46 protein-coding genes and 5 pseudogenes (1 of these 51 running past the window's edge) are annotated in these 57,671 nt (G+C 60.4%); 37 read left to right on the top strand and 14 right to left on the bottom strand.

Features of this window, described 5'->3' with window-relative positions:
- A partial coding sequence (locus tag FHT85_RS25855; RefSeq protein WP_183774393.1) for a helix-turn-helix domain-containing protein occupies positions 1 to 235 on the top strand: 235 nt, incomplete at its 5' end.
- 148 nt (positions 236 to 383) lie between these two features.
- On the top strand, positions 384 to 1,850 hold the full coding sequence (locus FHT85_RS25860; RefSeq protein WP_112412704.1) for a DHA2 family efflux MFS transporter permease subunit: 1,467 nt from the start codon (positions 384 to 386) through the stop codon (positions 1,848 to 1,850).
- Positions 1,851 to 1,876: 26 nt separating this feature from the next.
- On the opposite strand, the gene FHT85_RS25865 is transcribed toward FHT85_RS25860, so the two are convergent.
- The 3 genes from FHT85_RS25865 to FHT85_RS25875 form a co-directional block, all read right to left on the bottom strand.
- On the bottom strand, positions 1,877 to 2,377 hold the full coding sequence (locus tag FHT85_RS25865; protein ID WP_112339160.1) for an NUDIX hydrolase: 501 nt from the start codon (positions 2,375 to 2,377) through the stop codon (positions 1,877 to 1,879).
- Positions 2,370 to 4,055, bottom strand: coding sequence for a Na/Pi cotransporter family protein (locus tag FHT85_RS25870; protein WP_183774396.1), 1,686 nt, complete (start codon positions 4,053 to 4,055; stop codon positions 2,370 to 2,372). Before FHT85_RS25870 ends, FHT85_RS25865 begins: the two co-directional genes overlap by 8 nt.
- A 179-nt stretch (positions 4,056 to 4,234) precedes the next feature.
- Positions 4,235 to 5,236 (bottom strand): LacI family DNA-binding transcriptional regulator, encoded by a 1,002-nt coding sequence (locus FHT85_RS25875; protein ID WP_112412992.1) that lies wholly within the window; start codon positions 5,234 to 5,236, stop codon positions 4,235 to 4,237.
- Between the two features lie 185 nt (positions 5,237 to 5,421).
- Here FHT85_RS25875 and FHT85_RS25880 point away from each other — a divergent pair, with 185 nt between their 5' ends.
- The 13 genes from FHT85_RS25880 to FHT85_RS25940 all read left to right on the top strand — a co-directional run bounded on the left by FHT85_RS25880 (position 5,422) and on the right by FHT85_RS25940 (position 19,606).
- The gene (locus FHT85_RS25880) at positions 5,422 to 6,450 is read left to right on the top strand and encodes an ABC transporter substrate-binding protein (RefSeq protein WP_183774399.1); all 1,029 of its coding nucleotides are present in this window, start codon (positions 5,422 to 5,424) and stop codon (positions 6,448 to 6,450) included.
- Between the two features lie 90 nt (positions 6,451 to 6,540).
- Positions 6,541 to 8,778, top strand: a complete 2,238-nt coding sequence (locus FHT85_RS25885; RefSeq protein WP_183774402.1) for an ABC transporter permease — start codon at positions 6,541 to 6,543, stop codon at positions 8,776 to 8,778.
- On the top strand, positions 8,775 to 9,839 hold the full coding sequence (locus FHT85_RS25890) for an ABC transporter ATP-binding protein (protein WP_112412995.1): 1,065 nt from the start codon (positions 8,775 to 8,777) through the stop codon (positions 9,837 to 9,839). Before FHT85_RS25885 ends, FHT85_RS25890 begins: the two co-directional genes overlap by 4 nt.
- Positions 9,840 to 9,876: 37 nt before the next feature.
- A complete protein-coding gene (locus FHT85_RS25895; protein ID WP_112412996.1) occupies positions 9,877 to 10,677 on the top strand; it encodes an inositol monophosphatase family protein in 801 nt (266 codons plus the stop codon).
- 157 nt (positions 10,678 to 10,834) lie between these two features.
- Positions 10,835 to 12,145: a sn-glycerol-3-phosphate ABC transporter substrate-binding protein UgpB gene (ugpB, locus tag FHT85_RS25900; protein ID WP_162709811.1), complete on the top strand. Its 1,311-nt coding sequence runs from the start codon at positions 10,835 to 10,837 to the stop codon at positions 12,143 to 12,145.
- Between the two features lie 66 nt (positions 12,146 to 12,211).
- Positions 12,212 to 13,093, top strand: a complete 882-nt coding sequence (gene ugpA / locus FHT85_RS25905; RefSeq protein ID WP_112401257.1) for a sn-glycerol-3-phosphate ABC transporter permease UgpA — start codon at positions 12,212 to 12,214, stop codon at positions 13,091 to 13,093.
- Positions 13,094 to 13,102: 9 nt separating this feature from the next.
- Entirely contained in the window at positions 13,103 to 13,951 is an 849-nt protein-coding gene (gene ugpE, locus FHT85_RS25910) for a sn-glycerol-3-phosphate ABC transporter permease UgpE (protein ID WP_112412997.1), read from the top strand.
- Entirely contained in the window at positions 13,951 to 15,003 is a 1,053-nt protein-coding gene (locus tag FHT85_RS25915) for a sn-glycerol-3-phosphate import ATP-binding protein UgpC (protein ID WP_112412998.1), read from the top strand. Before ugpE ends, FHT85_RS25915 begins: the two co-directional genes overlap by 1 nt.
- A 628-nt stretch (positions 15,004 to 15,631) precedes the next feature.
- The gene (locus tag FHT85_RS25920) at positions 15,632 to 16,474 is read left to right on the top strand and encodes a transporter substrate-binding domain-containing protein (protein WP_112412999.1); all 843 of its coding nucleotides are present in this window, start codon (positions 15,632 to 15,634) and stop codon (positions 16,472 to 16,474) included.
- A 56-nt stretch (positions 16,475 to 16,530) separates the two neighbouring features.
- Complete coding sequence (locus FHT85_RS25925; RefSeq protein WP_112413000.1) at positions 16,531 to 17,193, top strand: amino acid ABC transporter permease; 663 nt, start codon at positions 16,531 to 16,533, stop codon at positions 17,191 to 17,193.
- A gap of 6 nt (positions 17,194 to 17,199) precedes the next feature.
- On the top strand, positions 17,200 to 17,859 hold the full coding sequence (locus tag FHT85_RS25930; RefSeq protein WP_112401262.1) for an amino acid ABC transporter permease: 660 nt from the start codon (positions 17,200 to 17,202) through the stop codon (positions 17,857 to 17,859).
- 13 nt (positions 17,860 to 17,872) lie between these two features.
- A complete protein-coding gene (locus FHT85_RS25935; RefSeq protein WP_112401263.1) occupies positions 17,873 to 18,643 on the top strand; it encodes an amino acid ABC transporter ATP-binding protein in 771 nt (256 codons plus the stop codon).
- A gap of 159 nt (positions 18,644 to 18,802) precedes the next feature.
- Complete coding sequence (locus FHT85_RS25940; protein ID WP_112413015.1) at positions 18,803 to 19,606, top strand: IclR family transcriptional regulator; 804 nt, start codon at positions 18,803 to 18,805, stop codon at positions 19,604 to 19,606.
- A gap of 177 nt (positions 19,607 to 19,783) precedes the next feature.
- On the opposite strand, the pseudogene FHT85_RS31035 reads toward FHT85_RS25940, so the two are convergent.
- Positions 19,784 to 19,885 (bottom strand): annotated as a pseudogene (locus FHT85_RS31035) (TOBE domain-containing protein); the annotation flags it as partial.
- Between the two features lie 286 nt (positions 19,886 to 20,171).
- Here FHT85_RS31035 and FHT85_RS25945 point away from each other — a divergent pair.
- The 6 genes from FHT85_RS25945 to FHT85_RS25970 all read left to right on the top strand — a co-directional run bounded on the left by FHT85_RS25945 (position 20,172) and on the right by FHT85_RS25970 (position 25,490).
- Positions 20,172 to 20,609 (top strand): MarR family winged helix-turn-helix transcriptional regulator, encoded by a 438-nt coding sequence (locus tag FHT85_RS25945; protein ID WP_112413002.1) that lies wholly within the window; start codon positions 20,172 to 20,174, stop codon positions 20,607 to 20,609.
- A 67-nt stretch (positions 20,610 to 20,676) separates the two neighbouring features.
- Positions 20,677 to 21,777: an alcohol dehydrogenase catalytic domain-containing protein gene (locus FHT85_RS25950; RefSeq protein ID WP_112413003.1), complete on the top strand. Its 1,101-nt coding sequence runs from the start codon at positions 20,677 to 20,679 to the stop codon at positions 21,775 to 21,777.
- Between the two features lie 104 nt (positions 21,778 to 21,881).
- Positions 21,882 to 22,211: a hypothetical protein gene (locus FHT85_RS25955; RefSeq protein WP_112413004.1), complete on the top strand. Its 330-nt coding sequence runs from the start codon at positions 21,882 to 21,884 to the stop codon at positions 22,209 to 22,211.
- The gene (locus FHT85_RS25960) at positions 22,208 to 23,611 is read left to right on the top strand and encodes a DHA2 family efflux MFS transporter permease subunit (RefSeq protein ID WP_183774404.1); all 1,404 of its coding nucleotides are present in this window, start codon (positions 22,208 to 22,210) and stop codon (positions 23,609 to 23,611) included. The genes FHT85_RS25955 and FHT85_RS25960 overlap by 4 nt, the downstream gene beginning before the upstream one ends.
- Positions 23,608 to 24,534: an efflux RND transporter permease subunit gene (locus tag FHT85_RS25965; protein ID WP_312861361.1), complete on the top strand. Its 927-nt coding sequence runs from the start codon at positions 23,608 to 23,610 to the stop codon at positions 24,532 to 24,534. The genes FHT85_RS25960 and FHT85_RS25965 overlap by 4 nt, the downstream gene beginning before the upstream one ends.
- Positions 24,535 to 24,617: 83 nt before the next feature.
- Entirely contained in the window at positions 24,618 to 25,490 is an 873-nt protein-coding gene (locus FHT85_RS25970) for a DUF3313 domain-containing protein (RefSeq protein ID WP_112413005.1), read from the top strand.
- Positions 25,491 to 25,711: 221 nt separating this feature from the next.
- On the opposite strand, the gene FHT85_RS25975 is transcribed toward FHT85_RS25970, so the two are convergent.
- Complete coding sequence (locus FHT85_RS25975; protein ID WP_162709813.1) at positions 25,712 to 25,864, bottom strand: hypothetical protein; 153 nt, start codon at positions 25,862 to 25,864, stop codon at positions 25,712 to 25,714.
- Between the two features lie 16 nt (positions 25,865 to 25,880).
- Positions 25,881 to 26,039 (bottom strand): annotated as a pseudogene (locus FHT85_RS25980) (GFA family protein); the annotation flags it as partial.
- 200 nt (positions 26,040 to 26,239) lie between these two features.
- Here FHT85_RS25980 and FHT85_RS25985 point away from each other — a divergent pair.
- From FHT85_RS25985 to FHT85_RS26010, 6 genes are all read left to right on the top strand, one after another.
- Positions 26,240 to 27,208, top strand: a complete 969-nt coding sequence (locus FHT85_RS25985) for an AraC family transcriptional regulator (RefSeq protein WP_112413006.1) — start codon at positions 26,240 to 26,242, stop codon at positions 27,206 to 27,208.
- Between the two features lie 113 nt (positions 27,209 to 27,321).
- Positions 27,322 to 27,975 carry a nitroreductase family protein gene (locus FHT85_RS25990; protein ID WP_183774407.1) on the top strand — a complete coding sequence of 218 codons (654 nt, stop codon included), beginning with the start codon at positions 27,322 to 27,324 and terminating at the stop codon, positions 27,973 to 27,975.
- A 33-nt stretch (positions 27,976 to 28,008) separates the two neighbouring features.
- Positions 28,009 to 28,554 (top strand): carboxymuconolactone decarboxylase family protein, encoded by a 546-nt coding sequence (locus FHT85_RS25995; protein WP_112413008.1) that lies wholly within the window; start codon positions 28,009 to 28,011, stop codon positions 28,552 to 28,554.
- Between the two features lie 43 nt (positions 28,555 to 28,597).
- Positions 28,598 to 29,260: an FMN-dependent NADH-azoreductase gene (locus FHT85_RS26000; protein WP_112413009.1), complete on the top strand. Its 663-nt coding sequence runs from the start codon at positions 28,598 to 28,600 to the stop codon at positions 29,258 to 29,260.
- Between the two features lie 84 nt (positions 29,261 to 29,344).
- A complete protein-coding gene (locus FHT85_RS26005; RefSeq protein WP_112413010.1) occupies positions 29,345 to 29,812 on the top strand; it encodes a DUF3788 domain-containing protein in 468 nt (155 codons plus the stop codon).
- A gap of 138 nt (positions 29,813 to 29,950) precedes the next feature.
- The gene (locus FHT85_RS26010; protein WP_183774410.1) at positions 29,951 to 30,868 is read left to right on the top strand and encodes an NADP-dependent oxidoreductase; all 918 of its coding nucleotides are present in this window, start codon (positions 29,951 to 29,953) and stop codon (positions 30,866 to 30,868) included.
- A 147-nt stretch (positions 30,869 to 31,015) separates the two neighbouring features.
- On the opposite strand, the gene cynR is transcribed toward FHT85_RS26010, so the two are convergent.
- On the bottom strand, positions 31,016 to 31,906 hold the full coding sequence (gene cynR, locus FHT85_RS26015) for a transcriptional regulator CynR (RefSeq protein WP_112413012.1): 891 nt from the start codon (positions 31,904 to 31,906) through the stop codon (positions 31,016 to 31,018).
- Positions 31,907 to 32,017: 111 nt separating this feature from the next.
- Here cynR and FHT85_RS26020 point away from each other — a divergent pair, with 111 nt between their 5' ends.
- The 3 genes from FHT85_RS26020 to FHT85_RS26030 all read left to right on the top strand — a co-directional run bounded on the left by FHT85_RS26020 (position 32,018) and on the right by FHT85_RS26030 (position 33,749).
- Positions 32,018 to 32,677, top strand: coding sequence for a carbonic anhydrase (locus tag FHT85_RS26020; RefSeq protein ID WP_112413013.1), 660 nt, complete (start codon positions 32,018 to 32,020; stop codon positions 32,675 to 32,677).
- 30 nt (positions 32,678 to 32,707) lie between these two features.
- Positions 32,708 to 33,178, top strand: coding sequence for a cyanase (gene cynS / locus FHT85_RS26025; protein ID WP_112413014.1), 471 nt, complete (start codon positions 32,708 to 32,710; stop codon positions 33,176 to 33,178).
- 106 nt (positions 33,179 to 33,284) lie between these two features.
- Positions 33,285 to 33,749, top strand: coding sequence for a DUF1348 family protein (locus tag FHT85_RS26030; RefSeq protein ID WP_112413016.1), 465 nt, complete (start codon positions 33,285 to 33,287; stop codon positions 33,747 to 33,749).
- A 435-nt stretch (positions 33,750 to 34,184) separates the two neighbouring features.
- On the opposite strand, the pseudogene FHT85_RS26035 reads toward FHT85_RS26030, so the two are convergent.
- A pseudogene (locus tag FHT85_RS26035) lies at positions 34,185 to 34,587 on the bottom strand (IS30 family transposase); the annotation flags it as partial.
- 785 nt (positions 34,588 to 35,372) lie between these two features.
- The gene (locus FHT85_RS30875; protein ID WP_281412981.1) at positions 35,373 to 35,507 is read right to left on the bottom strand and encodes a hypothetical protein; all 135 of its coding nucleotides are present in this window, start codon (positions 35,505 to 35,507) and stop codon (positions 35,373 to 35,375) included.
- A 196-nt stretch (positions 35,508 to 35,703) separates the two neighbouring features.
- Here FHT85_RS30875 and FHT85_RS26040 point away from each other — a divergent pair.
- Positions 35,704 to 36,861 (top strand): annotated as a pseudogene (locus FHT85_RS26040) (ISL3 family transposase); the annotation flags it as partial.
- 147 nt (positions 36,862 to 37,008) lie between these two features.
- On the opposite strand, the gene FHT85_RS26045 reads toward FHT85_RS26040, so the two are convergent.
- Positions 37,009 to 37,545: an invasion associated locus B family protein gene (locus FHT85_RS26045; protein ID WP_312861362.1), complete on the bottom strand. Its 537-nt coding sequence runs from the start codon at positions 37,543 to 37,545 to the stop codon at positions 37,009 to 37,011.
- Positions 37,546 to 37,632: 87 nt separating this feature from the next.
- On the bottom strand, positions 37,633 to 49,056 hold the full coding sequence (locus FHT85_RS26050; protein WP_183774414.1) for an autotransporter-associated beta strand repeat-containing protein: 11,424 nt from the start codon (positions 49,054 to 49,056) through the stop codon (positions 37,633 to 37,635).
- Positions 49,057 to 49,469: 413 nt separating this feature from the next.
- On the opposite strand from FHT85_RS26050, the gene FHT85_RS26055 reads away from it, so the two are divergent.
- On the top strand, positions 49,470 to 51,176 hold the full coding sequence (locus tag FHT85_RS26055; RefSeq protein WP_112413198.1) for a tetratricopeptide repeat protein: 1,707 nt from the start codon (positions 49,470 to 49,472) through the stop codon (positions 51,174 to 51,176).
- Between the two features lie 567 nt (positions 51,177 to 51,743).
- On the opposite strand, the pseudogene FHT85_RS26060 reads toward FHT85_RS26055, so the two are convergent.
- Positions 51,744 to 52,146, bottom strand: a pseudogene (locus FHT85_RS26060) (IS30 family transposase); the annotation flags it as partial.
- Between the two features lie 448 nt (positions 52,147 to 52,594).
- A complete protein-coding gene (locus FHT85_RS26065) occupies positions 52,595 to 53,506 on the bottom strand; it encodes a LysR family transcriptional regulator (RefSeq protein WP_183774417.1) in 912 nt (303 codons plus the stop codon).
- A 127-nt stretch (positions 53,507 to 53,633) separates the two neighbouring features.
- Between FHT85_RS26065 and FHT85_RS26070 the strand changes: the two genes are divergently transcribed.
- The 5 genes from FHT85_RS26070 (at position 53,634) to FHT85_RS26090 (ending at position 57,645) form a co-directional block, all read left to right on the top strand.
- Positions 53,634 to 54,113 (top strand): carboxymuconolactone decarboxylase family protein, encoded by a 480-nt coding sequence (locus FHT85_RS26070; protein ID WP_112413166.1) that lies wholly within the window; start codon positions 53,634 to 53,636, stop codon positions 54,111 to 54,113.
- Positions 54,114 to 54,244: 131 nt separating this feature from the next.
- Positions 54,245 to 55,159, top strand: coding sequence for an MBL fold metallo-hydrolase (locus tag FHT85_RS26075; RefSeq protein ID WP_183774422.1), 915 nt, complete (start codon positions 54,245 to 54,247; stop codon positions 55,157 to 55,159).
- A 160-nt stretch (positions 55,160 to 55,319) separates the two neighbouring features.
- Positions 55,320 to 56,072 (top strand): SDR family oxidoreductase, encoded by a 753-nt coding sequence (locus tag FHT85_RS26080; protein ID WP_112413162.1) that lies wholly within the window; start codon positions 55,320 to 55,322, stop codon positions 56,070 to 56,072.
- 60 nt (positions 56,073 to 56,132) lie between these two features.
- Positions 56,133 to 56,549, top strand: coding sequence for a cupin domain-containing protein (locus tag FHT85_RS26085; RefSeq protein WP_112413165.1), 417 nt, complete (start codon positions 56,133 to 56,135; stop codon positions 56,547 to 56,549).
- Positions 56,550 to 56,622: 73 nt separating this feature from the next.
- A complete protein-coding gene (locus FHT85_RS26090) occupies positions 56,623 to 57,645 on the top strand; it encodes a mechanosensitive ion channel family protein (protein WP_183774583.1) in 1,023 nt (340 codons plus the stop codon).
- Here FHT85_RS26090 and FHT85_RS26095 read toward each other — a convergent pair.
- A protein-coding gene (locus FHT85_RS26095; RefSeq protein WP_112413160.1) for an RrF2 family transcriptional regulator crosses the window boundary here: on the bottom strand, positions 57,628 to 57,671 show its 3' end. Its footprint extends 445 nt past the window's final position; 44 of the gene's 489 nt are visible here — the last part of the coding sequence; the start codon falls outside the window, past its right edge; it ends in the stop codon at positions 57,628 to 57,630. The two genes, FHT85_RS26090 and FHT85_RS26095, sit on opposite strands and share 18 nt — an antisense overlap.

Here is a 57,671-nt window from a genome sequence, read left to right on the forward strand (position 1 = left end):
CCGGCGAATACGGGTTATGCGGGGAATCTCGCAGGACAACCTTGCGCTTGAGGCCAATGTCGAGCGCTCCTATGTGGGCTATCTCGAACGCGGCAACAAGAACCCGACCGTCACGACCCTTGAGAAAATAGCGGAAGCGTTGTCTTGCGATATTTCTGAGTTCTTCGTTTCTATGGCCGACGATGTCGTCATCATGAAGCCGCTGAAGAGTGGACGGAAATCTTCGCGCGGCTGAGAGTGTCATCCTCGGAATAATATCGTGCAGTAATTGCCGCGTGCGGGAAAAATATCGCCAAGCTTGTCGGATAGTCTTTCGCTCGAACGTCATAGTGAAGCTCAGTGCTTGTGAGCTGGTCTTTTCTCTATTCCTCGAAGGCGTCTCGATGTCTCTTGATTCCCAAGCCGTTTCACCTGCCGACAATCTCCCGGCCCCAGAGGACCATGACGCCCGCAATAGGCTGGTTATCGGTCTTCTTCTGGTGTCGACCTTCGTGGTCATTCTCAATGAAACCATCATGGGCGTCGCCCTGCCGCACCTGATGGCCGATCTCAAGATTTCCGCGAATCGAGCGCAGTGGCTGACCACTGCCTTCATGCTGACGATGGCCGTCATCATTCCGGTGACAGGTTATCTGCTGCAACGGCTGAACACACGACCGGTATTCATCCTGGCCATGTCGCTGTTCAGCGGCGGTACACTGATTTCGGCGCTGGCGCCGGGCTTCACGATGCTCGTCATCGGCCGCATCGTGCAGGCTTCGGGCACCGCGATCATGATGCCACTCCTGATGACGACGATCATGCACCTGGTGCCGCCCCAATCGCGTGGGAAGACGATGGGCAATATCTCAATCGTCATCTCCGTGGCGCCCGCCATTGGGCCGACCATTTCCGGCCTTATCCTAAGCGCGCTCGATTGGCGCTGGCTGTTCCTGCTCGTCCTGCCAATCGCCCTGGCAGCGCTTGCGCTCGGCGCCTGGAAGATCAGCAACATCACGGAACCGAAAAAAGCGCCGATTGATGTCCTGTCCATTCCTCTCTCTGCCCTCGGTTTCGGCTGCTTCGTTTACGGCTTGAGCGGTTTGGGCGAGGCCGCGGTTCACACGCCGATCGTGTCCCCCTGGTTTCCGCTGATCGTGGGAGCTGCCGTCATCGCGATTTTCATCCTGCGGCAATTGCAGCTCCAAAGACATGATCAGGCCTTGCTGGATATGCGCACCCTGACGATAAAGGCATTCACCATTCCGGCGATGATGATGGCGATCCTGATGATGTCGATGTTCGGTGTCTTCATCCTGCTGCCGATCTATCTTCAGAACGTGCTGGGACTGACCACACTCGAGACAGGCCTCCTGCTCCTCCCCGGCGGCTTGATCATGGGGCTGTGCGCGCCAACGGTCGGCAGCCTGTTCGACAAGTATGGCCCAGTGCCGCTCGTCGTGCCAGGCGCGATCCTGTTTAGCCTGCTGATGTGGAGCTTGACGTTCATTCAACCGGGGACGTCATTCTGGTGGATGCTGATCGCCCATGTCATTCTCAGCATCGGTCTCGCCTTGATGTTCACACCCCTTTTCACTGCCAGCTTGGGCGCCCTTCCCTCGACCCTCTATTCTCACGGAAGCGCCATGATCGGTACCACGCAACAGGTAGCCGGTGCGGCCGGTACCGCGCTCTTCGTTGCCGTCATGACGATGACCGGTTCAAATGCTATGTCCGACGGCGTTACGGTTGCGGCAGCGACGACTGCCGGGATCCGGACAGCATTCTTCTGTGGCGCGATCATCTCCATAGCGGCGGTCATAATGGCCTTTTTCGTCAAAAAGCCGGCCGGTGGTGATCACGACCTCTAGGCCAATCGCCCTCCCATTCGAAGGGCTCATACTTTGTTTTTCTTATTCTCTTTGAGCACCATATCGACCCTGCGCATCAGGCTTTTCAACTCTGGCTCGCGGACATGAGCGGCGGCCTCATTGGGCGAGAACCACTGCAGCTGGCGCTGACCGCGCTCGGGAAAGCGCTCGACCAATTCGGCGACTTCAAGCAGATGGACCTGAACGACGGCGGGGACAGTATCGCCGGTATCGAGAGACTTCAAATAAGTGTAATAGCCAAAACTCTTCTTCCTGGCCTTTCCCTTAACGCCGGCCTCTTCCCAGGCCTCACGTTCGGCGACCTGATGCGGCAGCTTGCCAACGATCGGCCATCCCTTTGGAATGATCCACCGACGGCTGTCGCGCGAGGTGATCAGCAGGATTTCTACATCTTTCAGCACCGGCGAGCGCCTATAGCAGATCGCGGCATATTGCTCGATCGACCGACCGGTGAAGAGCTTTTCTGCCGCGTCCGCCAAACGGCTGAGATAGGTCTTTTTACTCATGTGCGGGCACTGCAACCGGTGGAGCCGGGCCTGGGGTCCGGCTTTGCAGGAGTTCGCCGCGCTCCTCCAGAACGGGATAGGCGGCAGCGGCGACCAGATGGGAATTGATCTGTTTGAGATCACGTAGCAGGTCGAGGTGAAGAGAACTGGTCTCGACGGTCTCAATCCCGCCTTGCCGCAGGCGTTGGAAATGAGCCTCTGTACCCTCGCGTTCCGCTTTGCGAAAGATAACCTTCTCCTCCGCCAGCATGCGAGCGGTGCTCTCGTTTTGGGTCATGAGCAAGGCCGCCGTCGTGCGCAGGTTCGTCTGCAATCGATCGAACAGCCGCGCCAATTCAAGCTGGCCCTCTTTCGAGAAGTTCAGACCTCGGCGCAGACGTTTGGCCAGATGCGGCAAGAGGTTCTGATCGAGAACGTCGCCGGCGTGTTCCATATTCATCGAGAACAGCAGGATCTCGTTCAAGCGTCGTCTGTCGGCCTCGCCGAGTTCATCGGGATCGATCGAGGTGAGATAGGTCTTTACGGCCGCATTCAGACTGTCGAGGATATTGTCCAGCGACCGCAATCGCGTCAGCGCCTTTCGATCCGTATCCGATAGGGCAGTCTTGGCGCCGGCGAGCATTTCGGAGAGGACATCGACCAATCTCAATGCCTCCCGTGCTGCTGCGCCAAGCGCGACGACAGGCGTCTCCTTGGCAGCCGGGTCGAGATATCGGGGACGCGTCGGATCGGCCTCGTCAATCTTCCGCGGCAGCAATTTGGTCAGGAGATCGGCATAGGGCCGCAATAGCGGCATGAACACCATGGCCAAAACGACATTGAAGGCGGTATGAAAATTGGCGACGGCGCGGGCGCTATCGCTATCCACCAGCGCCGACAAGCGCGTGACCGGTTCGAGAAAGCCGATCAGTGCGGCGACGCCGACAATGCGTGTCATCATATTGCCGATGGGTAGGCGTTTCACCGATAGATCGGTCCCCGATTGCCCTTCGATGAGCGGATTGATCGCGGTTCCGAGATTGGCGCCGAGAACGAGCGCAAAAGCCTGGTCGACATCGACAAGACCCTTGCTCGCGAGAGACATGATGAGCAGAACGACAGCAACGCTGGAATGGGCTGCCCATGTCAGAATAGCGGCAAGGAGCATGCTCAGCACCGGCGTCGCGGCAATCGCATCGAGGACGTATGCAAGCGCCGTCGATCCCTCATACTGAGTCATCAGGTCGAGAAGTTGATGCAGCGCCAGAAGCATGAAGCCAAGCCCGATCATGACCCGGCCAAGATCGTGCACGCGTGAATTCCCGGTTCGGCGGAACATCAGCACGCCGATCAGGATCAGCGCCGGGGAAGCCGCCGCGACATTGAAAGACAACACCTGGACGATCAGGGTCGTGCCAACATTGGCTCCCAGCATGACGGCAAGCGCCGGCACGAGATCCACCAGGCCGCCGGCCGCGAAGCCGGAAGCCATCAGGCCGGTTGCCGTGCTGCTCTGCAGGATGGCAGTGACGCCGATCCCGGCAAAAAACGCCTTGGTGCGATTGCTAAGCGCGCGGCCCAGAAAAGACCGCAGATCAGGTCCGAAGGCGCGCTGAATGCCAGTCTGGACCATACGCGTGCCCCAGAGCAGAAGGGCGATGTGGCCGGCCAGAGCAACGAGGCCGAGGATAAGCGCCATAATGGTCCTCCATAAGCCTGCGATCTCTCCCGAGACAAGCGCCGGGAATCAAGATTGCAGATTGTAAACCTTCATTAGCCGACTATGTTCTTTGTCTTTGTACCTTTTGCAAGGGCGGATTGTCATAAAAATGTCATAAATCAAATTTTTTTGTTTTATAAACAATGGGATACGACCCCCTATCCGCCTCTGATCGTGTCGCGCCAGACGAGGTCCGCCTGCATTGTCAAAGACTTGCCCTTGACAATGCCGCTTTCGGCCAACCAGGCTACGGCCTCACGCGCAATTGCCGTGACTGGCTGCGAAAACGTGGTCAGCCGATACGAAGACCAGGACGCCTGTTCGATGTCATCGAAACCGACGACACAGAGCTGCTGCGGGATCGACAAGGAAAACTGATGGCGAGCGGCATCCATGAAGCCACAGGCAAGCAGATCGGTCGCACAGAAGACGGCATCGGGCCGCTCCTTACGTGTCAGCAGGCGCTGTGCCACGATCTGGCCGGCCTCATATCCAGTCCAACCATGCCTTTCGACAACGACATTAAGACCGTGCTCGCGAGCGGCGGTTATAAAGCCCTCCTCCCTTGCCATGAGGCTTGGCGTACCGGCCTCAGAATTCGCAAAGGCAAGCCGCGCACAGCCAGCACGCACAAACGCTGTCACCACACGTGCGGCCGCCTCGCGGTCATCGAGATTGATGTGCAGCGGCCCTGACTGATCTTCATCGCGATTGATCAATACGAGCCGCTGCCCGCTCCGCAGACACAGCTGCGTAATCGACTTATCCGGCAGGCCTGAAAGGATCACGGATGCATCGGCCCGGTAGCGGATCGCCTGCTGCAGAGCTTTATTGACGCTGCCGTCAGAACGATCAGTATTGATCAGCATCGCTACCTTTCCGGCAAGCTGCAAGTGCAGCGTCAGTTCGCGCAAAAGGGCAGAGCGATAGGGTGTCGCGACATCCGAAACGATGAGGCAGACGATGCCGCTTTCGTTGCGCATCAACCCGCGGGCAAGATGATTGACCTGGTATCCCAACTCTTCCGCCGCCTGCAGGACCTTCTGCCTGGTAGCCTCGGAGACGCTCGCCCCAGGCGTAAAGGCGCGCGAGACCGCCGAGCGCGAAACGCCTGCGCGCTGCGCCACTTCCTCAGCGCTCACAAAATCTCGTTGCGACACGGTGCCTCCCCTATTCGCCACAAGAATTCATCATAGTTTGCAATCGCGTGCAATACGCTGATGACAGCAGCGTTGTGAAACTTTTGTAACAATGCATGTTGACAGCGCGAGTCAAGCAATGCAGCATTTGCACGCGCTTGCAAGAAGCGCTCGGCGTGGAGGCGCCGCATAGTAGGGAGGACATCATGCGATTGATCAACATGGCTGCGGCAACCCTTGCCGCGGGAATATCTCTCGTTGCCTGGTCGGCCCATGCCGCCGGCGATCTCAATGTGATCTGCTCTGCCGATCCCGAAGTCTGCGATCTGATGAAAGGGCTGTTCGAAAAGCAGAGCGACATCAAGGTTAACATGGTTCGGCTTTCGGCCGGCGAAACGTACGCCAAGATCCGCGCCGAGGCGCGTAATCCAAAGACGGACATCTGGTGGGCTGGAACCGGCGACCCGCATTTGCAGGCCGCAGCCGAGGGCCTGACGCTGGAATATAAATCACCGCTTTTCGATCAGCTTCAGGACTGGGCGAAGAAGCAGGCAGAAAGCGCCAATTTCCGTACAGTCGGCGTTTATGCGGGAGCGCTTGGCTGGGGCTATAACACGGACATCTTGAAGAAGAAGGGCTTGAAGGAGCCCAAATGCTGGGCCGACCTTCCTGACCCCTCCTATAAGGGCGAGATCCAGATCGCCAATCCGAACTCGTCGGGGACATCCTACAACACGCTGGCAACACTTGTGCAGATCATGGGCGAGGACAAGGCCTTCGATTACCTATCGAAGCTCAATGCCAATGTCTCGCAATATACCAAGTCTGGTTCCGCCCCTGTGAAGGCGGCTGCTCGCGGGGAATCGACGATCGGCATCGTTTTCATGCATGACGCGGTTGCACAGAGCGTCGAAGGCTTTCCCATCAAGGCGGTCGCACCGTGCGAAGGCACGGGCTACGAGATTGGCTCCATGTCGATCATCAAGGGCGCCAGAAATCTAGATAATGCCAAGAAGTGGTATGATTGGGCGCTCAGCGCCGAGGCGCAATCGCACATGAAGGATGCCAAGTCCTATCAGCTTCCCTCCAACAAGTCGTCTGCCGTTCCGAAGGAAGCCCCGAAGTTCGAGGACATTAAGCTGATCGACTACGACTTCAAGAAATACGGCGATCCCACGATCCGCAAGGCCCTGCTTGCACGATGGGACAAGGAAATCGGCGCCAAGGCCAACTGACGGCTTTTTCGACTGCCCTCGCAGGCCGGTTCCTCGTACATTCGACCTGCTTCATCTCTGAATTTTAATGAACGGGATGCGAATCCGACCATGACCAATAGCAAACGCCGGCTGGATGTTGCGCTGATCTTCGGCATTGCCGCCCTTATACTACTCCCATGGTATCGCATAGAGGGCGGCTTCTTCGGCCTTGGCTGGCTGAGCGGCTTTCCCGGCGATCCCTCCACAGCGCCGGGAATCTTGCAAATCGTCAGGTACGGCCGATGGTGGCTCGCGATCGCCGCCGGGCTCCTAATGCTCGGTGGCATCGCGCGCTTCATATCCAGTCCGATGTCGCGCGGCGCGCTCATGACGCTTGCCGGTGCATTGGGTTTTGCCTTTTTGTCGCTGCAGGGACTCGCGATCACGTCGGCGGGCTGGAGCTGGTCGATCTGCGAGACCATCTTCGGTGCGCTGGCGGACGGCCAACCAGCGATGGGTGCCGGCGCCATTATCCTTGGCATCGTCTTCGTCCTGCTCTTTTCATTTGGCCTTGCCGAACGCGGCGTAATGAAGGGCGATGCCTTCGTTGTCAGTGCCGTCACCATGCTGGTCGTGCTGGTCGCGATCTTTGTGTTCTATCCCGTTGGCAGCATGTTTGTCGGCGCTTTCCAGTCATTCGACGGATCGTTCGATCCCGGCGGCTTCACGACGAACATCCAGGATCCGTCGATCTGGAGTCTTGGCTGCGTGGTTGGCGGCGACCGTTGCGGTGTGGCCTGGCGCACACTCTTGCTGGCGATCCTGACGGCAGGCGCGTCGACGCTGCTTGGGCTCTGCTTTGCCCTTGTCGCCACTCGCACCCGCTTTCCCTTCAAGAAGGGACTGAGGCTTCTCACGATCCTACCGATCATCACACCGCCCTTCGTAGTCGGTCTGGCGCTGAGCCTGCTGTTCGGACGGGCCGGTGTCGTCACCCAAGCTGCGGCCTCGATCTTCGGAACCGAACCCAGCCGCTGGCTCTATGGCCTGACGGGTATCTGGATCGCGCAGGTTCTTTCCTTTACGCCAATTTCCTTTCTTGTCCTTATCGGCGTGGTCGAAGGCGTCAGCCCGTCGATGGAAGAGGCGTCACAGACCCTGCGCGCCAATCGCTGGCGCACGTTTTGGCGCGTGTCCCTGCCGCTGATGAAGCCGGGTCTCGCAAACGCCTTCCTGATCGGCTTCATCGAAAGCATGGCGGATTTCGGCAATCCGATGGTTCTCGGCGGCAGCCACGGAGTTCTGTCGACAGAGATATTCTTCAGTGTCGTCGGCGCACAGAACGATCCGTCGCGCGCGGCAGTCCTTGCCATGATCCTGCTCGTCTTCACGCTCAGCGCCTTCCTCGCGCAACGCCTCTGGCTACAGGGCAAGAGCTTTGCGACGGTGACAGGCAAGGGAGATTCGGGCGCTCATGGCGCCCTGCCCCGCGGCCTCTCGATCGCGGTCCATACGCTCGTCATCCCCTGGATGGTGTTCACCGTCGTTGTCTACGTCATGATACTCTTCGGCGGCTTTGTCCGCACCTGGGGTCTCGACAACACGCTGACGGTGGAACATTACGTCAAGGCCTTCTCAATCGGCCTACGTGACGATGGCGGCATCGCCTGGACCGGTGTTGCCTGGAACTCCTTCTGGACGACGATGGAGATCGCCCTGATCTCCGCGCCCTTGACGGCTGCCGTCGGCCTGCTGACGGCCTATCTGATCGTGCGCCAGAAATTCGTCGGGCGCGGCCTGTTCGAATTCGCGCTGATGATGAGCTTTGCCATCCCCGGCACGGTCATCGGCATCAGCTACATCATGGCCTTCAACCTGCCGCCGCTGGAGATGACCGGGACTGCGCTCATTCTCGTTGCCTGCTTCGTGTTTCGCAACATGCCGGTCGGTGTGCGCGGCGGCGTTGCCGCCATGAGCCAGCTCGACAAAAGCCTCGACGAGGCATCGCTGACGTTGCGGGCCGACAGCCTACGCACCATCCGGAAAGTAATTCTGCCGCTGCTGCGGCCGGCGATTACCGCAGCACTTGTCTATTCCTTCGTACGGGCCATCACCTCGATCAGCGCCGTTATCTTCCTCGTCAGCGCCCAGTACAACATGTCCACGGCCTATATCGTCGGCCTGGTCGAAAACGGCGAGTATGGCGTCGCAATCGCTTATTCCTCCGCCCTTATCGTCGTCATGATATCAGTCATTGCCGGGTTCCAGCTGCTCGTCGGAGAAAGGCGGCTGCGGCGCGTAAACCGCGTCGCGATGACGCCGTCGCCGACCGCGCCCGCATCCATCGTTCAGGAGAAAACCGCATGAATCCGAAGGCTCCCGGTTCCGTCGTCTTCGAGAATGTTCGAAAAACCTTCGGCGCGTTCACGGCCATTCCCGATCTGTCGCTCACCATCAAGCCCGGCACGCTCGTCACCCTGCTCGGCCCTTCCGGCTGCGGCAAGACGACGACGCTTCGCATGCTGGCGGGGCTGGAACACCCCTCCTCCGGCCGCATTCTGATCGGCGGCAAGGATGTCACCATGCTTCCGGCCAATGAACGCGACGTCTCGATGGTCTTCCAGAGCTATGCCTTGTTTCCGCATATGACGGCGCTCGACAATGTCGCCTATGGACTGGAATCCTCCGGCATGAAACGCAGGGACGCACGTGAGAAGGCGGAAGGTGCGCTTGGTCTTGTCGGCCTTGCCGGCATGGGCTCGCGTCTTCCGGCCGAACTCTCCGGGGGCCAGCAGCAGCGTGTCGCCGTGGCGCGTGCGCTCGTCGTCGAACCTCAGGTGCTGCTTCTCGACGAGCCGCTTTCCAATCTCGATGCCCGGCTGCGCCGGCGCGTCCGGACGGATATCCGCGAATTGCAGCAGCGGCTTGGCTTTACTGCCGTCTATGTGACCCATGACCAGGACGAAGCACTTGCCGTATCCGATCGCATCATCGTCATGAAGGATGGCGGCATCGCGCAGCAGGGTGCACCGCGCGAGCTCTACGATACGCCAGCCTCGGCCTTTATCGCCGACTTCATGGGCGAGGCCAATGTCATGCCGTGCGACGTCATCGAAACCGACGGCGACAGTGCCACGATTGCGATCGAAGGGCTTCGCCACAGGGTCAACAGCCGTTCCGTCAAACACGGCCCCGCTCAGCTTGCCGTCCGGCCGAATGCAATCATTCTGACGCCAGGAGCAGGCAACGGCCAGTTCCATGGCCAGATCACTCATTCCGCCTATCTCGGCGATCATGTCGAGTACGAGGTAAAGACCGATCGCGGATCGCTCTTCGTTGTCGATGCCACGGTCGATTCCGCCCTTCCTCCCAACACCGATGTCACGATCGCTTTCAAGGATCGCGGCATTGCCGTCATCGGCGGCTGATTGCCCTCAAACATCAGACGATTAAGGACATAACTGCATGACCTCCGTTCCCCTCGCCGATCTCGAAGCACGCCTCGTTCTTGCCGAGGCCATGGCCCGCGAGGCCGGCAAGCTCGCTCTCGACTATTTCAAGCGGCGCGAGACCCTGATCATCGAAACCAAGCGCGACCTGCAGGATGTTGTCTCGATTGCCGACCGGGAGGTTGAAAATCTCATCCGCGGAAGCATCCACACGGCGCATCCTCAGGACAGCATCCTCGGCGAGGAATATGGTCTGGAAACCGGCACCTCCGGCTATACCTGGGTCGTCGACCCGATCGATGGGACGAGCCCCTTCGTCAACGGCATGCCCAACTGGTGCGTTTCCATCGCAGTATTGCGTGACGGCACTCCCGTGATCGGCGTCATCTCGGCACCATGCCACGATGAGCTTTACGTCGCCGCGCACGGCAGAGGTGCCACCTTGAACGGCAAGAGCCTCAAGATGGATGCATCGCGCAATATCCGCAACGCCGTGACTGGCATCGGCGCCAACAATCATGTCTCACCCGCCTTCGTCGCGAGAATGGTCGAGCAGGTTCTCGAAGCCGGCGGCAATTTCATCCGCAACGGCTCGGGCGCCCTGATGCTCGCCTATGTCGCCGCCGGCCGCCTGGTCGGCTATTACGAACCATACATGCATGCCTGGGATTGCCTGGCCGGCTATTGCCTCGTGAAGGAAGCCGGCGGCTGGTACCATCCCTTCCCGACGGAAGGCGAACGTCTGACCAAGGGATCGGTGGTTCTGGGTGCCGCCCCAGGTGCGATCGACGATCTCAAAAAGATAGCTGGCTTATAAGTTTTCCCGGTAGACAACAGTTGAGTAAGCATTAGTTTAAATGAACGCGCTTGCAAGCTGATCGTCACATCCGGCGGCAGTGCAGCGCAAAGCGGGTCGGCCGATCGAGGAGGATCGACCAAGCCGTTTCACGGAACGAATAATAATGGGAGGAAAAATGCCTAATCGCCTCGCGTGGAGCTGCCTTGTAGCGGCAGCAATTTCATTCGGAGGAACGTCGCACGCGTTTGCAGTGACCGAGCTGCAATGGTGGCACGCAATGTCGGGCGCCAACAACGAAGTCGTCGAGCAACTGGCCAAGGAATTCAACGAGGGCCAAAAGGACTATAAAATTGTTCCGGTGTTCAAGGGCACCTATCCGGAAGCGCTGAATGCCGGTATTGCGGCGTTTCGCGCCAAGCAGGCGCCGGCGATCCTGCAGGTCTTCGATGCCGGCAGCGGCGTGATGATGGGTGCGGAAGGCGCGATCATGCCGGCGGCCGATGTGTTGAAGAAGGGGGGCTACACGTTCGACAAATCACAATATTTGTCGGGCATCGTCTCCTATTATTCAAAGCCGGACGGCACGATGCTGTCCTTCCCCTATAATTCGTCTTCGCCGATCCTCTACTACAACAAGGACACCTTCAAGAAGGCTGGGCTCGACCCCGAGAACCCGCCGAAAACCTGGCCTGACGTCTTCGAGGCCGCCAAGAAGATCAAGTCGAGCGGCGCATCGGCCTGCGGCTTCACCTCGACCTGGCTTACTTGGATTCAGACCGAGAATTTCGCAGCCTGGAACAATGTCAGCTACGGCACCAACGAAAACGGGCTGGGCGGCACCGACGTCAAGCTGGCGTTCAATGCACCGCTCTTCGTCCAGCATTTCCAAGCGATCGCCGATCTTGCCAAGGATGGCACCTTCCGCTACGGCGGCCGCACCTCGGAGGCCAAGCAACTCTTCACCTCGGGTGAATGCGGCATTCTGACGGAATCGTCTGGCGGCCTTGGCGATATCATCAAGAGCGGCATGAACTACGGCATCGGCCAGCTTCCCTATTATGATGGTGAAGGCCGGCCGCAGAACACCATCCCGGGCGGCGCCAGCCTCTGGGTTTTCGCGGGCAAGAGCGATACCGAATACAAAGGCATCGCCGAGTTCTTCCATTTCCTCTCACAGACCAAGATCCAGGCGCGCCTGCATCAGGTTTCCGGTTATCTGCCGGTGACGATGGCCGCCTACGAGGAAACCAAGAAATCCGGTTTCTATGATAAGAACCCTGGCCGTGAAACGCCGATCCTGCAGATGCTCGGCAAGGCTCCCACGACCAACTCCAAGGGCGTTCGCCTCGTCAACCTGCCGCAGGTGCGCGACATCATGAACGAGGAGTTCGAGGCGATGCTGGCCGGCAAGGAAGATGCCAAGACGGCACTCGACAAGGCCGTCGAACGCGGCAATGCCGCTATCCAGCAAGCCATCGGCAACTGATGCACTGATACGGTTTGGCCCGCGGCCACCAAGGCTGCGGGCAGTTTCCCATCACAGGAGATCGCCGTGCAGCGCGTCGTCTTTCCAAACAAGATCCTTCCTTATTTCCTGGTCGCACCGCAGATCATCCTGACGGTCGTCTTCTTTTTCTGGCCGGCAAGCCAGGCGCTTTATCAATCGACACAGCGCGAAGACCCCTTCGGGCTGAAGAGCGGCTTCGTGGGGTTTGCGAATTTCCGCGCGATTTTGTCTGACGGGACCTATCTGCATTCCCTGCAGGTGACGGTGATTTTCAGTGTTGCGACGGCGCTGCTGTCGATGATTGTTGCGCTCGCGCTCGCCACTGCTGCCGACAAGGTGGTGCGCGGACAGACGCTCTATCGTACGCTGCTGATCTGGCCCTACGCGGTCGCACCCGCCGTCGCCGGCATGCTCTGGCTGTTCATGTTCAACCCGGCCATGGGCACCTTGGCCTATATTCTGCGCCGCAATGGCTTCGCCTGGGATCCGCTGCTGAACGGCAACCAGGCACTGGTGCTGGTCATTGTCGCCGCCGCCTGGAAACAGATCAGCTACAATTTCCTGTTCTTCGTCGCGGGGCTGCAGGCAATCCCCAAATCATTACTCGAAGCGGCCTCCATCGACGGTGCTCGCGGCAATAGGCGCTTCTGGACGATCGTCTTTCCGCTGCTAGCGCCGACGACCTTCTTTCTCCTCGTGGTCAATACGGTCTACGCCTTCTTCGACACCTTCGGCATCATCCATGCCGTCACCGGCGGCGGACCGGCAAAGGCGACGGAGACCCTGGTCTACAAGGTCTACAATGACGGCTTCGTCAATCTCAATCTCGGCTCGTCGGCAGCCCAGTCCGTCGTCCTCATGGTGATCGTGATCGCGCTGACGGCATTCCAATTCCGCTTCGTCGAGAAGCGCGTGCATTATGCGTAAGGCGAGACGATGATTGAAAAACGCCCCATCGCCAATCTGATCGGCCATCTGATGCTGATCATCGGCATTGTCATCGTCGCCTTTCCGATCTATTACACCTTCGTCGCTTCGACGATGACGTCGGCCGAGATTTTGCGGCCGCCGATCTCGCTGCTGCCCGGCGGTCATTTCGCCGAAAATTATGGCGAGGCGCTGAACGGCGGTGTCGAGCGCGTGGTCGGCGTCAGCCTCGAGCGGATGCTCTGGAATACATTTGTCGTTGCAGTCGTCATCGCTGCCGGCAAGATCGCGATCTCTTTCCTGTCGGCCTTTGCCATCGTCTTCTTTCGCTTTCCACTGCGCATGGTGTTCTTCTGGATGATCTTCGTCACGCTGATGCTGCCGGTGGAGGTGCGCATCTTGCCGACCTACAAGGTTATCGTCGATCTTGGAATGATCGACACCTATGCAGGTCTGACTTTACCGCTGATGGCGTCGGCAACGGCGACATTCCTGTTCCGGCAGTTCTTCCTGACGGTGCCGGGGGAGCTGCTGGAAGCCGCCCGCATCGACAATGCCGGCCCCTTCCGCTTCATGCGCGATATCCTATTGCCGCTGTCGAAGACCAATATCGCAGCCCTTTTCGTGATTCTCTTCATCTACGGCTGGACGCAATATTTGTGGCCACTGCTCGTCACCAACGACGCGAAGATGTCGACGATCATTATTGGGCTGCGGAAAATGGTGGATTTCGCCGATGCGGCGACACCCTGGAATTTCGTGATGGTGACGGCGATCCTGGCGATCATCCCGCCCATTCTCGTCGTCGTGCTGATGCAGCGCTGGTTCGTCAAAGGTCTTGTGGAGACGGAGAAATAATGGCTGGGATCACCCTCAAGGATGTCCGCAAAACCTATGGCGGCAACGTTGATGCAATCAAGGGCGTGTCGCTCGATATCGGCGACGGCGAACTCGTCGTGCTGGTCGGGCCTTCCGGCTGCGGCAAGTCCACGCTCCTGCGTATGATCGCAGGTCTTGAAGCCATCACATCCGGCGAAATCAATATAGGCGGCCGCATCGTCAATCGTCTGGAACCCTCCGAACGCGACATCGCGATGGTGTTTCAGAACTATGCGCTTTATCCGCACATGACCGTGCGCCAGAACCTGGCATATGGTCTGAAGAACAGGAATGTGCCAGCTGCGGAAATAGACAAGCGCATCCAGTCGGCAGCTCGATCGCTGGAGATCGAATCTTTCCTCGAGCGCAAGCCACGTCAGCTCTCCGGCGGCCAGCGGCAACGTGTGGCGATGGGCCGTGCCATCGTGCGCGAGCCGGCGGCGTTCCTGTTCGACGAGCCGCTCTCCAATCTCGATGCCAAGCTGCGGGTGCAAATGCGTGTCGAGATCAGACGGCTGCAACGATCTCTCTCGACCACGAGCGTCTATGTCACCCATGACCAGATGGAGGCCATGACGCTGGCCGATCGCCTGGTCGTCTTGAATGGCGGGCGAATCGAACAGGTCGGCACACCCATCGAACTCTATGAACGACCCGCCACGACCTTCGTTGCGACCTTCATAGGCTCGCCTTCCATGAACCTTCTGAAATCTACCGAAAGTAGCACAATTGCGCTTTCGCCCGGCGGCCGCCTTATCGGCGCTGACACGACGATCGGCGTTCGGCCCGAGGACCTCCACCTGGCCGATGGCGCGAGCGATGCGGCGTTCAGCGCAAAAGCGCGTGTCCAGGCGGTGGAGCTCGTCGGGGCGGAAAGCTATGTCTACGGTGCCCTGGCGAATGGCCAAACCATCGTCTTTCGAGTTTCGGGGCGGTCCCGGATCGCAATTGACACCGAATGCGTAGTTGCCGCTTCCGCCGACAGCCTGCATTTCTTCGACGGTCAAGGGAACCGGATCGAACCCGTATAAATGGTTCACATCTTGCAACGACGCTGTCCAAGACAGCGCCTCAGGATGATAAGGGGCAGTAAACGCATCAGAGCCTCTCGAACTTCTGCGTTTTCAGCGTACGCCCAGGGATGAACGTGGCGAGGATGTCCGTGATGAGCAGTTGCGCGCTACACGAGGGCGCCATGGAAAGCTCACGCTATTAGGCCGCGGCTTGCTGTCCAGTTACGGGCTTCTGCGGAGCTGTAAGACCACAATGAGGATAGAGAGCCGGGCCACATTGGCCACTGGCCCGGCCGCAATAAACATCGGGCGCGCTGCTGTGGGACCTAGCCGTAATCTTACCTTCCGTTCGGATAAGTCCGCTCCGAATTTCACCTTTGTAGGCGCCGACGAAAGGCTGCATCCCCATGCCGATGCTGATCGCCTTTCCTGACATCGTGTCGGTTCATGGTGCTCCTGCGGGATCGCGTTGCGATTGCCGCCGACGACATTTGTGTCGACAGCGCTTTACCATTCCCGATCGGACGATCAGTGGCGACAGCCACTATTGACAAGCTGCCCCGCATATCCCTTGATGCGCTATCCGAGATAACAGACACATGTCCACAATATCGGATCCTAAAGCCATTGACCAAGGGGAACAACCATGAGCATTCCTTTTCGCGCCGGCCTGATATCGCTGGTCGCCGCCGCCTTCCTCTCTTCCACGCCCGTTCTCGCCGACGGCAGCAAGCTCGATGAGGTGCTTGCGCGCGGCCACCTCGTTCTTGGAACCGGCAGCACGAACGCCCCGTGGCACTTCAAAAGCGCCGATGACAAGCTGCAGGGTTTCGATGTCGACATGGGCCACATCATTGCCAAGGCCCTCTTTGGCGATCCCGACAAGATCGAATATGTCAATCAATCGTCTGACGCCCGTATTCCGAACATCACTACGGGCAAAGTCGATATTACCTGCCAGTTCATGACGGTTACTGGCGAACGCGCCCAGCAGGTTGCCTTCACCATTCCCTATTATCGCGAAGGCGTGGGCCTGATGCTGAAGGCGGATGGGCAATATGCGGATTATGGTGCGCTAAAGGCGGCGGGCTCCTCCGTCACCGTTTCGGTTCTTCAAAACGTCTACGCGGAATCCATGGTTCACGCCGCCCTGCCCGACGCGAAGGTCGACCAGTATGAGTCCGTCGATCTCATCTATCAGGCATTGGAATCAGGACGCGCCGATGCCGTCGCCACCGATCAGTCGTCGCTCGCCTGGTATATGACGCAGAACCCCGGCCGCTATAAGGATGCAGGCTTTGGATGGAACCCACAGACCTACGCCTGCGCCGTCAAGCGGGGCGATCAGGACTGGCTGAATTTCGTCAATACCGCTCTGCATGAAGCCATGACCGGCGTCGAATTCGATAGCTACGCCAAGTCATACAAGACCTGGTTCGGCAAAGACCTCGCCCCGCCGCAGATCGGCTTTCCGGTCGAATACAAGTAACAGCATAGCGGAGCGGGTATTCCCCGCTCCGCCAGCCTGAAAAGGGATAGCCCGCCATGGGTTACACGCTGAACTTTACCGCCGTCTGGCGCAACTTCGATTTTCTTCTGAGCGGCTTGGCGCTCAGCCTCGGCCTTGCGGTTGTCTCGATCGTCATTGGCGCTCTGATCGGCCTTGTGCTGGCCTTTGCGTTGACGTCGAAAAACCGTATCGCTGTCATGCCGGCACAGGTCTACGTCACCATAATTCGCAACCTGCCGATCCTCGTCCTGGTGCTCTTCGTCTTCTTTGCCCTGCCGCAGTTGGGCTTTCGCCTGGATAAGGTGAGAAGTTTCGTCCTGGTGCTTTCCGTTTATTCAGGAGCCTATCTGGCAGAGGTATTCCGGGCAGGGTTGCTATCGATTCCGAAGGGCCTGACCGAGGCGGGTCTTTCCATCGGACTGACATCCATGCAGATCCGCGGATCCATCATCGCCCCCTTGATGCTGCGCAACGTGCTGCCGTCATTGTCTTCGACGATCATCTCCTTGTTCAAGGACACGTCACTGGCGGCAGCGATCGCCGTTCCGGAACTGACCTTTGCCGCCCGCAAGATCAATGTCGAAAGCTTCCGCGTCATCGAAACGTGGCTCGTCACCTCGGCTCTTTATGTCGCAACCTGTTTCCTCATCGCTGCACTGATGCGCTTCGTCGAGCGCCGTCTGGCTCTGCCGAGGTAAGATCGAATGTCGCATACATTTCTCGAACAACTCTGGATCGCCCGATACGTCATCTTGAATGGCATCGGCGTGACTGTGTCGATCTCGCTACTCGCCATTCTTGCGGGGTCCGTGCTCGGCGTTTTCGTCGGCTTGGCGCTTGTTTATGCCGGCGCCATCCTGCGCCTTGTGATGAGAGCCTATACCGATATCATCCGCGGTACGCCGGTCCTCGTGCTCGTGCTGGCAAGCTATTACGTTTCTTCCGCGGTAGGTCTTGATTTAGGGCCGTTCTCCGCAGGCGTTCTTGCCCTGGCAATCTTCTGCTCGTCGCATGTGGGCGAGATCGTGCGCGGTGCCCTTCAAGCCATCCCCAGAGGTCAGACGGAGGCAGCCAAGGCGATCGGCCTCACCTTCACCCAAACCTTCACTTCAGTTCTGTGGCCGCAAGCGATGCGCCAGTGCCTGCCGGCTTGGGTGAATACGGCCGCCGAGATGGTGAAAGCCTCGACACTTCTTTCCGTGATCGGCGTCGCCGAACTGCTCCTGCGCACGCAGGAGATCATTTCTCGTAATTTCATGAGTCTCCAGTTCTATTTCCTGGCTGGCGCTCTCTATTTTATCGTCAACTTCGGTATCGAGCGCTTCGGCAAATATGTCGAACGCAAGACCGCACTGCCGTCCTGAGGAGATCGGACCGATGGGCAAGACAATTCTAGACATTCAGGGTCTGCGCAAGACCTATGGCCAGCATGAGGTTCTGAAGGGCGTCGACTGCATGGTGCAGGAAGGCGAGGTCATTTCCATCATCGGCTCGTCGGGCTCCGGCAAGACGACGATGCTGCGCTGTATCAATATGCTGGAGGAGTTTCAGGGCGGCAAAATCAGCCTTGACGGCGAGGAAATCGGCTATCATGTCGATGGCAACATCCGCCGCCGCAAGAATGAGAAGGAGATCGCTCGCCAGCGCGCACTCACCGGCATGGCCTTCCAGCAGTTCAATCTTTTTCCGCATATGACCGCCGCCGAGAACGTGATGCTCGGCCTCGTAAAGGTGAAGAAGATGTCGAAGGCGGATGCGCGCGCCGTTGCCGAAAAATGGCTCGACCGTGTGGGTCTGGCCGCCCGCGCCAACCACTATCCAGGCCAGCTCTCGGGCGGTCAGCAGCAGCGTGTCGCGATTGCCCGAGCCATCGCCATGACGCCACGGCTGATGCTGTTCGACGAGGTGACCTCGGCCCTTGACCCCGAACTGGTTGGCGAGGTTCTTCAAGTCATCAAGGGGCTCGCAGCCGACGGCATGACGATGCTGCTGGTCACCCACGAGATGCGCTTTGCCTATGAAGTCTCGTCGCGCGTCATCTTCATGAACCAGGGCGTCATCTGCGAAGAAGGAGATCCGAAAGATATGTTCGTGCGCCCGAAGACGGAGCGGCTTGCTGAATTTCTCAAGACCTCGAGTTTCAATTGAGAGAAACAAGAGCGCGGCGCAAGCGTTGCGTCATCGCACGCGTGAATGTTATCGCAGCGTCTTGCCGAGATCTGGCGGCACCAGCGCCGTATGGTGGGCATGTACCGGCGCGTCGTGGCGCGCCGGTTGCGGCTGGTTTTTGAATATTCGGAGAAAAGCATGGCCGAGAACGAAAACGACATTGTATCCCGACGCATGCGAGGCTTGGATCGCGCGTTTGAGATCCTGGAGTTTTTGCGGGTGAAACGCCAGCCCATGCGTCCGAACGAGATCGCTACGGAAATCGGCGCACCACGCTCTTCCACCTACGAACTCGTCAATCTTCTGCTTGGCCATGGCATGCTCGACTATCAGGGCGGCGATGGCCGGGTCTTTCTCGGCCGCCGCCTCTACTTTCTCGGAACCGCCTATGCCGAACAATTTGATCTGATGCGCGAGTGCGGCCGCATGCTGGGCGTGCTGGCGGAGGAGACACGCGAGACCGCGCAAATGTGCCTGCTGGAAGGCAATAAATATACGGTCGCCATGATGCGCGAAGGTATCCGGCCGTTTCGCATTTCTTCGAATGTCGGCGAGCTTGTTGCCATTCCGTGGACAGCCTCGGGGCGCCTGCTTGTCGCGCATCTTTCCGATCAGGAAATCCTCGATTTCATTCCTCCGGAAGATTTCATCCTGCCGAATGGCAGGCGCCTGGAGCCTGCCGATTTCATCGCTCAAGTGCGCCAGGCCGCCGAAGACGGATATTTCACCTTCAATAGCGAAGTGGAAAATTTCACCCACTGCTTCGCTGTTCCGATCCGGCAGGCCGACGGGGCCAGTATTGCGACGCTTTGCCTGGTTACCCCGCGTGAAGACGGCTTGCGCAATCGCACCGCCTATCTCGACAGTCTCTTGAAAGCTGCTCACGAAATCTCCGAAAAGCTCGGCTTCCGATCATCGAAAGGCCGCCTCTTCGGTTCCTAAATCTGAGAGGAATTTTTTCGAAAATGCAACGAGATGGGCTGCTCTTGAATGGGATCACAACCAACGACTCTTCTATTAGAAGATCCGTATCTAACAAATTCATGAGGCGAGCCAAGAACTTGGGCTGGCGGAATTGCCGTCGTTGCCTTCATTGCGCAGTGAGAGTACCGGCCAGCGCTAGCAGAAGACATGCGCGGCGTCGGGATCGAACTCCAAATGCACATTATCGCCGCGGCTGAGACCCGAGATTGCTTCGTGGCCAAAGGGCAGGCGCACGGAAGCGCACGCACAGCAAGATCACCGACTGCTCGAAATGCCGACCTTTGAACATTGCCAATCTCCGCGACTTCCGAGATCAATGCCATGCCACCGGTAACCAGGAAGTTTGCAACAGAACCATCGGGATCGCCTCCTCGATGACGGAAAATAACTCGCCAGCTCCTACCCCGCTACGCCTCCTGCGTCCAACCTCGAAACCGAGCCCGGAGTTCCGAGCGCGGCGAGAGCTTGTTCCATATTAGAAGTTAAACTTGCAAGTTAGCCTGTTGTTTGTTACGATCGGATCATGATGCCTGATCCCGATCCTTCCTCTGATGCTCTCGCGGCCGACCTCACCATGGCGGTCGGACGGCTACTGCGGCGGCTGCGCGCCGAAGCCAATCCGAGTGAGCTGAACCTCTCTCAGATGGGCGCCCTCGCCCGCCTCGAGCAAGGCGGCCCCATGACGACTGCCGACCTCGCACGAGCCGAGCTGATGAAGCCCCAGTCGATGGGCGCCATCCTCGCCAGTCTCGAGCAGGAGGGTTTGATCGAGCGCCAACCTCACCCGACGGACCGCCGCCAGGTTTATTTCGCGCTGACGGAGGCGGGAGCGGCAGTGAGAACCAAGCATCGCGCCGCAAAGCGGGATTGGCTGGTCAGGGCGCTCGCCGAGCTCGACTCGGACGCTCGCCGGACGCTCGCCGCTGCGATCCCGATTATCCAACAGGTCGGCGAAACCTGACGTCATCTCGATGCCGCCGCAGGTCAGCGGTGGAGAGGATCAACTTCAACCCCTGCGGAGGGTCTCGATGAAAGCCGCTCTCCTGAATGCATTTGGCGCACCACTCGACATCCAGACCTTGCCTGACCCGGTGCTCGGCACAGGCGAGGTGATCGTCGATGTGGCGGCCGCCGGTGTTGCGAGCTACGCCGCCAACGTCTTCAACGGCTCGCGCAACTATCTGCTGGAGCTGCCGGTCGTTCCGGGACCGGGTGGCGTCGGTCGGGTACGAGCGACGGGTCCGGATGCGACCAAGCTGAAACCCGGCGATTGGGTTTACGTCGACTCCACGATCCGCGCGCGCGACAACATCGCCAACCCTGAGCAGATCTTGCTCGGCTGGACCTACCGGACCCCGGCGGCGCTGCCTCTGCACCGCTATTACCACCATGGCTCCTTCGCGGAGCAGGTGCTGGTCCCCACCGAGAACGCGACGCCGATCGGTCGGATCGAGGCTGCGGACGCCGGGCGATGGACGGCCCTCAGCCGGCTTCTGGTGCCGTTCGGCGGGCTGCTGGCGGGCGGCCTTCAAGCTGGCGAGACTCTAGTCGTCAACGGCGCCACCGGCGGCTTCGGTGGCGCAGGAGTCGCTGTCGCATTGGCGATGGGAGCCGGCCGCGTGGTCGCCACCGGGCGCAATGCGCGGACATTGGAAGACCTTGCCGGGCGCTTCGGACCGCGCGTGCGGACGATTCAGTTCACGGGCGATGAAGCACACGACCGCCAGTCGATCTGCGACGCGGCCGGCGGACTGATCGACATGGTGCTGGATTTCCTGCCGCGCGAGGCATCCGCGGCTCAGGTCCGCTCAGCGGCGCTCGCCGTCAGGCTGGGCGGGCGAGTGATCCTGATGGGTGGCCTGCGCGGCGAGGAAGGAAATCTCGGACTGAACTACAACTGGCTGATGCACAACGAGACCACGGTGCGCGGCGTCTGGATGTACGGCAAGGATGCCGTTCCCCGGATAGTGCAGATGGTCCGTGCAGGGCTGATCGACCTCGGGCAGTTTGAACTGACCGAGTTCGCGCTGGACGACGCCAACGAGGCGGTCGCTCACGCCGCAGCCAATGCCGGTCCGCGCCAATTGACCGTGCTGCGGCCAGACCGAGGCGGAGCCCTGCCAAACTGAGTTGACCTACGAAGGGCGGCCTATCTCGCCTCCAACAAAGCGGCTCGCCAATACCGGCACGCCCCAACTGATCATTGACCTCCTACCGATGAGGACCGCCTGTAATGTCCTGGCTTCCCCTGCTCTCCTATTTCTTCAGCGGCGTCTTCCTGGCGAACGCGGTGCCCCACGTCGTCAGCGGCGTGATGGGACGGCCATTCCAGAGCCCGTTCGCCAAGCCGCCAGGCGAAGGTCTGTCCTCGTCGACCGTCAATGTGCTTTGGGGCTTCTTCAATATCATTGTCGGCTACATTCTGGTCTGCCGCATCGGTGATTTCGAGTTGAGGAACACGGCCGATGTCATTGCGCTCGGCGCCGGCGCATTGCTGATCTCCTTGTTCTCGGCGCGGCATTTCGGCCGCTTCAACGGCGGCAATGCGAGGGAGCATCGTTGAGCGCGCCGGAGAGCGACCGTCTCGATCCTTCGGTGTGGAAAATTGCCGCCGTCGCGTTGTTCGGAGGTCTGCTTTCGCAGCTCGACGCGACGATCGTCAACGTCTCCCTATCGAACCTGGCGCTGGACCTGAAAGTCGGCATTTCGACGATTCAGTGGGTCACGAGCGGCTACCTGCTGGCGCTGACCCTGGTTCTCCCCCTGAATGGTTGGTTCGTCGACCGCATCGGCGCAAAAGCACTTTATCTCTGGTGCTTCTCGGCCTTCACCCTCGCCTCGGCGCTGTGCGGCCTGGCATGGTCGGCCAATTCTCTGATCGCGTTTCGCGTGCTGCAGGGCCTGTGCGGCGGTCTTTTGGCGCCCATGGCGCAAATGATGATCGCGCGCGCCGCCGGCAAGCACATGGCCCGCGTCGCCGGCTATGTGTCCCTGCCCGTGCTGCTGGCGCCGATCTTCGGCCCGATCATCGCTGGCGCCATTCTGCAATATGCATCCTGGCGCTGGCTGTTCCTGGTCAATTTGCCGGTCGGAGCAATTGCCCTCCTGATGGCGATCCTGTTTCTGCCTAGCGACAAGCAAGACACAAGGCGGCGGCCCCTGGACTGGCTCGGTCTTGCCCTGCTCTCTCCCGGGCTGGCGCTGTTTCTCTATGGGGCGGAGCGGATCGTTCAGCCGGCGGGTGGAGCGACCTTTGCAGCCGGCATCGCCATGATGACCGCCTTCCTCTGGACGGCAAGACGGAAGGGCGATGATGCGCTCGTCGATCTGCGCCTATTCAGGGGCAAGGTTTTTTCGGCCGCCGCTGTCACGCAGTTTTTATCGAATGGCGTTCTGTTCGCCGGCCAGATGCTCCTTCCCGCCTTCCTCATTCAGGCCGTCGGCCGTGCGCCCGCCGACATGGGCTGGATGCTGGCGCCCGCAGGGCTTGGGATGATGCTCGTCTATCCCTCGATGGGCATGCTGACGGACAGGTTCGGCATCCGTCGCGTGTCCGCCGGCGGAGCGCTTCTGGCGCTCCTCGCCACTGCAACACTGCTGGTCCTCGCCCTCCGCGGTCTCAATCTGGTCGTGCTCATCCCCGCTCTTTTCCTCCGCGGTATGGGCCAAGGGGCAGTCGGCCTGCCGTCATTGACCGCCGCCTATTCGTCGGTCAGCCGACAAATGATGCCGGCCGCGACGACCTCGCTCAACATCGTGCAGCGTCTCGGCGGCCCGACCATGACGACGCTTTGCGCGTCCCTTCTCGCATGGAAGCTGGGATCACACGCCACGGGTCCCACAGTTTCGTCCGCCTACGCCTGGGCGCTTCTGCTTCTCTGCGCGCTTCACGCCTTCACCTTCGTAGCCGCCATGCGATTGCCCAGTCGTTTGGACGAGGTGGCGATCCGCGAGGAGCGGTGAACTTCGTGCCCGGCGACAATCTCCAGGCTGGCCGGATCACCGATCTGACCTTGCATCATAGGCTTCGGGACCAGGACAAGCTCGTCGACGTCATGGTCAAGGGCACGGAAGCCGATCGGACATCGGTATCGGCGATCGGCAATCTCGAACTGCGAACCAGTGATGGAAAATACGTGCCGCTTCGCCAGGTGGCGACAGTTGCCTACGGCATGGAAGACCCGATCATTTGGCGCCAGCAAGGCAAGCCGATGATCATCGTCCAAGCCGACGTGCAGAAAGGCGCTTTGGCCGCGACCGTCGCCGGCCAAGTGAATGAACAGCTCAACACTTTGCGGGCAGAGCTTCCCATGGGTTACTCCATCATTGCAGGCGGGATCACCGAAGAGGCGGAAAAGGGCAATTCTTCTATCTTCGCCGTCATTCCCGTGATGCTGTTCGTTATCGCAGTTCTCCTGATGCTCCAGCTGCAAAACTTTTCCAGAATGGCACTGGGTCTGCTGATGGCACCATTCGGTCTCATCGGCGTCGTCGGGGCCATGTTGCCCACCGGCACGCCGATGGGCTTTGTCGCCCAGCTCGGCGTCATCGCTCTATCCGGGATGATCATTCGCAACGCTGTCATTCTGATCCAGGAGATCGATCAGGACGTCGCGCTTGGTCAATCGCCGAAGGAGGCCATTACCACCGCCTCGGTCCATCGTGCCCGTCCCATCGTTCTGACGGCCTGCGCCGCAATTCTCGGGATGATTCCGATCGCCTCCCAGATTTTCTGGGGCCCCATGGCCTTTGCCATCATCGGCGGCTTGGCGGTGGCGACGGTGTTGACATTAACGCTTCTGCCCGCAGCCATGTCCATGTTGCTGGCCGCTGAAAGAAGGCGGCCCGCCCCCGAAAATACGCTCCAACCATCAGTACAGCTTTGAACGTCCGTGCAAAGCGCGCCCGGGGTTCGCCATCAGCGGCAATATTCACAAACCAAAAAATCATCCGCAAAGGTAGACATGACATGAGATTTTTTCTTTCAGGAGCCGGTTACGCTCGGAAAATAAGCTTCGGATACGCCAAGCCAGCTTTAAAAATTGCCCTACTTATCCTAGCCATTGGTGTGAGCAGTTGCAGTTCAGTGCCGCTGACTGAATCGGGATCATTGAGTTCCTATAGCAAGCTTGGCTCGGTCGAAGGACGCTCAAACAAATCGCGCACCTTTTTGGATACGGCTGCACTGGCCACCGCAACCTCCGTGGCCATCACACCCACCCGGTTGTCGCCGCTTGCCTATTCGCGGATACACGACGCGGGCAATGACAGACTGGTTTCTAATGCTCTAGACCGGGCATTGTGCGTCGATCTCAGCGACAAATATCGTGTCGTTGGTCCGGGCGAACCTGCCGACATTACCGTCAAGGCTGTGATTACCGACATAGTGCCCACAAGCAAGACCGCTGCGGGTTTGTCTACCGTCGCAACGTTGGGAACATCGGTTGTTCTTCCCGTCGGTGTACCGCGGCTTCCGATCGGTCTCGGTGGTCTTGCCGTCGAAGCGGAGGCCATAGACGGTAATGGGATCCAGCGGGCTGCTATCGTCTGGTCGCGTGGCGCGAACTCAATAACGAACGGAGCACGTGTTTCTGAAGTCGGCGACGCCTACAGCCTGGCATCCTCATTTGCAGCACAGTTCTCGGAAATGTTGGTGAAGGGCCGAAAACCATCAGGTCTTGATCTATCACTGCCGTCGGGACACAAGCTGAAATCCCAGTTGGGGGGCAAGCCAAAGAATGCTGCTTGCGAGGCGTTCGGAAGAGCGCCGGGTATAGCAGGGGCGTTAGCAGGTGTCGTTGGGGCCCCGCCTTCATGGACCGACAACCCATCCAAGCACTAATATTATGAGGGAGCGAGCATGATCCGCCTGGCGATATACGGCGGGTCTTTTTTTTGATGTGAGCTGCGAAGCACGGCGTTGGTGCACGGATCGTTTATCAATGATTCGATAATTGGCTGCGGCAGGCAGACGCTCGGCGACGTCCTTGATGTTTCCGCCACGGCGGCGTTGTAGGCACCGAATTTCGGCGACGGGTCGACGACTGCGTTGTCTAGGGTTGCCTAAACCGCAGTGACCTTGGCGCCGTTGCCTGCGGCATGGTCCCGCAGCAGGTGGTCGGCCCGCGACTTGATACTGTCGAGGCCGGCGATCACCTCGTCGATCACGGACTTGTGGCTCGGGACGATGACCAGACGGTCACGCGCAGGCGCCACGGCCGACCTGTAATCGCGTGATATGGAACCGGCTACGTTGTGCGCTGACGGTCACCCTATAAGCGGTGCCAGTCAATCTCTGGCAGTCGGTACAATGGCAGATCGCGACGTCTTGCGGATCGACCTCGGCGTCATATGTGATCTTTCCGCATTGGCATGCGCCATCGATGTGCATGTCGCCTCTCCATCCAGTGTTGCTGTTTCGGGACATAGAGGATGGCCCTGACAAGTCGACATCTAGTCCTGCCTCCCGGCGCTACCTTCTCGATTTCTGCGCTTCGGCCGCTCACGGGATCTTCTGTAGTAGCTGGAGAAAATATGAAGAACGTGGCAAGTGACGTGGGAATGTCTAACTGAGGAAACCCACGAGATTCCATGTCCGAAATCGATTGGTTGAGTCATCTCCTGCAAATCGTCAGCGTCACCGGCCAACTCGAGGTCCGGTGTTCGTATGGCTCACCATGGCGAGTTGCGTGGCCGCGGGCTGCGGCGAATGAGATTCCTTACCATGTGATCGTCAAGGGTCGGGCCATCTTCGAGCATCCCGAGACCAAATCGACGAAAGAACTTAGCGCCGGAGATATCATATTGCTGCCTCAAGGCGCCCCGCACGTGCTCCACGATGGAAGCGGAGAAACACCCATCGAAACGCGACAGCACCGGGGAACTGCGGGCTGGATGCTGAGCGAGAATGATAGCCACGACGAGCAACTCGATCTTTTGTGCGGCCGATTTTTCGTCGAGCCGCCCCATGACCGGCTGATCCGTACCTACCTGCCCACGGACGTGGTGGCGCGTGCAATCGACCGTCGTGAAGTGGACCGTGAGGGCTCCGCAACCGATCAACTGGCCAGCCTGGTGGGGTTGATGCGCATGGAGGCGGCCGGCGACCGGGTGGGCGGCCGCGCCGTTTTGAACGCCCTGTCTTCGGTTCTGTTTACCCTTGTGCTCAGAGCGGCGAGTGAATCGCAGAAAGCTCCGGAGGGTCTGTTGGCGCTTGCTGGTCATCCAAGGCTGGCGCCGGCAGTCACCGCGATGCTCGCCGATCCGGCAAAGCCCTGGAAACTGCCCGATCTGGCGGACCTGTGTAGCATGTCCCGCGCAACCTTCATGCGCCACTTCCAGGACAAGCTCGGTTGCTCCGCGCTAGACCTATTGACTGATCTGCGCATGAGTTTGGCTGCCAACGAGCTCAAGAAGCCGGCGGTCAGTACCGAGGCGATCGCCGAAACGGTCGGCTATCAATCCGTTTCGGCATTCCGCCGCGTGTTCGCCGAGAAGATGGGGATGACGCCCGGGGAATGGCGCAGGCTGGCGCAGACCGGCGGGAAAAGTGCGAGTTAGTGCCGGGCTAAAGCTTGATCCTTTTGAGCATTAGATTGAGGCAATTCAGTCTCGATAATATCACTGTCGCTCGTAAAATCGGCTCCGTAATCACTTGATGAGGGAGCCACCCAATGAACTACATCAGCAACACAGCCTCCGAAACTGCGCCGACGAATGCGGTTATCGAAACCATCCTCAGCCGCAGTGCCGCCAAATATTACGACGCCACAGCCACACTGAGCGACGATCAGATCCGGGATCTGGTGCGCATCGGCACGTCGGCGCCGACGTCGTTCCACCTGCAGAACTGGCGATTTATCGCCGTCCGCACACCTGAAGCCAAGGCCCGGCTCCATCCGATCGCCTGGAAGCAACCCGCGATCCTCGATGCCGCGGTAACTTTTATCATCGTGGGGCAGTTGGCCGATGCCAGCACCGTGCCCGCCCGCCTGGCGCCGGTCGTGGAAGCCGGCATCATGCCGGCTCACCTGGTGCCGGAATGGGAAGCGCCGGCCCGCAGCCTCTATGACAACCAGCCCCAACGGCAGCGTGACGAAGCGGTGCGCTCCGCGACCTTCGGTACCGCGGCAATCGTCTATGCGGCGCGCTCGCTTGGTCTCGGGTCAACACCGATGATCGGTTTCGACGCGGAAGCCGTGCATCGCGAATTCGGCCTCGCCGAAGATGAAATCCCGGTCATGCTCTTGACCGTCGGACCCGAGCGGTCCGGCAACTGGCCGCAGAAGCCACGCCTGCCCGTGGCCGACGTCCTGTCCTTCGCATAATCCGCAATCCAATCGATATTTATGGAGACGACCATGACCAGAACGACCGTTCTGACGCCGGAACAGGTGCCGGCTGCATCCAAAGAGACCCTTGATGCTTTCGCAAGAAACATCGGCTTCACCCCAAACATGATGGCGGCCTTTGCGCAAAGCCCGATCGCCTTCAACGCATGGGCTGCCTTGCTTGGCTCGCTCAGCAAGACGCTTGACGTGAGGACACGAGACAGCATCGGCCTTGCTGTCTCCGAAGTGAACGGCTGCAACTATTGCCTGACCGTTCACAGCTTCACCGCCGAACATATGGCCAAGCTGCCTGCCGACGAGATCATTCTCGCTCGCAGGGGCCACGCGAATGACCCGAAGCGGGATGCGGCGGTGCAATTCGCGCGAAAGGTTATCGAGACCCGAGGGAAAGTCAGTGACGCGCATCTGAAGGCTGTTCGCGATGCCGGTTTCACCGAAGCGAACATCATCGAGATCGTAGCTCTGGTCGCCATGTACACGCTGACGAACCTGTTCAACAATGTCTTTGATCCCGACAAGGACTTTCCCGCCGTTGCCCCGGCCGGCGCGATCTGAGTTCCGCTTTCTCGCAACCTCATGAAGCCGTTGGATCAATCCCATGAACATTCTCCACATCGACAGCAGTCCGCGCCAGCAATCACATAGCCGCCAGCTCTCGGCGGCGATCGTCGAAAAGCTTCTTGAGGTTGCGCCTGGCGCGGACATCATCAGGCGTGATCTGGGGACCGATCCCCTACCACAAACGGTCGCCCTTTATGCCGCCGCATTGGCGTCGCCGGCGACCTTGGCCGCCCCGCCGACAGGATCGCTCGATCTTTCCGAACAGCTTATCCGGGAGGTCGAAGCGGCGGATGCGGTCGTCATCGGAACACCGATGCACAATCTGACCATTCCCTCGGTCCTCAAGGCCTGGATCGATCAGGTCCTGCGTGTCGGCCGCACAATGAATTCAACGCCGGCCGGGAAAGTCGGAATGCTTCGGGACCGTCCGGTCCTTATTGGCGTGGCGTCTGGTGGATTCTTCACCGGCGAGCGCGCCAACCAGCCGGACTTTTTGACACCCTACCTGTCGCTGTCGCTGAGCTCGATCGGGCTGAAGACGCAACAATTCTTTCCGCTGCAAGGCACCGCTTTCCTCGACTGGGAACATGCGGCAGCGGCGCGGCAGGCGCTTCTCGCCGCCCTCGACCTGGCGGTCGTGCCGGGTCTTGGAGACACCCACACAAGCTCCGTGCTGCCGGCGAACGCCGGCAGACGATAGCCGAAGTTGCATTCCCTGCCCGCTCGCTGGCGGCCCGGACATCTCAACCATTCCGCCCCGGCGGGTCACATAGGAGGCATTTAGATGCGTGAAACAACGCTATCCCTTCCACAGATCGGCGACAGGATGACTGAACGGGCAGCACCACCGCTCGATGCCGCTCTCCGCGAGTGGATCGGACAGGAGGGGTTCGCCCACTGGTCCGAGCTGCGGGCCTGGATCGACGCACTCTATCCGGACGTTTTTGCCCCGGACTGGCTTTACGGTGGCAAGAACCGCGGCTGGACCTTGCGGTACAAGAAAACCAAGGCGTTTGTGACCTTGGTCCCGGAGTTCAAACGGCTTTCGGCCATCGTGGTCATGGGCCGGGCAGAGCAGGAGAAATTCGAGGAGCGACGGTATGCCTGGCGGCCTGAACTCGTCAGCCTCTACGACAACGCCAAAACCTATATCGACGGAAAATGGCTGACGCTTCCCATCTTGGATGGAAGCGATCTGCAGGATGTCAAAGACCTCTTGCTGATGAAGCGCCCGCCGGTATCGAGCGTATGATTGGCAAGCATCGCGGCTCGTCCGTCGGCACCCAGTCAACCAAGCGACAGTCGAGCGGCAACTGCCTGCATGAGGCCGATCTGGGCTCGTGGTCCCCAATTCATCTTTCAACGCAACGGAAATTAAGGAGTGCGTCCCATGAAAGCGATTGTAGCAACCAACCCGGAGGCCGGGCTTGTCGATTTAAAACTGGTGGAACGTCCCGAGCCTAAGGCCGCCATCAACGACGTCGTTGTCAGGGTTCATGCGGCGGGGTTCGTCAATACCGAACTCGAATGGCCGTCCACCTGGACCAATCGCACCTCGCATGATCGGACGCCGGCAATCCTCGGTCATGAGGTGGCTGGCGTGGTCACCGCTTTGGGTTACGGCACCACGGGACTGTCGATCGGCCAGCGGGTATTCGGCCTGGCTGACTGGTACCGCGACGGCACGCTCGCCGAATATGTCGCCATGGAGGCTCGCAATCTGGCGCCGCTGCCGGGCGACATCGACTTCACCGTCGGTGCCAGCCTGCCGATTTCCGGGCTGACAGCATGGCAGGGTCTGTTCCAGCATGGCCGACTTCAAGCGGGGCAAACAGTCCTGGCGCATGGCGCCGCCGGCGCCGTCGGCTCAATCGTGACGCAGCTCGCAAAGGAAGCCGGCGCCTATGTCATCGGTACCGGGCGCACTGCCGACCGTCAGAAAGTTCTCGACTTTGGGGCGAACGAATTCGTCGATCTTGCAAATGACAGGCTTGAGGACATAGGCGGCGTTGACTTAGTCTTCGACGTCATCGGCGGCGAGATCCAAAAGCGGTCGGCTGCCCTGATCAGAACCGGCGGAACGCTTGTGACTGCGGTCGGACCAACCGATGTTCGGCCTGCAAACGGATCCACGATTGATTTCGTGGTAGAGGCCGATCGAAACCAACTTTCCGAGATCGTTCAGCGGGTCCGCGATGGAAGACTGCGTACAAATGTGGGCAAGATCACAACGTTGACCGACGCTGTTGCCGCGCTTACCTCGACGGAGCGGCGCGGAGGAAAAACCGTCATCCGAGTTCTGGCCTGATCGATGCCGCGTCTGGGGCGGCCAACAATTCTGGACGCCCCCTTCGCCTTGAACGGGGTCGAACTTACGACCCTCTATCGGTGCCAGCCCTTACAAGTCAGAAGTACACTTTCATCAATGGCTTAGAGATCCAAGCCAAGATTTTTGTCACTGCCCCTCCATTTCAGCCGCCACTTCCTTAGCCAACCCAACAAACACCCGCGCCGCCGCGCTTTGGTAGGCGTCCTTACGCTGCATCAGAACGGCGGTCCGCTGCAAGCGCACGGGATCAAGCGCAATTGCTTTCAGGTCCTGATGGGCGAATGCGATTGTTGCGGGCAAGAGTGTCGACAGCCTCGTTCTGCGGACGATTTCGATCACCGCACTGATCGAGTTGGCCTCTATCTGTACTTTCGGGCGAATATCGTGCTGGTGGCAGAAGCGATCGATCTGCTCGCGTGTCGCGAACTCTGCGCTGAGCAGCGCCAATGACTCGGCACTAAGGGCCCGCAGTCCAATCGACGTTTCACTTGCCAGAGGGTGCCCGGCACTGACAACAAGCGCGAGGGTTTCTACCAGCAGTGGGTCTGTATCGATATCTGGTGCAGGTGCGCCGGCGAACGCGATCGCTACATCGATCTCGTCAGACAGGAGCAATTCCTCCATATGCTCCTGGGAAATCTCCCGTACGTTGACGGAGATATTCGGATAGCGACTGTAGAACGCCTCGACGAGGGGGCCGACCAGATAGGTCGTGAAGGTCGGTGTCACCGCAACGCGCAGCGCACCACGGCTGAGGTCGTTAACATCGTGGATAGCGCGCTTGGCTTCCCGGAACTCCTGCGATGCGCGGCGCACGTATTGAAGATAGACCTCTCCGGAATCCGTCAATCGTGTCGTGCGCCCTGATCGGTCGAACAATTGCACGCCGAGGCTTTCCTCCATCAACCTGACTTGCTGCGAAAGCGCCGGTTGGGAGACGTGCAGGGCGTCTGCGGCCCGCGTGAAGCTCTCATGCTCCGCCACTGCGAGAAAATAACGAACCTGTCGAGCAAGCATGGTCGAACCTATAAGATTATCTAATCCACCCCATAATAAACGAGACTTTTACATTATGCGACGCCTTCCGTAGCCTTCTCCTCAACAAATCGAGGAACGGAGATTGCAGCGATGAAGGACATTATTGAGGGCTTTCTGAAGTTCCAGAGGGAGGCCTTTCCTGAGCGGGTTAAACTGTTCAAGGATCTGGCAAATCAGCAGAACCCGCGGGCTCTGTTCATTTCCTGCTCGGACAGCCGGCTGGTGCCCGAACTGGTTACCCAGCGCGAGCCGGGCGACCTCTTTGTCATCCGAAACGCAGGCAATATCGTCCCGTCCTACGGCCCCGAGCCGGGTGGCGTTTCCGCCTCGGTCGAGTATGCCGTCGCAGCGTTGCATGTCTCCGACATCGTGATCTGCGGCCACTCCGACTGCGGCGCGATGACCGCCATCGCGACGTGCAAGTGCCTGGATCACATGCCCGCCGTGGCCAGTTGGTTGCGTTACGCGGACTCTGCCCGCGTCGTGAACGAAGCCCGCCAGCACCAGGATCAGCCCGCCAAGGTCGCATCGATGGTGCGCGAAAACGTCATCGCCCAGCTCGCCAATATCCAGACCCACCCATCGGTGCGGCTGGCCCTCGAAGAGGGGCGCGTCGCGCTGCACGGCTGGATTTACGACATCGCGAGCGGCCTTATCGAAGCTTTCGATGGCAGCAGGGGCGCCTTCGTCTCCCTTGCGGACAATCCCGACGTCCAGGCCATCAAATATCAAGCCAGGCGCGTTGCCTGAACCCTAATCCCAGCCAAGGAGAGAATACCAATGCTACAGTCCCAAGCCACACAGACCACTCGCCAGGACCTGACGGAAGTCATCCTCGCATCAAAGCTCAAGAAAGACCTGACCTACGCCCAGATCACTGAGGGCACCGGTCTGTCGGAGGCCTTCGTCACCGCCGCCCTGCTCGGCCAGCATCCGCTTCCGGCGGACGCCGCCAAAGCCGTGGGTAAGAAACTCGGCCTTGACGACGACGCCGTCGCCCTGCTGCAGACAGTTCCGGTCCGCGGCAGCATCGGGAACGGTCTGCCGACCGATCCGACCATCTACCGCTTCTACGAAATCGTGCAGGTCTATGGGACCACGCTGAAGGCTCTGGTCCACGAAAAATTCGGCGATGGCATCATCAGCGCCATCAACTTCAAGCTGAACATCGACAAGGTTGAAGATCCGGAAGGCGGTTCGCGCGCCGTGATCACGCTGGATGGCAAGTACCTCCCGACCAAGCCGTTTTGACCGCGCTATTCGTATGCAACGCCGCACTTTCATTACCGCGATCCCCGCTGTGGCCCTTGCGGGCTCCGCGCTTGCCGCAACCGCTCAAATTACGAAAGGAAACACCATGACACGTCCCCCACTCCCCCCGTTCACCCGAGAAACTGCCATCGAAAAGGTTCGCCTGGCCGAAGATGGCTGGAACACGCGCGATGCGGCGAAGGTCGCTCTGGCCTACACGCTCGATACGCGCTGGCGTAACCGGGTCGAATTCGCCACCAATCGGGAAGAAGCCCAGGCTTTCCTGACGCGCAAGTGGAACAAGGAACACGAATACCGGCTCATCAAGGAGCTGTGGGCCTTTACAGACAACCGCATCGCTGTACGGTACGCTTACGAATATCACGACGACAACGGGCAGTGGTTCCGCGCGTATGGTAATGAGAACTGGGAATTCGCAGAGGACGGCCTGATGGCGCACCGTCACGCATCCATCAACGAAATGCCGATTGCTGAAAGCGATCGGCTGTACCATTGGCCGCTCGGCCGCCGTCCGGATGACCATCCGTCGCTGAGTGACCTGGGCCTCTGAGCGACGCACCAGTTCCTGTCGATCGCGCCAGTGCTCCGCTCGCACTGGTGCGATTTGCTATCATAATGTGGACCTTGACGTTCCCCAAGGCGCACGCCCCACACAGGTTCGCAATCCGTTACCGTGCGGCAAATCAGATTCGCAACGACGCTCGTAGTTGATATTTCCCAGCCAGCAGTCTCGGCATGCATCGACGGCTGCGCGGCGGTAGATTCTAAGACTGTGAACCACTCGTTCGACGACAGCAACGCAGGCGCAGAGCAGTCATCTCGTCTCGGCTGCAAAGCGACATTCTAAAGATCACGACCCAAACTCAATAAAATCGGATCCGTATGATGTGAAGGGATTAGAACCGATGTTTCCGTGTCGCATCCCACATTATCAATGACTGGAGAAGCTCCCAAGTGCATCACGCCTATTTTGCAGGGTAGGGAATCACGCCTGATCCTGCAAATGCGCCATGAACACCTCGGCCGGCGTCTTGTATCCAAGGCATTTACGGGGGGTCGTTCAGATGGCGAGCGAGTTGAACCAGCCCCGATTGCGGCACTTCGGCCAGATTTGTGTCGCCTGGCATGAAGCGGCGAATGCGCTTGTTGCCGTTTTCGACCGCACCTTTTTGCCACGGCGCGCTGGGATCGCAGAAACAACTGCATGCGCCGATGCCATCTTCCAAAGCCCTGAAGCCGGCAAACTCGGTGCCGCGGTCAAAGGTGAAGCTCTGGCGTGCAAAGGCTGGCAAAGGCGAGAAGGCTTCGATGATCTTGTCCATGATCGGCCGCGAATGCCGGCTTGGGTTCTTGATCGTCACGGTGTAGCGGCTCTTTCGCTCGACGAGGTAATGAAGGCGACGGCGGTCGGCGAGGGTCAATTGCGAATAGCAGCGGGACATGCGAAAATCTCCAAAGTGAAGCCATTGAAATCATTGGCATGTTGCACTTGAACATAGAATATACCACTTAGGCATCCGTGATCTGGCATAGTCTATGATATGGAAGCATGCCCGGCGCCCATCATAGTGACGTCGGCACCCATGGTCTTCTCCATCAATCTTGGCGCTCGCTTAAGACACAAGTTTTGCTACCCGTTAAGGCAACGCCATCGCATGAGGAAACAGAGCGTGAGGCCGATAGTCCGTCAGCTTGGAAGGCTCCCCCTGTCACAGCCCATTCGAACCCCATGGCTTGCCTTTAGGTGTGGCCGAAACCGGTTTTTACAAAGCGGTCCGATTTAAAGCTTTCGATGGCATGCCTGCCAAGCAACGCAAAAACGCGTCATCAACACAATCAATGAGAAGACACGGGCGCCATCAGCGGATCCCTGCCGACTATCTCATGTCGTTTTGCATTTAATCGCAAGACTCTGCATCCAATAATTTCAACGAGATAGCGCGGCACTTAAATTGAGATCGGGCACTTAATTTGAGATTCGCCGGTTCGATTAGGCACTTAATGTGAGATTCACCGTGTAGAAAAAGATGACCACCGATGGCCAAGCTTCATCGGAAAATGCGAAATATTACAGAACGTTATTTCCGAATCGGAGAGCGTCAAGCGCCGAAAATTGAACCGGCGAATCTCAAATTAAGTGCTATGAGCTGCCGGAACGGGCGCATTCTTACAGTTAAATGCCAAACGACATTTGGCTCACTTGCTGGGTGAGTTCGGCAATAGCGGCCCTCATAAAATCGACCCGCGCGAGGCGTTGCGCTGCCGTTAGTCGCGCAAATGCCTGTCCGCCATCATCAAATGCCACCATCGATGCGTCTCCCAGCGTAGGGATGCTGTCGGCCACCGCGCCGTCAATTCACAATATCGCCATTGACGGCATATGTATCGACTGCGTCCACATGCGTCGTCGCCATCATGAATTGTGGCGGCTTTGTCTGTTGAAACGACGCGGGCGGCCAATCTGCATGAATGAAGGCCATTTTGCGAACTTTATCTTCGCCACGATCCGGGTCGTTGGCATGGATGATTGGAGCTGGCGGCGATCGTGGCGCTACGGCACGATGATCGTCGACCTGGAGCGCTGTTCGGTTGTCGATATCCTTGAGGACCGGAGCATGCCGAGTGTCGCGCGACGGCTGGAGCAGCATCCTTCTGTCGAGATCGTGAGCCGAGACCGATGCGGGCTGTACGCACAAGCTGCTCGCGAGGGTGTGCCGCAGGCGCGTCAAGCCGCTGATCGGTTCCATCTCATGCAGAATCTGCGGGTCGCAATCGAGGAACAGATGAGCCTTTCCGGCCGCGCCACCGGACGAGCATTGCTGCCGGATAAAAGTATCGGGCGCGCGCAAATCGATCTGATTCAGGATGATCCGCACGTTGACGCAACGCTCCGGCGCCGGGTGCGTCACGCTCATCGACAATCACGGGAGGCGGTGTTCGATACTGTGCACGCTTTGAACAAAGAAGGCCTGTCCTATTCTGAGATCGCACGTCGCGCCGGCTACGGTCGGCGCAGCATCGCGAAATGGCTGACTTTCGAGATGCCACCCAACCGACAGAAGTCGGCGTTGAAGCCAACATCCCCTTTATACTTCGAGGCGTTTCTCGCCGCGCGCTGGAAAGATGGCAATCGCTGCGGACGGCATCTGTTCCACGATATCAAACAGCGCGGCTACACGGGCAGTTTCTCGAATCTCGAGCGGCTTCTCGCCAGTTGGCGCCGCCCCGAGAGGTCGGTGAAGGACAGCGAGTTGGCGGCTCCGATCCTATCGTATCAACCGGGCCGCGATGCTGCCCCGATACGCGATCTGGACACCGTCCATGTGATCTCGCCGGTAGTCGCAGCTGCCCTCTGCCTGAAGCCGCGAAGCTTGCTCAGCCAGGCGAAAAGGGTCGATGCTCTGAAACAGGGCTGGCCTGAGTTCGCTTCAATGCGCAGCCTCGCTATGAGCTTCCGCGGAATCTTTCGCAGCCGCGATCCGGGCAAGCTCGACAGCTGGATTGACGATGCCGTTAACTCGGGTTTGGTCGCAATTGAGCGGTCCGCACGCGTCCTGCACCGCGATCTTGACGCCGTCTACAACGCCATCGAACTGCCGTGGAGCAACGGCCAGGCGGAAGGCCAGATCAACCGCCTGAAGACAATCAAGCGTGCGATGTAAGGCAGAGCTGACCCGGAGCTGCTCAGGGCACGCATGCTGCCACGCGACCAAAATCGCCACCACACAAAGTGAGGAAGACCCCATTAACGTGAGATTCGCAGGGGCGACCGCCAATGGGCATCAACCCACTTGACCAACACGGATTCTCTAGGCGCCAAGGGCCGCGAGGCGGTCGATGGCGGCGGGAAGGCCCTTGAGGGAGATGGTGAGGGTGATTTCCTTGGCGTCGGAGCTTTGCACCTTGACCTTAAGGGTGGTGGCGCTCTTAAAGGCGGAGGCTGCTTTGACATCGAAGGTAAGGGGAACGAGGCATCCAGCCGGCAGGCATGTGGAGAAGCGCAGTGGCTTTTGCGGTGTGGCGTCATCGAGCTGGAGAACAGCACCGGCGTCGAGCGTTAGGCCGAAGGGGAGGATCAGGTTGCCGGCAAGCGTGCCGTCGCCGCTCCGGCGCAGTTCCACCGCCATCACGCGCTGCCCGTTCTGCTGCATCTGCTGCTGCGAGATCGCGCAGACCGTCTTTTGTGCTCCTTGACAGTTCGGGCTCCAGTCCTGATAGGTCTCCTGCAGCGAGGTGGCGCCGTTCGGCAATTTCGAGGCTGCTTCCTGAGCCGATAGCGGCGCGGACAAGGCGAGCAAGGCCGCCACGGCTGCGGCATAGGGAGCAGGAGAAGTAAACGTCGTCACAGGCAGGTTACCTTTCATTGTCGCATTGGCTGCTCGCCGCGTTCCGCCGGCGAGCAGCCTTTTGATTCGAGGGCGGGCGAGAGCCGATTACCACTTGACGCTGAAGCCGATCTTGCCGCCGATGCTGTTGCTGTCGCCGAAGTCCTTCAGGCTGGTTTTGGCAAAAGCCTCGCCGTAGACGGAATACCTGCCGTCGCCCCAGGCCAACGAGCCGCCAAGGCCGAGGCCGCCCCAGAGGTCCTGGTTCTTGCTGACCAGGCTGGCGCCGGAGACGTCGACCTTCGACCCGGCGAGGAAGTCGTAATAGAGATTGCCGATGCCGTAAACATGCGTACGGCTAGTCTGCCCGCCGGCATCCTTCCATTCATCCTCGTAGTCGGCGGAAAGGCCGAGGCGGCCGACCAGGCTGTCGCCGTTTGCGAGCGAGACCGCCGCGCCGTAGCGGTCAGTGAAGTCGTCGAAGTTGACCGACGAATAGATCAACTGAGCCTGCGGGGTGAGAGACCATCTGTCTCGCAAGGCGATCTTTTGACCGCCCTCGACGCTGAGCGCATAACCAAAGCCCTTGTTACCGTCGGCAAGCGTGGTGCCGAGGGTTGCCGATTTGATATCGCTGTCGTACCAGGTCGCCTGCGCCTGGGTATCGACGTAGAAACCATTCGTACCATACCAGGTCAGCGTGCCGCCGACGCCGTAGCCGGTGACATTGATCGAGCCGGAGCCGAAGACCGACGAGACGCTGGACGAGGCCGTTCCATAATGTGCGGTGATGCCGCCGATCAGCGAGCCGGCCTGGCTGTCATAGAACAGACCATCGAGGCCCAGCTGCAACTTCCAGGTATCGACGGCATAATCGGTTCCGGTTGTCGAGGTCGCGGGTGAGAAATCGGCGTGCGCCGCCTCGATGCGCGCCCAGATCGCCCTACCGTTGGCGGGGGCCTGGTCCAGCATCTGCGTCCCCGGTGGCATTGCCTCGCCATTGCCCCATGAACGGTTGCCGACGCGTTGCTGCAGCGTGCCGAGTTCGTTGAAACTCTGCAGCACGCCGGCATAGGTCTCGTAAAGTGGCACGCCCGGCGCATAAAGCGGCTGCGGATCGGGGTCGGCTGGACCGGCGGGATTGAGCAAGATCGAGCGAAGGTACCAATCGCCGTCGGCCGGTGTCGAGACGCCGCCCTTGTAGAGGCGATAGGCATAGGCGCCCCCAATCACGGCCTGCTCGCCCTGGAAGACATAATCGCCGGCCAGGCTAAAGGTGCCGTTCGAGGCGCCGCCGACGTCGATGATCTTGATGCCCTCAACGGTCGGCGCGCCAGTGCCGCCGACATTGATGACTTTGACGGCGCTGGTGCCGGAGGTGTCGCCGGTGACGACCAGGCGGTCGGTTCGTGACGCATCGCCGCCGAGCTCGGCTTCGATCTCCAGCGTTCCGCCGGCGCCCATGTAGTTGCCGGCGACCGTCAGCGTGCCGATGGAATCGCCGGGCGCCACCGTGCCATCCGCATAGTTGTTGGTGTCGCAGACGATGCCGGTGCCCTGCAGCCTGCCGCCGGCGCGCACGTTAACGTCGCCGCACAGACTGCCGTTGACGGAAAGCGTGCCGGCTTCCACCGAGGTGGTGCCGGTATAGCCCGAGCTATCGGCGGTGAGGGCCAGTGTGCCGGCGCCGCTCTTGGTCAGCATGCCGATCCCGGACAGAACACCATTCAATGTCAGCGTAGTGCCGGGATCGGTGATGATGCCGCCGTTGCCGGCGAAATCGACCGCGCGAGCGCTGCCGAAGCTGCCGGTGGTGTGTAGCGTGCCGCCGTCAAGTGTGATGCCGCCGGCCGCGCCGCCGAGATTGGCGTCGTTCGACACCTGCAGCATACCGCCATTGATCGCCGTGCCGCCGGTATAGCTATTGGCGCCGGTCAGCACCAAGGTGCCAAGGTCGGTCTTGGTGAGCTGCGCGGAGCCGGTGAGTTCAGAGCCGATCGTCGCCGTCATGCTAAGGCCGGCCGCCGTACCGTCGCCGACTACGATGACGCCTGGGCCGTCGAGCTTGATCGAGCCGCCGTCGATCGTGTAGCCATCGGTCATGAACTGCAGGCCGGACGCCGTTACCTGGCCGAGGCTGTTGTCCACCGTCACTTTGCCGGCCTTGCCGGCAAAGACGGCGAAGGCATCGTCGCTAAAGGGCGCGTTGACCACGCCGGTGCTGTCGGCCCAGTTGTCGTTGCCGGTCGAGTTCTGCCAAACCCCGTCGCCGCCATCGACAACGCCGTCGAACTTCGGACCGGTGCCATCCCAGTAGTTCAGGGTCAGGCCGTCGGTGTTGACGAGGTTGACCTGATTGGCGACGGCGGTCTGGATGAAGTAGCTCGATGACGGGATCGTTCCGAACGACAGGCCGTTGTTGGTGAGCGCGCCGCCATAGCTGAAGAGCCGGTAGACGCCGGGACCGAAGGTGCCGCTTGGCGGGACCGATACGTTCAGCGTGCCATCCAGGACGAGATTGCCGCCGATGGTGGTCAGGTCGTTGAGCACGCCGCCGGGGGTATTGGCCTGACCCAGGCTGTAGTTCAGGACCGAGCCGCTGGAGAGCGTCAGGTTGCCGGCAATGGCGAGCGTGCCGGGCGTTCCATCGGAAGCGCCGGGGTTGAGGACGCCGCCATCGGCAATCGCGACATTGCCGCCGATCGTGCCGGTGCCTCCGAGTGTCGCGCCGTTTTGAACGGACAACGGTCCGGTCGCCGCGCTTTGGTCGCCGTTGATGTAAAGGCTGCCCGCCGCGACCGTGGTCGGCCCGGCATAGCTGTTATTGCCGTTGAGGATCAGTCCCGCGCTGCCGGTCTTGGCAAAGCCGCCAACGCCGCCGATCGTACCGTTGAGCGTCAGCTCGTCGACCGTCTCGAAGGTGCCGCCGCCGGCGCCCAATGTCACGCCGCGCCCCGTCGTCATCGCAACGGCATTGCGCAGCGTACCGCCGTCAAGCGTGATGCCGCCGGCCGCGTCGCCGAGATTGGCGTCAGAGGAGAACTGCAGCGTGCCCTGCCTAATCTCGGTGCCGCCGGTATAGGTGTTGGTGCCGGTCAGCACCAATGTGCCGAGGTCGGTCTTGACGAGTTGCGAGCTGCCTTCAAGCGCCGAGGCGATGGTTGCCACATATCCGGCGCCGGGCGTCGTGCCGTCGCCGACGCGGATGATCGCCTGCGGGCCGACCAGCTCGACGGACTGCCCCTGGATCGCGTAGCCGCCGGTCGCAAACTGCATGCCCGAGGCCTGCACCCGGCCATTGGTGTTGTCGACGTCGACGGTGCCCGGTGCGCCGGTGAAAACGGCGAAACTGCCGTTGGTGAAGGCGGCGTTGAGGGCGCCGTCCTGGCCGGTCCAGTTGTCGTCGCCGCTAGCGCGCCACGTGCCGTTGCCGCCGTTGACAAAGGCGCCCCTGGTCCCGGCATCGCCATCCCAGTAGTTGAGGGTGACGCCTTGCGTGTTGACCAGGTTGACTTGGTGATTGACCGAGGTCTGAACGGAATAGTCCGGCGAGCTGTCGGACAGCCCGAGATCGGTCAGCGCCCCGTCATAGCTGATGACGCGATAGATACCCGGCCCAAAGTTGCCGCCGGGCGTTTCAGCGACATTGATGGCGCCGTCGAGCGTCAGATCGCCATGGACCACGGTCAAGTCGTTATAGGGGCCGCCGACGACGCCCGCCTGCCCAAAATTGAAGTTGAGCGCGGCATTGGCGTCGAGCGCCAGGCTGCCGTTGATCGTCAGCGTCCCCGGTGTGGTGCCGGGATCGCTCGGATTGAGCGCGGCGCCGTCTTGCACCGTGACGTCGCCGCCGATCGTGCCGGTACCGCCGAGCACGCTGCCGGCCTCGACCGTGGTGAACCCGGTCGCCGCCGATTGGTCGCCGTCGACGATCAGCGTACCTGCCTGGACGGTCGTGTCGCCTGCATAGCTGTTGTCGGCAGTGAGGATCGTGGTGCCGGTGCCGATCTGCTCGAGGCCGCCGGTGCCCGAGACCAGTCCGGCAAAGCCATAGGTGTCGCCGCGGTTGAAGACGAGCGCGCCGTTGTCGACGACATCGCCGGTGATCGCGCCGTTTGCACCGCCATTGCCAAGCTGCAGAGTGCCGCCCGCAATCGTCGTGCCGCCGGCATAGCTGTTGTCGGCGGTGAGCACGAGCGTACCGGCTCCATCCTTGTCAAGAGCCCCGGCCCCGCCGATTGCGCCCGCTAGCGTCAGCGTCGTCAGCCCGTCGGTGTCGAAGGTACCGCCGCCGGCATTCAGCGTTACGTCGCGTGCCGTGGTAAACGAGCCGGTGCTGTGCAGTGTGCCGCCGTTGACGGTGAGCGCGCCGGCCGCATTGCCGAGGTTGGTGTCGGCGGCGACCTGGATGGTGCCGCCATTGATGACGGTGCCGCCCGCATAGTTGTTGGTGCCAGTAAGCGCCAGCGTGGCGCTGCCGGTCTTGGTGAGCGCGCCGGCCCCGCCGACGGTACCGTTCAGCGTCAGATCGGCGTCGGTGTCGAAGGTGCCGCCGCCGGCGTTCAGCGTCACGCCGCGCGCGGTCGTGATGGCCGCAGTGTTATGCAGCGTGCCGCCATCGAAACTCAGGCCCCCGGCGGCATCGCCGAGATTGGTGTCGCTGGCGATCTCAACCGTGCCGCCATTGATCGCCGTGCCGCCGGTATAGCTGTTGGTGCCGGAAAGCATGAGCGTGCCGAGATCGGTCTTGACGAGCTCGGTGCCGCCAGAAAGCGCAGAGTTGATGGTGGCGACATAGGCGGCACCCGCTGCCGTGCCGTCGCCGATGCGGATGACCGACTGCAAGCCTGCCTGCGAGGGGTCGTCGACCAGCGTGATGGCGTCGCCCTGGACGACATAGCCGCCGGTGGCGAACTGCATACCGGTGGCCTGCACCTGGCCGTTGGAGACGCCGTCGACGGTCACCGTGCCGGCCGCGCCATGGAAGATCGCGAAGCTGGCATTGGCGAAGGGTGCGGCGAACAGGCCCGCGCTGTCGGTCCAGTTCTGGTCGCCGGCCGCACGCCAAGTGCCGTTACCACCATTGATGGCGCTGTTGGAATGCGGTCCGGCATCGCCGTCCCAGAAGCTCAGGGTCAGCCCGGTCGAATTGACCAAGTTGACCTGGTTGGCGACGGCCGTCTGCACGAAGTAGTTGGGATCGGTGACGGCGAGGCCGTTGTCGGTCAGCGAGCCGGCGTAGTTGAAGATGCGGTAGACGCCGGGTCCGAAGGTGCCGCCGGGCGTCTGGGTGACGTTGAGCGTGCCGTCGAGTGTCAGGTTGCCACCAACATTGATGAGGTCGTTGAACGAACCGCCCGGCACGTTCGCCTGACCGAAATTGACATTGAGGTTCGACGTGGGGCCAAGCGCGAGATTGCCGTTAATGGTCAGCCTGCCCGGCGCACTGCCGGCGTCACCGGGGCTGAGCGTGCCGCCATTGGCCACCGTGACGCTACCGCCGATGATGCCGTTGCCGCCGAGTATTGCGCCGGCCGCGACCGTGGTCTGACCCGTTGCTGCCGACTGGTTGCCGTCGATCAGCAGCGTTCCGGCATTGACGTTGGTCGCGCCCTTATAGCTGTTGGTGCCGGTGAGCGTGATTGTGCCGGTGCCGAGCTTGGTCACCGCGCCATTGCCGGAGATGACGCTGGCAAAGCTGTAGTCGCTGTCGAGGTTGAAGGCGAGCGTGCTGTTATTGGTAACGGTCGGCGTCGTCAGCGCGCCGGCCGTGGCGCCATTGCCGATCTGCAGTGTCCCGGCGGAGATTGTCGTTCCGGCGCTGTAGCTGTGCGACCCTGTCAGGGTCAACGTGCCGGCGCCCTGCTTGTTCAGGCTTTCGAAGCCGGTGACGTTCACGCCGTCCAATGTGCGGGCCAAATTGTTGACAACCTGCAGCGTGTCGCCAGCGCTGGTCTCACCACCGGTTCCCGCGTCGACAATGCCGGTGATCACACCGCCGTCATTCAGCACCAGCGTATCGTTGCCGGCCCCGAGGCTGAGCGTTCCGGCACCCGTATTCAATGTGCCGGTCAGGTTCACGGTATCGTTGCCACCGCCAAGATCGCCATTGGCGGTGAGCGTGCCGGTGCCGATATTGATCGTGCTCGCTCCCGCATCGCCGGTGATGGTGGACGTCGTGCCGGCTGCCGCGCCGACAGCGCCGTTGACGGTGAGGGAACTGGTGCCCGTCATGGCAATCGTCGGCGTCGTCAGCCCGCCATTGACCTGCAGCGTGCCGGCACTGATTGCGGTGGCGGCGATCTGGTTGCCGCTCGACGTCAGCACCGAGGTGCCGGTGCCGATCTGCGCAAGCTTGCCCGGCCCGCTCAAGGTACCGGCGAAGGTGAACGTATCGCTGCGGTTGAGCGATAGCGTCGAGGTCGGATTTGCAACGATGACGTTGCCCGCTCCGGCATTGCCGGTCGTGCCGCCATTGCCGATCATCAGATTGCCGTTATTGATGACGGTGTTGCCGGTGAAGCTGTTGTTGCCGGTCAGCGCCCAGGTGCCGCTGTCGTTCTTGGCAACCGTAGTCGTGCCGCCGGGACCGTCGATGATAGCGCCGCCCATCGTGTTGAGGCCGGTATTGGTGCCGCCGAGCGCCAGCGTGCGGGCGCCGCTGCCGGTGTAAGTCGCAGAACCGGTATTGCTGAAGACAACCGGGCCTGTGCCGGAGGATTCGATGAAGCTGGTGCCGGTCGAAAGCGTGAACAGGCGGTCCGTGGTATCGCCGCTGCCGGTATAGCGCAGCGTCGAGCCGCTGCCGATGACGAGGTTCGTGGCCGTCGAGGACGATGCGCCGAGCGAGCTTGCCTGACCGCCGTCGGCCAGCTTGTCGACGGCAAGCACGCCGCCGCTGATGGTGGTGACGCCGGTATAGCTGCTGACGGAGTTCTTCAGCACCCAGGTGCCGGCGCCGGTCTTGGTGAGGCCGGTGACACCGCTCGCCGGATTGTCGAGCTCAGCCGAAAGCGTGTTGTTGCCGGTGTTCGTGCCGGACAGCGTTAGGGTGCGGTTGCCACTGCCCGTAAGCGTGGCGGGGGCGGTGCTGGTGAAATTGATGGCACCGGTGCCCGAGGCATCAATGCCGCTGTTACCGGCGCCGAGTGTGAATTGACGATCGGTGCGATCTCCCGCGCCGACATATTGAAGAGTGCCGCCGTTGAGGACGAGGTTGCTCGCCGCCGCGCTCGAGGCACCGATCGAGCTGTTCACACCACCATTGGCAAGGCAGCTCACAACCAAAGTGCCACCACTGATAGTCGTGTTGCCGGTATAGCTGTTGTTGCAGCCCGAAAGCCCCTGCCCGCTGGTGCCGGTCTTGACAAAACTGCCGGCGCCACTGATCGCGCCGCTGAAGGTGAGGTTGCCGCCGCCGTTGATCGTAACTGTGGCCGAGCCCAAGCTTACGTTGCCTACGCCGGTGAGACCAGCCATCGTATTGCTGAAGTTGTTGAGATCGAGCAGCGAACCCGCGTTCACCGTCATGCCGCCGCCAACGCCTGTGCCGAAGGCAGTGGTCGATCCGGCACGCAGTGTGCCGCCGTTCACGATCGTACCGCCGGTGTAGATATTATTGCCCGTGAGCACGAGCGTGCCCGGACCGTCCTTGCGGAAGGTGCCGGCGCCGAAGGCCTGGCCGGTCATTGTCAGCGTCGTCCCAGAGCTCGCCACGCCGATGGCGCCGGTATTGGCCAACAGCTGGAAGCCGCGGTCGGTGGTCGTAGTCGCGCCGGTATAGTTCAGCGCTCCCTGGCTGAAAACGAGATTGGTGGATGCATTGCTCGACGCGCCGATGTCGCTCGGCTGGCCGCCATTGGCCAGACAGCCCACGTTCAGCGTGCCGTTGCCTTGCAGGATCGTGGGACCGCTATAGGTGTTATGACAACCGCTGAACGTCTCCGTACCAGAGGCGAGGGTCACGCCATCTGTCCCGCTGATCACGCCGCTGAAGCTCGCGACGCCGCCGAAGATCGAGAGCCGTGCCGTGCCCATGGTCACGTTGCCCGCGCCGCCAAGGGCACCGACGTTGGTGCTGTTATTCGCCAGATCCAGCGTCGCGCCGCTCGCCACAGTCATGGAGCCGGTGCCGAAGGAGTTTGTGGCGGGGCCTGCCCGCAGCGTGCCTGCGCTGAGAGTGGTGCCGCCACTGTAGTTGTTGGTGCCCGTTCGCACCAGCGTGCCCGCACCCGTCTTTGTGAGGCCGCCCCCGCCCGTCGCCGTGCCGCTCAGCGTCAGCGTGGTGGTGGCGTTGCTCACGCTAATGCCACCACCGCCGCTACCAAGCGTGAAGCCCCGGTTACTGGTGGGGGCGGCGTCAGTGCCAATATAGTCAAGCTTGCCGCCATTCTGCAGGACGAGGCTGGAAGAGGCAGCACTGGAGGCGCCGATTGAACTGTTGACGCCGCCATCGGCAAGCTTGGTGACGGCGAGCGTCCCGGCATTGACTGTGGTGGTGCCAGTGTAACTGTTATTGCTGCCGGCAAGGGTCAGGGTGCCCGGTCCATCCTTGAAGAAGTTCGCGCCGTCGGTACTAACCACCTGGCCAGAGACGGTCAGGTTGGTGCCGGCATTGGTAACGGAGACCGTATCCGAGACGATGGCGCCTGACTTGCTGATGGCAAAGCCGCGGTCGGTCGAGGCTGTGGCGCCGGTATATTCCAGCGCGGCGCCCTGGATCTGGAGGTTCGCGGGATCAACCGATGCGGCGCCGATGGCGCTCACCTGTCCGGCATTGGCGACCGAACCGATGGAGAGTATGCCCTGCGCCACCGTGGTGGCTCCGGTATAGGTACTGGCGCCGGTGAGCGCCACCTTGCCGGTGCCGGCCTTGGTGAAGCCGATGACGCCGGTGTTGTCGGCGATTGTCGAGGCGATGGTGAAGGTGCCGAGGCCGTTCTGCTGAACGCCCAAAACACCGCCGCCGAGCGTGCCCGTCATCGAACCGCCCGTGATCGTCTGGTTTGCGCCGCCGACCGACGGTGCAACGATGATGGTGCCGTCGACGCCGAGCGTGTTGCCGGCGCCCACGGTCACCGTGGAATTGGCCGCCGCGGTATATTGCAGGCCGCCGATCTGCTTGTTGCCGCTCACCGTTCCGAAATAAGGCGTATTGGCTGCGCCGCCTGCGTCGCTGATGATCTCATTGCTGAGCCACGTGGACGCATCATCCTTGTTGATATAATCGGCGGGGGTGAACGCAACGATCTTACCCCCCAAGACTTTTGCGTAGTCCGAGCTGTTGACCGTGGCCCAGCCACCCAGCACACCGTCGGCATTGGCCGTGGTGATGGCACCAGCGGTGGGCAGCACGAAATTGGCGAGCCCGCCCGTGCGGGTGATGGTGCCGAGGTTGAGGGTGAGACTGCCGCCACTCGCGCCGGAGCTGGCCGTCACGGTGTTGTTGCCGCCCGTGATCGTCAGGCCGGCGACGCTCTGGGCGTTGGCCTCGCTCGCTGCACCTTTGACGGTGAATGTTCCGCCATTCATAACCAAGGTCGAAGAGGCGCCGAGAATGTCGCTGGTCGGTCCTCCGGCAGGTGAGAAGTCGAGCACCACCCCGCCGCCGCCGATCGTCGTGGCGCCGGTGTAGGTGCTCTGGCCGGTGAGCGTCAGCGTGCCGGCGCCGAGTTTAGTGAGGTTGCCCGCGCCGACAATGCTGCCGCCATAGGTGTTGTTGACACCGGTGCCGAGATTGAAGCTGAGATTCGCACCACCCAACGCGATGGTTCCACCGGTGCCAGTGAGCGAGGAGGTTGTGACATCGAATCCGTTGAGGTCCAGCGTGCCGCCCGTGGTAGTGAAGCCGCTCGTGGCGCCGAAAGCCGTAGCGCTGCCTGCACGCAGGACGCCGCTGGCGACGATGGTGCTGCCGGTATAGGTGTTGGCGCCGCTCAGCACCCAGGTGCCGCTCCCGCCGCTGCGCAAATTACCAGCACCGGAGATGACGCCTGAGTACATATTGTCCGCGCCGGTGAAGCCGCCACCCAGTGTGGCGGTACCGCTAAGACTCATATTCCCGCTCAATGCCAGCACGCCGGTGCCGTCGTTGGCAAGCGTGCCGCTGAGCGCCCAATTGCGATTGCTGCTGGCGCCCGCTCCGGTGTAGCTCAGGGTGCCGCTTATGCTTGTCCCGCTCCCTGCGCCCAGCGAGCTCGCAACGCCGACATTCGCTATCGTGGCCGCTTCCACTTTGCCCGCGCCGTTGACGCTGACGCCCGATACGGTGTTGGCGTTGCCAAGTCTCAGCACGTGCCCCGCATTCGCGCCGAAGACGGCGCCGTTGCCGCTAATAGCCCCAAGCAGCTCCAGATCGGCCGTTGCCGCGGTGAATGAAGGCGCACCGCCGTAGGGATTAAAGTTCGAAGTGATGGTGCCGGTCAGTGTCAGGGTCCCGGTGCCGTCATTGCTGATGCCGGTGCTGCGATAGCCGTTGGAATACAGGGTCCAATTGCGGTTCGATACATCGCCATCGCCAATATAGGATGCAATGCGGTTGCCGGCGGTTCCACTTGGATTCTGTATGTCGATCGTGCCCGCCGCGACCGTCATGGGTGCCCCCAGCGCGCTGGCCTCCCCCAGATTGCCGATCGAGGTGAACGTGGTGGTACCAGCACCGTAGAAATTGGTCGCGCCGGTATAGTTATTGGTATTGTCGGTCAGGTTCACCCCAGGATTGACGTTAAGACCGCCCGTGCCGGTGAAATGGGCGCCGCCAACTCCGGCCCCCGAGAGGCCGACATTTCCCGCTCCGGTGAGCGTGATCGTGCGTCCGGTCAGCGTTCCGCCGGTCGTACCCACGCTCAGCGACGTACCGCCGGCTATATTCAGGCTGTTACCGGGGTCGCCAAGGGCAGCAGCACCGATGGCAGTCAAGCCGCCAGCATTGACGTTGATATCGCCTACGAATGTGTTGGTGCCGGTCAAGGCGAGGGCGCCGCCGTTGACTGTCAACCCGCCGCCTAGGCTGTTGTTGGCGCTAAGGGTTAGCGTGCCGCTCCCCGCCTTGGTGAGTCCAACGGTACTGTTGATCACCGAAGAGATCGCGGTACTGCCGCTGTTCACGGTGATGGTGGGAGTCGCACCGCCAAGGGTGAGTGTGTTGGCGCCTGTACCGGCAATAGTGTATCCACTGACATTGAAGGTGAGCCCGCCCACCGTGATCGGCACAGTCAACGTCACCGTGCCGGCGGTGCCGTTAAAGATGGCGTTGTCCAGATTGGCGTTGTTCCACGTCGTGAACGGCCCCGCAACATCGTTGCCGGTGGTGTTCCAGAACGCGGAGGTGGTATCCCAGTTTCCGGAACCGCCGATGCCAATGGCGGTATTGTTAACGTCCCAATAAAGATTCGCGCCCCAGGCCAGGTTTATGGTCAATCCGGTCACAAGCGCGAGCGGCAGAAACCCGCCCGCCATAATGCGGGCAGCGCCTGAGAAAAAAGTGGCCGTCAGGGGCGCACAGCTGGCAGCCCAACCCTTCCATTTGGTCATCCTCCCGCCACGTAGGCTGATGAAACGGAGGATTGCATCATGACGTGGTCCGGTCGATGCCCCCGACCGGTTAGACCTATTAAGAATTTCCGCATTCACGATTTGTCGCATGCCCCTTTGCAGCAATTCCAATGTGGGGTAGCACCTTATGTACGCGCGGGGGACGTAACTTACTGTAAGCATATCAATATCTAGGGCTTACAGCGTCGCCGCCGAAAGCGGCCGGATTGAGATTGATCCTGTTGAAGGTGGCCGCCGTGTCATTCGACATCTTGTGACCCGCAGTTGCAAAAAGTGTATTCATCAAACTGTTGTTGGAGCGAGTGCTGATATATAGGTAACATTAGCATCCAGGCTGCCCGGCGGCGGGAGAAGAGCAGCCTGCATCGTGAGACATAGCAGCGAGGGGCGTTGTGATTTACGAGGAGATTCCTGAAGAACGAGAGACCGATCTATCCGCAGAAGATTGTCGCGCCCAGCTAGCGCGCATCCTGAATAGCACCGACTTCGAAGCATCCGCCCGCAAGCACCGGTTCCTCAGCTATGTCGTCGATGAGACCTTGGCTGGGCGCGGCAGCCGCATCAAAGCCTATTCGATAGCGGTCAACGTATTCGGCCGCGACGCTTCGTTCGATCCGCAAGCAGATCCGATCGTCCGTATCGAAGCCGGCGACCTCCGGCGGGCGCTCGATCGGTATTATTTGGGCGCCGGACAGGGCGATCCCATACTCATCACCGTCCCCAAAGGTGGCTACATTCCCTCCTTCTCACCGCGTGATTCGCTCAGCCTTCTTCCGGAAGAGCCCACCGCCGCGCCCGAGTCCCCGCGGCCACGCGTGTCAAGCAAAGCACGGCTCATAGCGGCGACCACGATCACGATATTTGCCGCGGCCATGATGACGTTGATCTGGTGGAACTACTTTTTCCAACGTCCTCCAAGCAAGCCCGAAGTCCCGCGCTTGCTCGTCGAGGGGTTCGATGACCTGACCGGATCGAGCGTGTCCGTGGCTTTTGCACAGGGACTCACGCAGGAGGTCATCAGTCAACTCTCCAAATTTAAGGACATCGTCGTCGTTCAGCCGCCCACCTCGGCGACGCTTTCACGGGTACGCTTTGCGCTCGCGGGAAGTGTGAATCTGTCGGCGGACAGCTTTCGATTTCAGGTTCGTCTGGTCAATCGCGCGGATGGATCGGTGCTCTGGGCCCATACTTATGGCGGTGCCACAACCGTTTCCGATCTTCTGAAGGCTCAGGCGGACATCGCCAGCAATGTAGCGATCAGCCTGGCGCAGGCCTATGGAGTCATCTTCGAGGCGGACGCAAGGCTCGTTGTTCTCGACCCTCCCGACGACTGGGCCGCTTATTCCTGCACGCTCTCCTATTATTCTTACCGAGTCAGCTTCGATCCGAAGGCTCTTCCGCCCGTGCAGGCCTGTCTCGAGAAGGCAGTGGCGCGCTTTCCCAGCTACGCAACAGCCTGGGCTCTTCTTTCGCTGGTCTATATCGACGAGATGCGGTTTAGCTATCCAATGGATACTGTCCAACTGCCGCAATCGCTCAATCGCGCTCTTGCCGCTGCCGACCGGGCCGTCGAGTTGGAACCGCTCAACGTCCGAGGCCTGCATGCGCAGATGCTCGCTCTCTATTTCAAGGGAGAAATCGATGCAGCCACGAGCGTGGGCCGCCGCGCTATGACCATCAATCCTAACGACACCATGCTTATGGGCGAGTACGGGGATCGGCTGGCTTTGTCGGGAAATTGGAAGGAAGCCTGTCCCCTCGTGGCGGAGGCGCATGAGCGTAATTCAGGGCCTCTGGCCTATTATGAAGTAGGGCTGGCGCTTTGCTCCTATTTCAAGGGGGATTACCAGTTGGCTGCCAAGTGGATCAGGAAAGCGAATGTTTCAAGCAACGCGCTCTATCATGTGATCGCCACCGCAATCTTTGCCGAGGCAGGTTTCGAGGCGGACGTCGAACGTGAACGCAATTGGCTCTCGGAATATTACCCCGCCCTGATAACTAACATTCGACAAGAGACGCTGTGGCGGTTTGGCCGTCGCGAAGATGCCGAGTTATTCCTCGGGTCGCTGAAGAAGGCAGGCCTGCGGTTCGCAGATTAGCCGCTTGATCATAAGCTGGCGGGGGAGCGGGAAAAACAGGGATCACGATGCAAGATTTAGCTTTGCCTGCTGTCGCTTTGCCTTAATTCCGAGATTTTCCGCGTTGTGCGTCGATAGAGGCCATTTTTTGCCCTTAAATACGAGACGACGATCAGCTTCGTTCGATAGTATTCGATGTTGAGGTGCGATGTCGGTTCTCAATCTGGCGACCGATCCGGATAACGGTTACGAGCAAGCGGTCGTTCTTTGGTAACTCGGGAGCAAGGCGACTGTGGGTAGTCCTCTTTCCTGTCCATAGCAGCCCGCCGCCCGCCCCCGAACCTGTCACCACCGTCGCCAATCTCGTCACCACATGAGCAGCCGTATTGCGTTAAACCGGGGTCGGCGTGAAGAGTGCATAGTTAATCCTCGTGGCCGGCAGGCTCCAAGTCATTCCGTCAAGCTGAGGGCACAGCCAAAAGTGATTGATGTGAAGGGATTAGAACCGATGTTTCCGTGTCGCATCCCACATTATCAATGACTGGAGAAGCTCCCAAGTGCATCACGCCTATTTTGCAGGGTAGGGAATCACGCCTGATCCTGCAAATGCGCCATGAACACCTCGGCCGGCGTCTTGTATCCAAGGCATTTACGGGGGGTCGTTCAGATGGCGAGCGAGTTGAACCAGCCCCGATTGCGGCACTTCGGCCAGATTTGTGTCGCCTGGCATGAAGCGGCGAATGCGCTTGTTGCCGTTTTCGACCGCACCTTTTTGCCACGGCGCGCTGGGATCGCAGAAACAACTGCATGCGCCGATGCCATCTTCCAAAGCCCTGAAGCCGGCAAACTCGGTGCCGCGGTCAAAGGTGAAGCTCTGGCGTGCAAAGGCTGGCAAAGGCGAGAAGGCTTCGATGATCTTGTCCATGATCGGCCGCGAATGCCGGCTTGGGTTCTTGATCGTCACGGTGTAGCGGCTCTTTCGCTCGACGAGGTAATGAAGGCGACGGCGGTCGGCGAGGGTCAATTGCGAATAGCAGCGGGACATGCGAAAATCTCCAAAGTGAAGCCATTGAAATCATTGGCATGTTGCACTTGAACATAGAATATACCACTTAGGCATCCGTGATCTGGCATAGTCTATGATATGGAAGCATGCCCGGCGCCCATCATAGTGACGTCGGCACCCATGGTCTTCTCCATCAATCTTGGCGCTCGCTTAAGACACAAGTTTTGCTACCCGTTAAGGCAACGCCATCGCATGAGGAAACAGAGCGTGAGGCCGATAGTCCGTCAGCTTGGAAGGCTCCCCCTGTCACAGCCCATTCGAACCCCATGGCTTGCCTTTAGGTGTGGCCGAAACCGGTTTTTACAAAGCGGTCCGATTTAAAGCTTTCGATGGCATGCCTGCCAAGCAACGCAAAAACGCGTCATCAACACAATCAATGAGAAGACACGGGCGCCATCAGCGGATCCCTGCCGACTACCTCAATCAGGAAGTCGAGGACCGTCCTGATGCGCAACGGCAGGTTCCGACGCGACGGGTAGACGACGCTGATGGCGACCCGGCTCGGCGGAAAGTCTGGCATGACATTCACCAGCCTGCCTTCTTCGATGTCGGACCCGACAAGAATGTGGGAAAGTACCGCAATCCCATTGCCAGCCAGCACGGCACGGTGAACGGCAACCGCATTGCTGGCGACGAGGCGCGGCGCGGTCCGCACGGTAACGTCCTCGGCGCCATTTGAGAACGACCATGCCTGGCCATTTCCGGCGCGATTGTAACAGATGCAATCATGAGCGCTGACATCGTCCGGCGTTTTGGGTGCTGCCCGCTTTTGTAGATAGGAAGGTGCGGCAACGAGAAAGGCCGTCGTCCATCCAATTCTGCGGCACATCAGACTGCAGTCCGCGACCGTTCCCAGCCGTACCTCAAGATCGATCCCCTCTTCAACAAGGTCGGACGGTTCCTCACGAAAGAGCAAATCGACGGAAAGTCCCCGATGGCGTTCGAGCAGCATCCCGAGCCGGTCGCTGACGTAAAGCCCGAGCGGTGTCGGCAAAGCCAGGCGCACCTTGCCGGCTATGCGCCCGCCATCACGACATGTGGTTTCACTAAGCGCCTCGACCGCTTCGATGACCTTAAGTGCCATCGGGATAATCTGCTCCCCCTCGGCCGTCAGCGCCAGCGCGGTGGTCGTGCGATGCAGCAGACGTGTGTTGAGATGCGCCTCCAGCGCCGAAACCTGGCGTGAAACTGCAGGCTGCGTCAGCCTGAGATCAATCGCTGCGGCGGAAAAGGAGCCAGTCTCCACCACCCGCATGAATGTTTGCAATGCGCATACGATATCCATCCCTACCCCATACTTTTCGGCATAGGCCTTATGTTCGAACCTTAGCCCGGAAGGGCTTTACTGTCCAGATATTAAGGATATCTTTTGTCCATAAGGACATTTAATATCCTTAATAATGGAGGCGACCATGACACAGCGTTTGAACTATGCCCAGCAATCCCCGGAACTCTTCAGGAAACTCTCCGAACTCAGCATGGCCCTGAAGGACAGCGCCATCGAACAGAAGATCCAGGATCTCGTTCATATCCGCGCATCGCAGATCAACGGCTGCGCTTTCTGCCTGGACATGCATGTCAAGGAAGCCAAGATCCACGGCGAGAGTGAACTCCGGCTCTACCACATCGCCATCTGGCGGGAATCCAACCTCTTCATTCCTCGCGAACGCGCCGCACTCGCCTGGACGGAAGCGGTGACGAAACTGCATGAAGGTGGCATTCCCGATGAGCTCTACGAGCGCGTGCGCGGCCAGCTTTCCGAGAAGGAAGTTTCCGACCTCACCTTCGCGATCATGGTCATCAATGCCTGGAACCGCGCCAGTATCGCCTTCAAGACGGTGCCCGGCTCGGCCGACAAGGCCTACGGCCTCGACAGGGCCGGCCTCAACTAAGCCTTTCATAGAGGGCTTCAGCAAACGAAGCGCGGCCGTTCAGGCGGCCGCGACCAAGACTCTCATGACAATCGTTTCAACCGTGGAGCTGGCCCAATCGGTTCCAAGATCTCGATCAACAGGAGACAAACATGGACCTGAACACTTCTCGTCCCGCTAAATCAAACCCTGACGAGCTGGTTCCGTCGCGCTACGCAGTACGGATCGGCGATATCGAGGTACTGATAATCAGCGACGGCGTACTACCGCTGCCAACGAAGATGCTGGGACATAATGCCGACCCGGCCGAGCGCGCGGCCTGGCTGAACGACATGTTCCTGCCGCCGGACGCTTTCGACTGGGCGCTGAACGCGGTCGTGGTGCGCAGCGGCAAGCAGACCATCCTCATCGACGCCGGCCTGGGGCTGGACCCTGAATTGAACCTGCCGCGCGCGGGACAGCTGATCAAACGACTGGAAGCCGCCGGCATCGACCTTGGGTCCGTAACCGACGTGGTACTGACCCATATGCATATGGACCACGTTGGCGGGCTACTCGTCGGCGGGGTCAAGGAGCGGCTGCGTCCGGATCTCAAGATCCATGTCGCGGCGGCCGAGATCAAATTCTGGGAGGCGCCTGATTTCTCTCATGTGTCCATGCCACCCGGCTTCCCGGACGCGCTTCGAGCGGCCGCCAAGCAGTTCAGAAAAGAGTACGAGAGCCACCTCAGATTGTTCGATGATGAGTACGAGGTCGCGCCGGGTGTGGTCGTCTCCCGAACCGGCGGCCACACGCCCGGGCACAGCGTGGTCCGAGTCGCCTCCGGCAAGGACCGGCTGATGTTTGCTGGCGATGCCGTGTTCGCGGTCGGTTTCGATCATCCCGACTGGTTCAACGGCTTCGAACACGATCCGGAGGAGGCTGCCCGCGTCCGTGTCCGTCTTCTGCGGGAGCTGGCCGAGACCGGCGGACTTCTGGTGGCGACCCATATGCCGTTCCCGTCGGTCGGCCATGTGGCAGCCGACGGCGATGTCTTCCGTTGGGTGCCGGTGTTCTGGGACTATTAATTCCTCGTGAGCGAGTGTCGGGCCGGCGTGCAGCCGTCAGGGCCGCGCCCGGCTCAGCCGAGCGGACATAAAGCGTCGTCCGAACCGCCCGACCTGCAACCCATCATACAGAAACGAACGAACAATGCGGCGCATGACGCAGCCGCGAATGGAGAAGCTCATGAAAATCGTCATCATCGGCGGGACCGGCCTGATCGGTTCGAAAACAGCCGACCGCCTTCGCAAGCAGGGCCATGAGGTCATCGCCGCCGCGCCGAACACCGGCGTCAATACGATGACGGGCGAAGGTCTCGCCGAAGCGTTGGCCGGCGCCTCCGTCGTCATGGACCTCGCAAACTCGCCATCCTTCGAGGACAAAGCGGTGCTCGAATTCTTCGAGACGTCAGGCCGAAATCTGGCGGCAGCGGAAAAGACGGCCGGCGTGAAGCATCATATCGCCCTTTCCATCATCGGCGTCGATCGCCTGCCCGAAAGCGGCTACATGCGCGCCAAGGTCGCCCAGGAAAAGATCATCCGCGACTCCGGTATCCCCTATACGATCGTCCATTCGACGCAGTTCATGGAATTCTTAAGCGGCATCGCTCAGTCCGGCACAGTGGGCGATACGGTGCGCCTGTCGCCGGCCTATGTGCAGCCGATCGCTTCCGACGACGTCGCCGACAACATGACCGTCGTCGCGAACTCCGCGGCAATCAACGGCATCGTAGAGATCTCGGGTCCGGAACGTGTCCGGCTGAACGAGCTCGTCGCCCGCTACCTCAAGACCCTGGGCGATGCCCGCAAGGTCGTGGCGGATCCGGAAGCCCGCTATTTCGGCGCCCGGCTGGAAGACGGCTCGCTCGTGTCCGACGGCAATCCGCGCCTCGGCCGCATCACCTTCGAGCAATGGTTCGCAACCTCCGCCCGCAAGTGAATGAACACGGTGCATCGCCGCAGGCGCCGCACCGCCCAGCTCTCAAGAAAGGAATTCGAGATGATCAAGTCAATTCTCGGCCTCGCCATAGCCGCGCTACTGTCCACCAATGCCGTTGCACATGATGCCGGCGAGAAGGATGCCAAGGTCACGCTCGTCTACGAGCATCAACTGCCGAACGTTCCCGGCAAGAGCATCAAGGGCGTCCTCGTGGAGTATGGTCCGGGCGGCTTTTCCTCGGCCCATACCCATCCAACCTCGGCCTTCATCTATGCGACGGTCCTGGAGGGTGCGATCCGCAGCCAGGTCAACGACGGCCCGGTCAAGGTTTTCAAGGCCGGCGAGAGCTTCTCGGAAATGCCGGGCGACCGCCATGGTGTCAGCGAGAATGCCAGCAAGGCCAAGCCGGCGAAGCTGTTGGCCGTCTTCGTCGTCGACACCAGCCAAAAGGAACTGACCTTCCCGATCAAGAAATAGCTGGATGCGGGACTGGCGCCGCAGGCGCCTGTCCCTTCCCGGTTTCAGGAAATCATCGTCGGTGAACCCCATCATGTTTGGCGAACATCATTTTCTATCGCTCGTCCTGATCAATCTGCTCGGGCTGGCCGGCATTCTTATCTGGCATATCCAGGGGCGCCGTCGCCCGACCGCGCGCCTCGTCGTGCAAATCCTGTTCTTTTGCTGCATGAGCCTCGTGCTCTGGCTTGCCGGAATCTCGCCTTATCACTTTGATTACGACGAGCTTCAGGATGCCGGCATCCTGCTTGCCAAGTCCGCAAGGATCCTCTGGTGGCTGCATCTTGCCTGGACGATGATCGGCTTCCTCCATATCTATCTCACCCTCAACCGCCGGCCGCAGGAGGCGCATCTTCTTCAGGATCTGATCGTCGGCATCGTCTATCTCGGCGTCGCCCTGTCCGTCATCGGCTTCGTCTTCGGCGCACCCGTTGGGCCGCTGATTGCCACCTCAGGCATCGTCGTCGTCATTATCGGCCTGGCGCTGCAGAACACGCTTGCCGACGTCTTTTCCGGAATCGCGCTGGCTCTCGGTCGCGCCTACATCATCGGCGACTGGATCCAGCTCGCCGACGGCACCGAAGGGCGCGTCGTTGAAACCAACTGGCGCTCCACCAATCTGCTTTCGGGTGGTTATAACGTTGTCGTCCTCCCGAATAGCGTGCTGGCGAAACAGGGCGTCACCAATCGCAGCCGCCCGGATGAATCGCACCAGATCTCGCTGACGATACGAATATCCGCCATGCACAAGCCGCGGCTCGTCGAAGAGGCCATGCTTGCCGTCCTGCAGGGCTGCGAAAGGATCGTCATGAACCCGCCGCCGGCCGTCGCGCTCAAGACGATCGACGCAATCGCCATCGAGGTCGAGCTGTTCTTCCGCGTCGCGAGCGCAGCAAGCCGCATGTCGGCACAAAACGAGATCATCGATCTCATCCACGAACATTGCAGGACGAGCGGAATATCATTGGCAATGCCGGCCCAAAGCCTCGTCTGCCTCCCGATAAGCGAACAGAAGGAACAGGCCGCTCTCAGGGCGATATCATCCGGCGCGCTCTAGCACCCATTCGAAAGAGCTTTTCCAGA

The sequence above is a fragment of the Rhizobium sp. BK312 genome (assembly GCF_014193605.1).
Lineage (GTDB): Bacteria > Pseudomonadota > Alphaproteobacteria > Rhizobiales > Rhizobiaceae > Rhizobium.

What these genes read in the sequence shown, in the direction of transcription:
- FHT85_RS25860 (WP_112412704.1), top strand. Translation starts at nt 384, where the DNA reads ATGTCTCTTGATTCCCAAGCCGTTTCACCTGCCGACAATCTCCCGGCC.
- FHT85_RS25865 (WP_112339160.1), bottom strand. Translation starts at nt 2,377, where the DNA reads ATGAGTAAAAAGACCTATCTCAGCCGTTTGGCGGACGCGGCAGAAAAG.
- FHT85_RS25870 (WP_183774396.1), bottom strand. Translation starts at nt 4,055, where the DNA reads ATGGCGCTTATCCTCGGCCTCGTTGCTCTGGCCGGCCACATCGCCCTT.
- FHT85_RS25880 (WP_183774399.1), top strand. Translation starts at nt 5,422, where the DNA reads ATGCGATTGATCAACATGGCTGCGGCAACCCTTGCCGCGGGAATATCT.
- FHT85_RS25885 (WP_183774402.1), top strand. Translation starts at nt 6,541, where the DNA reads ATGACCAATAGCAAACGCCGGCTGGATGTTGCGCTGATCTTCGGCATT.
- FHT85_RS25890 (WP_112412995.1), top strand. Translation starts at nt 8,775, where the DNA reads ATGAATCCGAAGGCTCCCGGTTCCGTCGTCTTCGAGAATGTTCGAAAA.
- FHT85_RS25895 (WP_112412996.1), top strand. Translation starts at nt 9,877, where the DNA reads ATGACCTCCGTTCCCCTCGCCGATCTCGAAGCACGCCTCGTTCTTGCC.
- ugpB (WP_162709811.1), top strand. Translation starts at nt 10,835, where the DNA reads ATGCCTAATCGCCTCGCGTGGAGCTGCCTTGTAGCGGCAGCAATTTCA.
- ugpE (WP_112412997.1), top strand. Translation starts at nt 13,103, where the DNA reads ATGATTGAAAAACGCCCCATCGCCAATCTGATCGGCCATCTGATGCTG.
- FHT85_RS25915 (WP_112412998.1), top strand. Translation starts at nt 13,951, where the DNA reads ATGGCTGGGATCACCCTCAAGGATGTCCGCAAAACCTATGGCGGCAAC.
- FHT85_RS25920 (WP_112412999.1), top strand. Translation starts at nt 15,632, where the DNA reads ATGAGCATTCCTTTTCGCGCCGGCCTGATATCGCTGGTCGCCGCCGCC.
- FHT85_RS25925 (WP_112413000.1), top strand. Translation starts at nt 16,531, where the DNA reads ATGGGTTACACGCTGAACTTTACCGCCGTCTGGCGCAACTTCGATTTT.
- FHT85_RS25930 (WP_112401262.1), top strand. Translation starts at nt 17,200, where the DNA reads ATGTCGCATACATTTCTCGAACAACTCTGGATCGCCCGATACGTCATC.
- FHT85_RS25935 (WP_112401263.1), top strand. Translation starts at nt 17,873, where the DNA reads ATGGGCAAGACAATTCTAGACATTCAGGGTCTGCGCAAGACCTATGGC.
- FHT85_RS25940 (WP_112413015.1), top strand. Translation starts at nt 18,803, where the DNA reads ATGGCCGAGAACGAAAACGACATTGTATCCCGACGCATGCGAGGCTTG.
- FHT85_RS25945 (WP_112413002.1), top strand. Translation starts at nt 20,172, where the DNA reads ATGATGCCTGATCCCGATCCTTCCTCTGATGCTCTCGCGGCCGACCTC.
- FHT85_RS25950 (WP_112413003.1), top strand. Translation starts at nt 20,677, where the DNA reads ATGAAAGCCGCTCTCCTGAATGCATTTGGCGCACCACTCGACATCCAG.
- FHT85_RS25955 (WP_112413004.1), top strand. Translation starts at nt 21,882, where the DNA reads ATGTCCTGGCTTCCCCTGCTCTCCTATTTCTTCAGCGGCGTCTTCCTG.
- FHT85_RS25970 (WP_112413005.1), top strand. Translation starts at nt 24,618, where the DNA reads ATGAGATTTTTTCTTTCAGGAGCCGGTTACGCTCGGAAAATAAGCTTC.
- FHT85_RS25985 (WP_112413006.1), top strand. Translation starts at nt 26,240, where the DNA reads ATGTCCGAAATCGATTGGTTGAGTCATCTCCTGCAAATCGTCAGCGTC.
- FHT85_RS25990 (WP_183774407.1), top strand. Translation starts at nt 27,322, where the DNA reads ATGAACTACATCAGCAACACAGCCTCCGAAACTGCGCCGACGAATGCG.
- FHT85_RS25995 (WP_112413008.1), top strand. Translation starts at nt 28,009, where the DNA reads ATGACCAGAACGACCGTTCTGACGCCGGAACAGGTGCCGGCTGCATCC.
- FHT85_RS26000 (WP_112413009.1), top strand. Translation starts at nt 28,598, where the DNA reads ATGAACATTCTCCACATCGACAGCAGTCCGCGCCAGCAATCACATAGC.
- FHT85_RS26005 (WP_112413010.1), top strand. Translation starts at nt 29,345, where the DNA reads ATGCGTGAAACAACGCTATCCCTTCCACAGATCGGCGACAGGATGACT.
- FHT85_RS26010 (WP_183774410.1), top strand. Translation starts at nt 29,951, where the DNA reads ATGAAAGCGATTGTAGCAACCAACCCGGAGGCCGGGCTTGTCGATTTA.
- cynR (WP_112413012.1), bottom strand. Translation starts at nt 31,906, where the DNA reads ATGCTTGCTCGACAGGTTCGTTATTTTCTCGCAGTGGCGGAGCATGAG.
- FHT85_RS26020 (WP_112413013.1), top strand. Translation starts at nt 32,018, where the DNA reads ATGAAGGACATTATTGAGGGCTTTCTGAAGTTCCAGAGGGAGGCCTTT.
- cynS (WP_112413014.1), top strand. Translation starts at nt 32,708, where the DNA reads ATGCTACAGTCCCAAGCCACACAGACCACTCGCCAGGACCTGACGGAA.
- FHT85_RS26030 (WP_112413016.1), top strand. Translation starts at nt 33,285, where the DNA reads ATGACACGTCCCCCACTCCCCCCGTTCACCCGAGAAACTGCCATCGAA.
- FHT85_RS30875 (WP_281412981.1), bottom strand. Translation starts at nt 35,507, where the DNA reads ATGGTGGCATTTGATGATGGCGGACAGGCATTTGCGCGACTAACGGCA.
- FHT85_RS26050 (WP_183774414.1), bottom strand. Translation starts at nt 49,056, where the DNA reads ATGACCAAATGGAAGGGTTGGGCTGCCAGCTGTGCGCCCCTGACGGCC.
- FHT85_RS26065 (WP_183774417.1), bottom strand. Translation starts at nt 53,506, where the DNA reads ATGGATATCGTATGCGCATTGCAAACATTCATGCGGGTGGTGGAGACT.
- FHT85_RS26070 (WP_112413166.1), top strand. Translation starts at nt 53,634, where the DNA reads ATGACACAGCGTTTGAACTATGCCCAGCAATCCCCGGAACTCTTCAGG.
- FHT85_RS26075 (WP_183774422.1), top strand. Translation starts at nt 54,245, where the DNA reads ATGGACCTGAACACTTCTCGTCCCGCTAAATCAAACCCTGACGAGCTG.
- FHT85_RS26080 (WP_112413162.1), top strand. Translation starts at nt 55,320, where the DNA reads ATGAAAATCGTCATCATCGGCGGGACCGGCCTGATCGGTTCGAAAACA.
- FHT85_RS26085 (WP_112413165.1), top strand. Translation starts at nt 56,133, where the DNA reads ATGATCAAGTCAATTCTCGGCCTCGCCATAGCCGCGCTACTGTCCACC.
- FHT85_RS26090 (WP_183774583.1), top strand. Translation starts at nt 56,623, where the DNA reads ATGTTTGGCGAACATCATTTTCTATCGCTCGTCCTGATCAATCTGCTC.